The sequence below is a fragment of the Arthrobacter sp. AL12 genome (genome assembly GCF_029960645.1).
GTDB lineage: Bacteria > Actinomycetota > Actinomycetes > Actinomycetales > Micrococcaceae > Arthrobacter.
Map to the genome: position 1 here is coordinate 1 of NZ_JASBQY010000005.1, position 55,636 is coordinate 55,636.

Below are 55,636 nucleotides of genomic sequence, written 5' to 3' on the forward strand. Positions count from 1 at the left end.
GCAGGAATCCGCCCGATCCCGCAACGGATCAGCCCAAGGATCAGACCCGGCCTCCAGGGAAAGATCAGACCCGGCCTCCAGGGACGGAACGTCGCCGGACTGATCAATGCCGGACTGATCAGCATGGTCCGCCCCCGCGCCGCTGATTGCAGCCAGCTCAGCAACGGACGCCGCGACAGCCGCCAGGGCCGCCCTGCTCTCCGCACTCCACACCGTGCTTTCCATACGCTCAGACTAGAAGATGGCTACGACAAAATATCGCTACCGGCTGGGCGGCTGAGAGGCCGCGTGACACCGGCACTCCGGAGCCCGGGGAGGATTGGTTTCACCGGGACTGGTCTCTCATCGCGGGTGGCCGGACCTGGCGTCATGAGCCTGGTGTCCGGAGCGTTGAGCAAGGCCCCCGTGCAGCACAGTCTGCCGGCTTGGCGGCAGCGGCTAGTCAGCGCCCACGACGGCCAGCGCGCCGGCAAAGCCCTGGGGCAGGCCAAGGGCAACAGTGTCCAGGTCGACGAGTATCGTGCCGTCTAGGGGCTCCACATAAGCCTCGACGGAGGACGGTTCGATCCGCAGTCCGGTGCCGCGGGCCTTCAGCAGGGCTTCCTTGCGGGCCCAGGCGGCTGTCCGCCATTGCATCGCCTGCTCCGGCGCCAGGGCGGAGAGCAGCTGCCGTTCCGCTGGTGTGAGGGCGACGTCATCGAACCCGGGGAAGAGCACGCCGGAGCCGTGTTCCAGGTCGACGCCGACCGTTATCACCGCTGCGCCGTCGGGACGGACGGAGCCGGCGGGACGGACGGAGCCGGCGGGACGGACGGAGCCGTCGGGACGGACGGAGCCGGCGGGACGGACGGAGCCGGCGGGACGGACGGAGCCGGCGGGACGGGCGGAGCTGGCGGGACGGACGGAGCCGGCGGGACCGGCGGAGCTGGCGGGAGCGGCGGCCAGCAGGGCCCAGCCGTGGCTGCGGGAGAGGCTCAGGCCCAGACCGGCAGGGACCTGGTGGAGCCGGTAGCCGGGCCGGCCGTGGTCGAGCTCCGGGCCCGTTCCGCAGTCCGGGCAGGAATAGTCGGTTTCCAGGTCCCCGGGGCGCACGGCCAGGATCCCGGCGGCGAACTCCCGCAGCGCGATTCGGCCAGCCAGGAAGTCCCGCCGGGCTGCCGGGTCCGTGATCCCCGCGGCACGCGCGCGTTCCGGGGGATCCAAAAAGGCTTCGCCGTCCGGTCCGACGTCGGCAAGACGAACGGACCGGACGGTGACTCCGGCGACGGCGAGGGTCCCTCTGTGCCGTCTGGGCTCTAGCGTTGGACCGCTCCGAAGCGCTCATGGGCGACCGCCACGGCGCCCTCGCGGGCCGCGGATGCCTCGTCGGCGGTCAGCGTTCGGTCATCGGCCCGAAAACGCAGGCTGAAGGCCAGCGACTTCTGGCCGTCCTCGATGCCCTTGCCGGCGTACACATCGAAGAGTGCGACGTCTTCGAGCAGTTCCCCGGCGCCTTCGCGCAGCGCGCTGAGCACCTCATCCGCCGGAACCTCCTGCGGCACCACCAGAGCGACGTCCTGGGTAGCCACGGGGTACGTGGAGATGTGCCGGGCGACGATCACGTCGGCGGCGGCCGCAAAGAGGGCGTCCGCGTTGAATTCGAGCGCCACGGACCGTGCGGGCATGTCGTGGGCGGCGAGCAGCTTCGGGTGCAGCTCGCCGGCATGGCCCAGGACCTCGCCGGTGCGGAGCGCCAGCTGCGCGGTCCGTCCCGGGTGGAAGGCCTGGTGCTGGCCCTGGCTGATGACGATCTCGACGCCGAGCACGTCGCCGGCGATCCGGGCGATGTCAAGGGCATCCGCCCAGTCCCATGCCCGGGGCGCGTGGCCGGCGGCGGCCGGCGAGTCGTGTCCGGTGAGAACGGCGGCGAGGTACAGCGGCTGGTCCGGGACGCCGTCGTACAGTCCGTCCAGCACCTCTTCGCTGGGCCTGACGCCCAGCGGCGGGATCGTGGCGGTGCCGAGGGTGTCGCCCGGCAGGAACACGAGGCCGGCCTCGAACAGTGCCAGGTCGCGGAACCCGCGCGAGTGGTTGCGCTTGGCGACCTCGATCAGGCCCGGCAGGACCGAGGTGCGCAGGTAGCCCTGTTCCTCGCTGATCGGGTTGGCCAGCTTGAGGGCCTTGCGCGGCGCTCCTTCCGTGGACACGCCGAAGGTGTCATTGGCGGCCTTGGAAACGAACGGGTACGCGAGGACCTCGGTGAGGCCTGACGCCGCGAGGGCCTGGAGCAGGCGCCGGCGCTGCTGCTGGACGCGGGTCAGCCCGCGGCCCGGCGGCGCCACCGGCAGGGACGCGGGGATCTGGTCGTAGCCGACCAACCGGGCGATCTCCTCGGTGAGGTCTTCCTTGGTTTCGAGGTCGTTGCGCCAGCTCGGGGCGGTGACGAGGTACCCACCGTCGCTCTTCGCGACGACGGCACCCAGGTCCTCGAGCGAGGTGAGGATCTGCTCCTCGGTGAAGTCGATGCCGATCCGTTCCGCGGCGAAGGCCGCGGGCAGTTCGACGGTGACGGCGTCCGGCGCGGTGCCGACGTCGGTCCCAGCCTCATCGGCGGTGCCCCCGGCGAGCTCGACCAGGAGGTCGACGACCCGCTGGGCGGCGACGCCGGCCACCTGCCAGTCGACGCCGCGTTCAAAGCGCTTGGACGCCTCGGACGGGAGCCGGTGGCGGCGGCGGGAGCGCGCGATGGACACTTCGTCGAAGTGCGCGGCCTCAACGAGGACGTTCGTGGTGGAGTCGGATACCTCAGTGGCAGCGCCGCCCATCACGCCGGCGATGCCGATCGCACCGGAACCGTCGGTGATGAGGAGGTCCTCGGCGTCGAGCGCGCGTTCCTTGGCGTCCAGGGTGGTGATCTTTTCCCCGGCCACGGCACGGCGGACCACGATGTCGCCGGAGAGCGTGTCCAGGTCGTAGCAGTGCGTGGGCTGGCCGAGTTCGAGCATGACGTAGTTCGAGATGTCCACGGGCAGCGAGATCGAGCGGATGCCGGCCAGGCGCAGCCGGGAGGTCATCCACGGGGGTGTCGGCTTCGTGGCGTCGACGCCGCGGACGGTGCGGGCCACGAAGCGGTCACAGCCCGGCTTGCCGTAGATCGGGGCGTCGTCGTTGAGTTTGACGCCGTGGCCGCCGGCCAGTTCCGCGGGTGCCTGAACCTTCGACGCCGGGTCGGTAAAGGACGTGCCGGTGGCGTGGGCGTACTCACGGGCCACTCCGCGGATGGAGAACGCATACCCGCGGTCCGGGGTGACGTTGATTTCGGCGGCCTGGTCGTAGAGGCCGAGCAGCTCCATAGCGTCGGTGCCGATTTCCGGGTCCAGCCCGATCCGGGACAGCACCAGGATGCCGTCGTGGTCCTCGCCGATGCCGAGCTCGCGCACGGAGGCGATCATGCCGGCGGAGAGGTGCCCGTAGGTGTTCCGCGCGGAGATACGGAAGTCGCCGGGCAGCACGGCACCGGGGAGGGTGACCACCACCTTGTCGCCTTCCACGAAGTTGTGGGCGCCGCAGATGATGCCCTGGACACCGGAGGGGTCGATGCCCTCGCCGGTGAGGCTCTGCTGCTGGCCTTCGGGGACTACCCGGACCTGGCACCAGTTAATGGTTTTGCCGTTGGTCTGGGGTTCCTTGACGATGCTCAGGACCTGCCCAACCACGATGGGGCCCTGAAGGGTGTCAGTGGGACGGTGGACGGCTTCTTCTTCAAAGCCGACCTTGACCAGTTCGGCCATCACGTCTTCGGCCGTTGCTCCGGCCGGTACCTGCGCGAATTCACGCAGCCAGGAAAGGGGGATACGCACTGTTAGATCTCCATCCCGAAGTGCTCGCTGAAACGTATGTCGCCTTCAATCATGTCGCGCATGTCGCCGACCTCGTTGCGGAACATGAGGGTCCGCTCGATGCCCATGCCGAAGGCAAAACCTGAATAGATGTCCGGGTCGATGCCCGCGGCGCGGAGCACGTTGGGGTTGACCATGCCGCAGCCGCCCCATTCGATCCAGCTGGGACCGCCCTTGGCGCCCGGGTGCCAGATGTCCAGCTCGGCAGACGGTTCGGTGAACGGGAAGTAGTTGGGGCGCAGCCGGATCTGTGCCTCTTCGCCGAACATCTGGCGGGCGAAGTGCTCCAGGGTGCCGCGGAGGTCCGCCATGCTGAGCTTCTTGTCGATGGCCAGGCCTTCGAACTGGTGGAACACCGGGGTGTGGGTGGCGTCGAGCTCATCGGTGCGGAAGACCTTGCCGGGGCACAACACGTAGATGGGCAGTTCGCGTTCCAGCATCGAGCGGACCTGCACCGGGGAGGTGTGGGTGCGCATCAGCAGGTGCGCCTCGGGCGGCTCCACGAAGAAGGTGTCCTGCATTTCGCGGGCGGGGTGGTCCGGCTTGAAGTTGAGCGCGTCGAAGTTGAACCACTCCGATTCGACCTCCGGGCCCTCGGCGATCTCCCAGCCCATGCCGACGAAGATGTCCGCGACGCGTTCCTGCAGGGTGGACAGCGGGTGGCGTGCACCGGCACGACGGCGGCGCGGGGCGGCCGTGACGTCGACGGTCTCCTCGACCAGGATGCGCGCGTCGTTCTCGGCTTCGAGCTCGGCCATGCGGTCCGCGAGCGCCTTGTTGACGCGTCCCCGGGAGGAGCCCATAAGCTTGCCGGCGGCGGCCTTCTGGTCCTTCGGCAGCCCGCCGATCTCGCGGTTGGCGAGGCTCAGCGCGGACTTCTCACCGGTGTGCGCGAGGCGCACGGCCTTGAGTTCATCGAGCGTGGAGGCGGCGGCAATGGCGGCAACGGCCTGGTCTACGGCGGCGGTGATAGCGGCTTCATCCAGGGGATTCGGGACGCCGGCGCCCGGCAAAGTTTCAGTCATCTACTGTTCTTAGCTACGAGTCGGTTCATGCCAACGCACTGGACGCTCAACAGGAGCAGGGACCGGCGCGTGGACAAAGGGCAGGGCCCGCCAAAATCGCTCCGGCGGGCGCTCCCCACCAGTCTAGTTGAACGGGCTCAGGTGCCCGAACGTGACGGTGCTCCCCGGGCCGCCGGCACTGCAGCGCACCTCGCTGCCGACCCCTTGGCCCATCCCCCTGTCCGTCCCTTCTGTCCGTCCCACGTCTCCAGCCCTCGTGCCAGTCCCTTCTGTCCGTCCCTCCTGCCAGTCCCCCTGTCCGTCCCACATCTCCAACCCTCGTGCTTCGTATCCGGCGGGCTGGTCCCCGGCTAGCATGGCCTCATGACGCCGGGACAACGGCTGCGGCAGCTGGCCAATGTGCTCAACGCAACAACTCCGCTGGGGTTGCTGCTGGCCGGCTGTGCCCGCGCACCCGTCCGCCGCGGACCCCACGGGCTCCTGATCGCCACCGGGTACCGCTGGCGGCTGCCCTTCGCGGGCGCCTTCACTGTCGGCAATGTAGTGATCTTCCGTGCCGGTCCCGCCGAAGCCCTGGCAAACCCGGCGCTGCTGGGGCACGAGGAGCGGCACTGCACCCAGTACGCCTGGTGCCTGGGCCTCCCGTTCCTGCCGCTGTATTTCCTCGCCGCGGGCTGGTCCCTGGCCCGGACCGGCAACCCCGGCTCGCGCAACCTCTTTGAACGGCACGCCGGGCTGCAGGCCGGCGGCTACCCGGAGCTGAGCGACCGGATCCAGGCATCCGGTCGAAAACCCATGCTCCAAGAACAACGGATCCCAGAAGACCGGCAGGACGGGCCCGGCGGTCCGCGAACGGAACGAGGCATGACATGAGCGGCAGCCCCAGAACCATCTCCGTCACCGGGTCCGGCAACGCGGAAGCCGCCCCGGACCTGATGACCCTTTCGATCGGCGTCGAGTGCCGCCGGGAGGAGGTCGGCGCGGCCTATGGCGAGGCGGGCCGGGTCTCGGCGGCCATTACCGCAGCGCTCCGCGGGTACAACGTGGCGGACCCGGACATCACGACGTCGGGACTTAATGTCCGCGCCGAGGTGAACTGGCAGGAGGGCCGGGGACAGGTTGTCTCGGGCTACCTGGCATCGAGCGTGCTGAGTGTCCGGCTCAGGGAGCTGGGCGCGTCGAACGAGGTCATCGCCGCAGCGGTGGCGGCCGGCGGAAACGATGTCCGGCTCAACGGGCTGGAGCTCGGCTTCGCTGACCCCGCCGCGGTCACCGCCCGGGCCCGCGAGGCTGCCTGGCAGGACGCCCTCACCACGGCCGGTCACTTCGCGTCCCTCGCCGGGGCCTCGTTGGGAATAGTGGTATCCCTTACGCAGCAGACCGGTTACCCGGTACCGATCCCGGCAGTGAAAATGCAGCGGGCCGCCGCGGTGGAGTCGCTCACCGTGGAGGCCGGAGAATCCAGCATCAGCGCTACCGTCAACGTGGTGTGGGAACTGCTCGACTGAGGCGCTGACGTTGCAGCGTCCGGGCTGGCGGGGTCCCGGCTGGCGGGGTCCCGGCCGGCCGGGTCCGGGCCCGGCTATTGCGTGGCGCCGGCGGCGATCCTGAGGTCCACAGTCGTTGCCAGAGAGGTGCGGACGACGACGGCGAGCGCCTCCACGAGCTGTTCCAGCGGCAGCGCCGGGTCCGTGCTACCCGGCGGCAGCTGGGCCGGCTCGTAGGGAACGTGAACGAAGCCTCCCCGGGTCCCGGGCCGCAGCCGAAGGGCGTGCATCAGCCCGTAGAAGACGTGGTTGCAGACGTAAGTGCCAGCGGTCTGGGAGACCTCGGCGGGGATCCCGACTGCGAGAAGGTCCGCGAGCGCCGCCTTCACCGGCAGTGTGCTGAAGTAGGCGGCAGGTCCGCCGGTAACCACCGGCTGGTCCACAGGCGCATTGCCGGCATTGTCCGGGATCCGGGCGTCGTCACAGTTGATCGCGATCCTTTCCAGCGACACCCCGGACCGTCCGCCGGCTTGGCCCGCGCAGATCACCAGATCCGGGTGGTACTGCTCCAGCGCTGCTTCCAGCCCGCGGACCGCGTCCCCAAAGACGCACGGCAGCTCCACGGCCTGCGTCTCAAGCCCCCCGGCCCGGAGCCGGGCCGCGGCCTCCCGCGCTGCCGACCACGAAGGGTTGGTGCTTTCGCCGCCGAACGGTTCGAACCCTGTCAGGAGAATCATTGGCACAGCCTAACAAGTCCGCTGACGGTCAAGCCGTGAGGAGGGCCTGTCGGGGCCGGCGGGATGCGGCGGAGACCCGGCGGGGTCCGCAGGTGCCATCGGAATGCGCCGGCGACCGGCGGGGGTCCTTGACTTAAACTAGAACATATATTCGAATGGAGCCATGAGATGGGACGCACAAGCACTCAAACCGGCCCCCGAAGTCAGGGCCCCAGGAAACGGGTCCCCGGGGGGCGTGACAGCCGGAGCCACAGGCGGGCGCAGCCCCTCCCCCGCCACCGATCCCCTGCTGCCCCTGATCGGGCTGGTGCGTTCCGTGACCACCCCCGAGTTTGCCGGCGTCACTTTCCATGAGGTCACTGCCAAATCGGTGCTCAACAAAGTGGTCGCCGGTTCGCGGATGCCGTTCGAATGGACCATCAACCCCTACCGCGGCTGCAGCCATGCGTGCGTCTACTGCTTCGCCCGGAAGAGCCACACCTACCTCGACTTCGACGCCGGGCTGGACTTTGACAGCCAGGTGGTGGTGAAGATCAACGCCGCCGAGGTCCTGCGCCGGGAGCTGGCCAAGCCCTCATGGGCGCGGCAGCATGTGGCCCTCGGCACCAACACTGACCCCTACCAGCGGGCCGAGGGCCGCTACCAGCTCATGCCCGGCATCATCGGCGCCCTGGCCGATTCCGGCACTCCCCTGTCGATCCTGACCAAGGGCACGCTGCTGGCCCGGGACATCCCGCTCCTGAAGCACGCTGCCGCGCAGGTGCCCGTCGGTGTAGGCATCTCCCTGGCGATGACGGACGAACGCCTCTCCGAGGCTGTGGAGCCCGGCACACCCGGTCCCCGTGCACGCCTCAAGCTGATCACAAGGCTCCGGGAAGCGGGGCTGCCGTGCGGGGTGATGGCCATGCCCATCCTGCCCTGGCTCTCGGACAGCGACGAGGCCCTGGATTCCCTGTTCGGCTCCCTGGCTGCGGCGGGTGCCACCGGCGTCACGGCGGGGGCCCTATACCTCAAGCCCGGGACCCGGGAATGGTTCATGCAGTGGATCGCCCGGGAACATCCCCAGCTCGCCGGCAAGTACCGGCGGCTGTACGGCACCGGCTCCTACGCTTCCCCGGAGTACCGCGCCTGGCTGTCCGGACGCATCCGCTACTTCAAGGCCCGCCATGGTTTCTCAGGAGCGCAGGGCTTCAGCCACCGCGACCTCAACGACGATCCCGGCAGCAATGATCCCCGCGACGATGAGGCGCAGTACCCCGCCGGCAGCATTCCCAAGGTGGCCGCAATCCCCGGCGGCGAGCGGGCCTCAATCGGCGCCGCGCAGCCCACCCTTTTCTAGGGGTTTCCGGAGGGCTGTCCAGACGGTTGGAGGGCTGCCTAGCAGGCCGTCGAGCAGGCCGTCGAGCAGGCTGGAGGGCTGCCTAGAGGGCTTTCACGGCGCCCAGGACCCTAGTGAGGGAATCCTTGGCGTCGCCAAACAGGAGCGTGGTCTTCGGATCGAACAGCAGCTCGTTCTCGATCCCGGCGAAGCCCGGCCGCATGGAGCGCTTGAGGAAGACCACCTGGCCGGCCAGTGCCACCTCCAGGATCGGCATCCCGTAGATCGGGGCCCCGGGCGTGGACTTGGCGGCAGGATTGACCACGTCGTTGGCGCCCACAATGAGCGCCACGTCGGTGTTCGGGAACTCCGGGTTGGCTTCCTCGAGCTCCTTCAGCGCCTCATAGGGGACGTTGGCCTCAGCGAGGAGGACGTTCATATGGCCCGGCATCCGCCCGGCCACCGGGTGGATGGCGAAGACGACCTCAACGCCGCGGGCCGCCAGGGCCGTGGCCAGCTCGGCAATGGTGTGCTGGCCCTGGGCCACGGCGAGTCCGTACCCGGGGACGATCACCACCCGCTGCGCATAACCGAGCTGGACGGCGACATCCTCGGGTGAGGAGGAGCGCACCGGCCGGTCGCTCTGTTCGGTGGATCCCGCCGTCGAGCCGCCCCGGAAGGCGCCGAACATGATGCCCGTGACGCCGCGGCCCATGGCGGCCGCCATCACCTTGGTCAGGATCGTGCCGCTGGCCCCGACAAGCGTGCCTGCCACCAGGAGGAGCACATTGCCCAGCACAATGCCGGACGCTGCGACCGCGAGGCCGGTGAAGGCGTTGAGCAGGGAAATCACGATCGGCACGTCGGCTCCGCCCACGGGCAGCACCAGCAGGAGCCCTGCCACGATGCCCAGTACCAGCAGCGCCACGGCCCAGCCGACCGACCCGGTGGCCACCACAAAGCCGCAAGCTGCGACGGCGCCGAGCACCACGGCGCCCATCAGCACCGGCATGCCGGGGAAGAGCAGGGGTCGGGTGCTGATCAGCTCCTGCAGCTTGCCGACGGTCACGGCCGAACCGGCAAAGGACACCGCACCGATCAGCATGGTGAACACCACGGCCAGCCGCACCCAGGGGTCCTCACTGTGGCCAAGTTCCAGCACCGCCACGAGTGCTGCGGCGCCGCCGCCGACCCCGTTGAACAGGGCCACCAGTTGCGGCATCTGGGTCATCTGCACGCGCCGGGCCACCGGGACGGCCACGGCGGACCCGACGGCGACCGCGGCGATGATCAGCGGAATGTTCTCCAGTTTCGCGGAGAGGAACACCGTGACCACGGCCACGAAGGCGCCGGCCGCTCCGATGGCGTTGCCCCGCCGTGCGGTCCGGGGAGAGCTCAGACCCTTGAGCGCGAGGATGAAGCAGACGGCGGCCACAAGGTAGAACAGTGCGGTCCATCCCGGGCCGAGGACGCTCATGTGCCGTCCTCCCCCGCGCCGGCACGGGGCCGGGCCGGATTCCGGCTTCCGAACATTTCCAGCATCCGGTCAGTGACGACGAATCCGCCCACCAGGTTAACGGTTGCCAGCACCACGGCGATAAGGGCAACTGTCAGCAGCCACGGGTCACTGGCCTGCCCGGCCACTATGATGGCGCCCACCAGGATGATGCCGTGGATGGCGTTGGCGCCGGACATCAGCGGGGTGTGCAGCTTGCTGGTCACCTTGGAGACAACTTCGAATCCAACGAAAACGGCGAGTACCACCACGGTCAGCAGTGTGATCGGATCCATCATTTGAGGGCCTCCAGTGCTTCGGCGGTGGCGGCATGCCGCACGGAGCCGCCGTGGGTCAGGCAGGCACCGGCGACAACTTCGTCGTCGAAGTCCGGGACCACCTTGCCGTCGGTGGTCATCAGGGCCAGCAGGTTTGCGACGTTCTTGGCGAACAGCCGGGAAGCATCGGAGGGCATCGCGGAGGCGGCGTCCTGCAGGCCCACCAGGGTCACGGATCCGCCGTCCACCGGGACCTGGAGATCCCGGCCCGCGATGACTCCCTCGACGTTTCCGCCGGATTCGGCGGCCAGGTCGACGACGACCGAACCGGCCCGCATGCCGGCCACCATATCCGTCGTCACGAGCAGGGGTGCCGCCCGGCCGGGGATGGCCGCCGTGGTGATGAGGACATCCGCCGCCGCGACATGGGGAGCCAGCATGGCGCGCTGGCGGGTGGCCCGGTCCTCGCCGAGCTCCCGGGCGTAGCCGCCGCTGCCCTCGGCGGACGGTTCCGCAGTTCGAGCGTCGAGATCCAGGTGGATGAACGTGCCGCCCATCGAGGCAACCTCGTCGGCGGAGGCCGCGCGGATGTCGTTGGCGGAGACCCGCGCCCCCAGTCGTTTCGCGGTGCCGATCGCTTGGAGTCCGGCGACGCCGGCCCCCAGGATGAGCACCCGTGCAGGCGGGATCGTTCCGGCGGCCGTCATGTAGAGCGGGAAGAACCGCGGGTAGCGCAGGGCCGCCTCCAGGACGGCGCGGTAGCCGGAGACCAGCGATTGGGAACTGAGCGCGTCCATCGATTGGGCCCGGGAGATCCGCGGCACCAGCTCCAGCGCGAAGGAGGTGACGCCGGCGGTGGCGAGGGCTCCCACGCCGGGCAGTTCCGAGCCCGGTGAGGCGAACCCGATGGTGATGGTGCCGGGCCGGAGCCGCCCGGCGGTCTCCGGCTCGAGCGGCCGCACGTGCAGCAGCACATCCAGTGACTCTGCGGTCAGCTCCGTAACGATCGACGCTCCGGCCTCGGCGAAGGCGGCGTCACCGTAACCGGCTTCGTCGCCGGCCCCGCTTTCCACTGCCACGTCCAGGCCCAGGGACCTGAGTTGCTGCACCGTCTCCGGTGTGGCGGCAACCCGCCGTTCCCCTGCACGTTGCTCCCGTCTGACACCGACCTGCACGGGTTGCTCCTCTCGATTCGCTTCAGCGTAGTCATATGCTTCACGCTTTGGCGAGAGGTGGGGGCCCGGCGGCCCGAAAGCGCAGCTCAGGTTGCCGAAACGGCAGGGGAATCCGATACCGGCAGGCTGTCCAGCAACGCCTCGACGATCGGCAGGTCAGCCGGGATCCATGGCAGGCCCAGCACCTCGTCGCGGTCCCGGAGGTTGATCCAGCGCAGCTCATCGTGGTCCTGGAGAGGGTGGGGATCGCCGTCGACCAGTTCCGCGAACCACACGCGCATCGCCGCGCGCTCGTTGAGCGGCCAGCCGTCGGCGGATCCGCTGTCCAGTTCGGCGCCGAGCCGGACGGTCACGCCCAGTTCCTCCAGGAGCTCCCGGTGCAGGGCCTGCTCGCCCGTCTCGCCGGATTCGACCTTGCCGCCGGGAAACTCCCACATGCCCGCGAATTGCGGGGGCGCCGTCCGCCGCGCCACGAGCAGCCGGCCTGGTTGGGCCAGGGAGTCCAATACGGCGCCGCCGACGACGCTGATAAGTCCAGTCACGCCCTCAAGTCTAGACATCCCGCGGGGGATCCTGGCTTCGATTCTGCCGAGGAGTTCGGCGCGCTTCCTGACGGGGCTGACGTAGTCGGCGAAGGCCCGTTCCATATCGGCGACCGTGCTCCACATCGGGCCGAGCAGTGGGCCGGTGAATTCCGCCCTGCCGCGCAAGGCCAGCGGCGCGTCACCCGGAAAAATTCCGGGCCCTAGCACTTGGCTGCTGTCCGGAGGTCGCTGACCGCGGCCTGGACGTTAGCTGCTTCGTCCCGCAGGGAGTTGACAGCCTGCGCCAGGGTGGCACCGTCAGGGACAGCTTCGACGGCTTTGACGAACTTGTCTTCAGCCGCCTTCACGGCGTCCACCTGGTCCTTCGCTACGTCCTGGCTCGCCTTGATCAGATCGTCGTAAGCCTTCGCGACCTGATCCCGTGCCGAATCGAGCTGCCCCACCGTGACACCAGGCTTCAGTGTCTGCTTGAAATTTGTCAGGCCTGCGGCATAGGCGCTGGCAGCATCACACGCCTGCGAAACGTTCTTCTCCGCTCTAGCGCTGCTGCCGCTCGTGCCGGGGCTGGAAGTGCTGCAGCCCGACAGCATTGCGACGGCGACCCCGAGGGCGATCGGTCCCGCAAGGATTGGGCGTGGTCTCGACATTGGAGGCTCCTTTCGGAGATAGGGGTGCGGCAGACAGCCCTACCGCCGGCAAGTACGACCATTGTCGGGCCGCACCGGTCGCGCGGACCTCATCCGGGGGAGGTGATCTGTGCTGGATTGACAGGGCTGCGCTGACAGCTGGCGGCGCGTCCGCAGCGGCGGGAAAATCCCGGCCGGACGACGCTGGACCCACTGGGACAGATTTAGGGGGCTGCCGGCTTAGGGGAGAATGGGTGGGGCCACCTTCGGCGAGTACACGGAATACCGGGCGCGCCTGCACCGTTACACCCCACAGACCAAACATCAGATTTAATATGCCGCATTCTCCTGGCTTCAGCCGGGAACGTCACCGAAAAGCAGACGAATGACTATCACCACACAAGCCCCGGCGACATCAAAAACCGGCACCCGCCATGTTGCCCTGGCCATTGTTTCCCTTGCCATGGGCGGATTCGGCATCGGCACCACCGAGTTCACCATGATGGGCCTGCTCAAGGAGGTGGAGCAAGGGCTCAACATCAGCACCCCGGAGGCGGGCCACCTGATCTCCGCCTACGCCCTCGGCGTGGTGATCGGGGCCCCGCTGCTGGCCGCCGTGGGGGCGAAGATGCCGCGGAAGCACCTGGCCCTGGGCCTCATGCTGTTCTTCAGCATTGCGAACCTGACGTCCTTCATCGCCCCCGACTACGGGACCATGCTGGTGTCGCGCTTCGCCGCCGGGCTGCCCCACGGAGCGTTCTTCGGCGTCGCGGCCGTGATCGCGGCGTCCCTGGTCGCCCCGACAAAGCGGGGCTGGGCCATTTCCATGGTCATGGCCGGCCTGACCGTCTCCAACGTCATCGGTGTACCCTTTGGCACCTGGCTGGGCCAGGCGTATGGCTGGCGGCTGCTGTTCCTGCTGGTGGGCGTCATCGGCATCGTCACCCTGGTGATGCTCTGGAAGTTCCTGCCGTTCCAGAAGCCGCACGCTGATGCGAGTTTCCGCCGCGAACTGGGTGCCCTCAAACGGCTCCAGGTCTGGCTGGCGATCCTGATCGGCATCGTCGGTTTCGGCGGCTTCTTCGCCACCTACACCTACATCGCCCACACCATGACCTCCGTTGCGGGCATTCCCGCGGCCTGGCTCCCGCTGATCGTCGCACTCTACGGGCTGGGCATGGTGGTCGGCAACATCGTCGGCGGCCGGATCGCAGACAGATCCGTGATGGGAACGATCTACTGGGTGCTGCCGGGCATTGCCGTGGCGCTCGTGGTCTATGCCGTGGCCGTGCACTGGCCGTGGTCCGCCTACGTGATGGTCTTCGTCGTCGGCGCCGCCGGTGCGCTGCTGGTCCCGGCGCTGCAGACCCGGCTGCTGGATGCTTCCCCGGATGCTCCCTCGCTGGCCTCCTCACTCAACCATGCGGCCCTCAACGTCGCCAACGCCCTGGGCGCCTTCCTCGGCGGCCTCGTCATCGCCTGGGGGTGGGGCTACGTCGCACCTGCCCTGGTCGGGGCCGGCCTGGCCGTCCTGGGCCTCGGCGTCGCCCTCATCAGCGGACTGGTGGAACGCAAGAGGCCGCTGGTTCGGTAGCCCGCAATGCGGTTACCGGACCCGCGGCCCTTCACAACCCGTGATGGTGCAAGCGCCCGCTACGGCGTGCTGACGCGCTGAACGTCCGGTTCGAGGTAGATGACCCGGGCGATCGGCACCGCCTCGCGGATCCGGGTCTCGGCGTCGTCGATCGCCGTGGCGATCTCCTGGCCCGTCTCGGAGCGGCCGATACTGATCTTCGCGGCGACCAGCAGTTCCTCCGGGCCCAGGTGCAGGGTCTTGAGGTGGATGATCGAGGTGCCGTCGGACTCAATGGCCGCCCGGATCTTGGCGACGTCGACCTTGGTGGCCGATTCACCGAGCAGCAGGGACTTCGTTTCCACGGCCAGCACGGCGGCGATGGCCACGAGCAGGAAGCCGATCATCGCCGTACCCAGGGCATCCCAGATGCCGTTCCCGGTGATGAGCGTCATGCTCACGCCGAAGAGCGCGAACACCAGGCCAACCAGGGCGCCGAAGTCTTCGAGGAGGATCACCGGCAGCTCCGGCTGCTTGGCGCTGCGGATGAACTTGACCCAGCTCTGCTTGCCGCGGACGTGGTTGGATTCGATGATCGCGGTCCGGAGCGAGAAGGACTCGGCGATGATGGCGCCGATGAGCACGGCGAGCGGGACCCACCAGAACGCACCTTCGATGGCGTGCGGGTGCTGGAGCTTGCCCCATGCCTCGTAGAGGGCAAAGAGGCCGCCCACGCTGAACAGCACGATCGAGACGATGAAGGCGTAGATGTAACGCTCACGTCCGTAGCCGAAAGGATGCTCCGGGCTCGCCGCCCGCTGGGCGCGCTTGCCGCCCACGAGCAGCAGGATCTGGTTGCCGGAGTCGGCGAGCGAGTGGATCGCTTCGGCCAGCATTGATGATGAAAACGTCAGGAAATACGCGACGAATTTCAGGACGGCGATGGTCAGGTTGGCAGCCAGAGCCGCAACAATCGCCTTGCTACCGCCATTTGCAGCCAAGAGAGCTTCTCCTTAGGGGTTCGACCGGGTGGTGGACTCCGGCCGATGCCTGCGCCCACATGGAATACCGTACCCGTTTTCGGCCCGCCGGAGCACCGCACCCGGTACCGCACCGACACGGTGAGGCGGTCTGATTGGCCAGCAACTCCGCAGGTCACCGGGCAGATAACGATTGGGTGTGATCCTGCTGACAAGCAATCTGGCCTATGTTAGCTTGAAGCCATAATCGGGATTCACCATTTGAATGCCGACGATATGTAGGAGGAGTAATGGGCTTTCTTGGCTGGATCATTCTCGGACTCATAGTAGGTGCAATCGTCAAGGCAGTTATGCCTGGCAGGGTCGGCGGCGGCTGGGTCACCAGCCTCGTGCTTGGCGTTGTCGGGGCAGTTGTCGGCGGCTGGATCGGCGATCTCCTGTTCGGCGGCGGCAAGATGGAATTCTGGAATCTCGGTTCCTGGCTCCTGGCCATTGTCGGCGGCCTGGTCGTGGCCCTTGTCTACGGCGCGATCACAGGACGCAAAAAGACCAGTTAACTGCACACGTACGACGGCGGGGGCCCACCTTTCGGTGGACCCCCGCCGTACTGTTGTGCCAGCCGTACTTGTGCCAGCCGTACTTGTGCCAGCCGTAATTTTTCTTGCCAGCCCTACTTCCGTGCCAGCCGCGCCTTTGTCTCAGGTGCCGGGCGACGGCCGCAAACCAGAGCGGAGATCAGCCGGCGGGGTTTGTGGCGCCGTCCTGCTGTGAACGGGCGCTGGCGTAGAGGCAGACCGTCGCCGCGGTTCCCAGGTTGAGGCTTTCAGCCGCCCCGTAGACGGGCACAGCCACCCGGTGGTCGGCCAGGGCGAGTTCCTCCTCGGCGAGGCCCTGGGCCTCGTTGCCGAACAGCCAGGCGGTCGGGTTCTCCAGGGCGTACACGGACTCGCGGGGCGGTGCGCCCAGCCGGCGGGCCGCGTTCTGGTCCTGGAGCCGGTCCAGGTTCAGTTCCCCGCTGCCGTCGGCGGCGAGGACTCCGATGCCGCGTTCCTTGCAGCGGGCCACGATCTCCTCGACTTCGGCGCCGAGCACCACGGGCAAGTGGAAGAGGGACCCCGCCGTCGAGCGCACGGCTTTGGGGTTGTAGATGTCCACGCTGGAGGCGGTCAGGATGACGGCGTCCGCGCCGGCCGCGTCGGCTGCCCGGAGCACGGTACCGGCGTTGCCGGGATCGCGGACCTGGCACAGCACGGCAATCAGCCTCGGGCCGGCGTCGAGCACCTGCTCAAGGCTCACGTCCAGGAAACCGCAGACGGCCAGAATGCCCTGCGGGGTGACCGTGTCCGCCATCGCGGCGAGCACTTCGTCAGTGGCGAGGAACGCCGTGACCCCTTCCGCGAGTGACTCCAGGTCCGGGTGCCGGTCGAGGCAGGCCTCGCTCGCGTAGACCTCATAGACGACGCCGGGCTCCCCTGCGGCAATCCTCTTCTGGTGCAGGGTCAAGGCTTCGCGGACAGCCTGCGGGCCCTCCGCAAGGAACTCGCTGCGCTTTAACCGGGCCGGGCGCCCGGCAAGCTGTGCCACCTTCCTCACCCGATCAGCTCGGGGATTGGAAAGTAAAACATCTTGCGGGCGCCCGGTTTCGTTCATACAAGAACCTTAGTAGCTTTCCAGCCGGTTCCTGAACGACGTCGTTATCGGACGACTACAGGTGCTATTCGGCAGCCTTGTCGGCGGCCTTCTTGGCAGCCGGCTTCTTGGCGGCGACCTTCTTGGCGGCCGGCTTCTTGGCAGCCGGTGCAGCCTCAGCCTGAACGGCCGGAGCGGACGTGTCGGCGGGCAGCGAGTCCTTGGCGATCTTGACCAGCGCGGCGAAGGCGTTGGCGTCAGAGACGGCCAGCTCGGCGAGCATACGGCGGTCAACCTCGACCTCAGCGGCCTTGAGGCCCTGGATCAGACGGTTGTAGGTCAGGCCGTTGGCGCGGGATGCAGCATTGATGCGCTGGATCCACAGGCGACGGAAGTCGCCCTTCTTCTTCTTGCGGTCACCGTAGCTGTACACAAACGAGTGCAGCAGCTGCTCTTTGGCCTTGCGGTACAGGCGTGAACGCTGTCCACGGTAGCCCTTGGCGCGCTCAAGGATAACCCGGCGCTTCTTGTGGGCGTTGACCGCCCTCTTCACACGTGCCACGTGCGTACTCCTTCAGAATTCTGATCCCAAGCGTCTACTGCCGGAACAACCGGCTGGCCTGAGAAGCCTTTTTGGTAGTTGACTGCTGCCAGGTGGCGAACAATCAGAGAACTTGGAACTTAGATGCCGAGCATCTTCCGGATGACCTTGGCGTCGCCCTTGAAGACGATCTTGTCGCCGGCGAGGCGGCGGGTCAGCCTGGAGGACTTGTGCTCAAGGTAGTGGCGGCGGTTGGCCTGCTGGCGGCGCAGCTTGCCGCTGCCGGTCAGCTTGAAGCGCTTCTTAGCACCACTGTGGGTCTTCATCTTCGGCATGGGAACCGATCTCCTTACGTATCCGCAGACAGCGTCTGCAGTCTTTCGTGCAGCCGCCCCTGCGGGCGGCGTGCTGGTTGCTTGCTGCCGGACATTGCTGTCCGGCAGCCCTGAGCTAGTTGGTCTTCTTGGTGCCCGGCTTGGCGGCGGCCTTGGGGGCAGCCGGCCGCGCAGCAGGCTTCGGCGCCGCGGGACGCGGCACCGGCTTCGGTGCAGCAACCGGCTTCGGTGCTGCCGCCGGAGCCGCCTTGGCAGCTTCGGGAGCCTTCGCAGCTTCCGGAGCCTTGGCGGCGGCCCTGGGCGCTGCGGGCGCCTTGGCCACTGCCGGCTTGACGGCGGCCTTCGGGGCCTCAGCCTTGGGAGCCTCGCGCTTCGGAGCGGCCTTGGGAGCCTTGGCGGCCTCCTGCTGCGGCGCTTCCTGGACGGGAGCCTTCGCTGCCGGGGCTTCCGCAACCTTGGCCTCGGCGGCCGGGGCCTTCGCGGCTTCGACCTGATCGGCCTCGGCCTTTTCAGCCGGAGCCTCCACGGCGGGAGCGGCTTCCTCCGCGGGGGCTTCCGTTGCCGGAGCTTCCGTGGCGGTCACCTCAGCCTTGGGCGCCTCGGTCCGGACCTGGTAGCCCTCCGGCAGCAGATCGGCGAGCGACTGCGTCAGGGGTGCTTCGGGGCCGGAGGTGTCAACGCGGAAGTCACCCGAAGCCTTGGCTTCGTTTTCGGCCTTGGCTTCCGCACGCTGCGATGCGCGGCGGGCCTCTGCCTTGGCTTCGGCCTTGTTCTTCAAGGGGCCGACGACCATGACCATGTTGCGGCCATCGATGCGCGGGCTGGACTCCACGACGCCGACTTCGGCGACGTCGTCCGCGAAGCGCTGGAGCAGGCGGATGCCCATCTCGGGGCGCTGCTGCTCACGGCCGCGGAACTGGATCATGGCCTTGACCTTGTCACCGGCGCCGAGGAAGCGGAGCGCGTGGCCGCGCTTCGTCTCGTAGTCGTGGGTGTCGATCTTCAGGCGGAAGCGGATTTCCTTCAGGACCGTGTTGGTCTGGTTCTTCCGGGCTTCACGTGCCTTGACTGCGGCTTCGTACTTGTACTTGCCGAAGTCCATCAGCTTGCACACCGGAGGCTTGGCCTGCGGTGCAACTTCAACGAGATCAAGATCGGACTCGGCAGCCAAACGCAGGGCATCCTCAATACGGACAACGCCTACTTGCTCGCCTGCAGGGCCGACCAGCCGCACCTCGGGGACGCGGATACGCTCATTGATTCTTGGCTCGCTAATGTTAAAGCTCCTGTGTTCGTGAGGGGTATTCCACCGGCAAAAAGAGAAGGCCCCCAATTGCCGGAGCAATCGAAGGCCTCGAAGATCGGAACTGCCTTCCCCGTGTGAGGTGGCATGCATCCTGCCAGGGCTGACGCCCGGGAAAATGCCCGACCAGGTACCCGGCAACCTTGCTTCTTGCGAAGCTTCCCGAAGGAGAGCGGTTGACGCGGGTGGGAGAGAACTCCGCTTGCAAACTGAAAGTCGATTCTACAGAAGAAATCCCGTCCGGCGCACCTACACAACGGGCGTGTCGGTTGCGGACGGGTTCCGGCTGTCAGGCCGCTGCAGTGTTACTGACAAACAATGTTAGTGAATGTCAGTGGAACTGGAGCGAAATAACGACAATCAGTCGGTCTGTGACAAGCTTACCAGCATGAGCACTTCAGACAGTAATTCACACGTTTACGAGCCCGCCAGCGCCCAGGGCGACGTCTCACAGCAGATCCGCGACATCTCCGAGGTGCCCGCGATCGAGGTCATCACCACCGCCGCCGTGCACCTGATGAGCGCCGCCGCCGTGAAGCTCGGCCTCGCCGCCGAGGAGAACGCCGAAGAGCTCAAGGACCTGGACGAAGCCCGCAAGCTGATCACGGCCCTCGCCGGGCTGGTGACAGCGGCCGCTCCGGAGATCGGCTCCCAGCATGCCGGACCGTTGCGCGACGGGCTGCGGTCCCTGCAGCTGGCCTTCCGCGAGGAATCCACCATCCCGGACGCGCCGGGCAAGGGCCCGGGCGAGAAGTACACCGGCCCCGTCAACTAAGCACCGGTCAACGAAGCACAGAGTATCTCCAGCGGCACCGCGGCGGCGGGCGGACCAAATTGGTCCGCCCGCCGCCATCGTTTTAAGGCCCACGGCTTAGGGCCGCGCCGGTCCCGGTGCGCTCAGGCTGAGGCTTAGGGCCGAGCTTGTCCCGGTGCGTTCAGGCCGCGGCCAGGCGCCGCCGTCGGCGGTGCTGCAGCGCCAGCCCCAGCAGACACAGCGCGACGCCGCCCACCCCCACGGCCACGAACCCGGCCCAGGGACCGACGGCGTCGATGAACACGCCGGCGAGCGGCGCCCCGAGTGCGACGCCGCCGGTGAGGGCCGAGCCGTACCAGCCCATTGCCTCGCCGCGGCGGCGCTCGTCGACGAGTTCGGCGACCTTCTCCGAGGCGGCCGAGAGCACCGGTGCGCACAGCAGTCCCGGCAGGAGCGCGAGCAAGCTCAGGGTCCAGGTGTCCTGCGCGAAAGCCATGGGAATGCTCAGCGCGGACATCCCCAGCAGCAGCAGGATCGGCGAGATGGGCCGGTGCATGGCGCCATAGATCACACCGCCAACCACCGAGGCCCCGCACCAGAACAGGAAGACCAGTCCGATCTCGGCCTGGTGGCCGCCGGTTTCGAGGGCGGCCACGATTCCGACGTCGGTGCCGCTGAGGACCATGCCGGCCCCTGCGGCGACGGCAAAGACGGCGGCCACCGCGGGGGTGAACCAGACGAAGTTATGGATGACCCTGTGCCGCAGCCCGGCCCGCTCCAGCCGCCTGTCCCCGGCGGCGGCCAGCGGGGCGAACTCGGCGGCAGCCTCCTGCAGGTGGGCCGGGGCAGCGGCGACCACCGCAACCTCGGCGGCTTCCTGCTGGCTGGCCTCGAAGGCGGCGTCGGACTCTGGATCGGACGCGGCACCGGCCCCAGGGCCGGGCTCGGCGCTGCGGGTCGGCGGGTTGAACCACATCAGGAAGAGCCCGGACGCCGAGGTGGCGACGCCAACAATCGTCAGTCCCAGGACCGAGAGTCCGGCGGTCGCGACGAGGGCTCCCGCCGCGGGGCCGATCATAAAGACCAGTTCGGTGGAGATGGCGTCGAGGGCGAAGGCCGTGCGCCGCTGCTCCCCCGTGGCGAGGACGCCGAGGGACTGGCGGACGACGCTGAAGATCGGCAGTGTCAGCAGGCCCCCGACGAACACCAGCGGCAGCAGCAGCTCGTAGGAGACGTGCGGCACCACGGACCAGATGACAGCCTCGGAGATGACCGACGGAATGAGCGCCCGCCGCAGGCCGACGGTATCGACGCGCCGGCCGCGCCAGGGTGCTCCGACGGCAATGCCGATGGTCATCACGGCAGCCGCGGCCCCGGCCGCGGCGTAACCCTGCCCGAGGGTGAGGACGATGTGCAGGGTCAGCAGGACCCCGGCCGCGGAGTGCGGAATGCGGGCAACCATCCCCACCAGCAGGAGCCGCCTGATCGGCCGAACGGCCAGCAGCTCCCGGTACAACACGAAGTTCACAGGTTTACATCCTTCCGGTACTGCCCCCGGCAGCACCGGGATCTCCCCCGCTGGCCGTCAGCTACGGTGCTGCGCGCTGCAATTTGACCTCGATCGAGTCAACCCGCTCAGCAAATACTTCATTCCGCGCCCAGGCATTGTTGAGGCCGGACACGATGGACTGGACGCCGGCGGCGTCGAGCCCGTCTTCAAGGTAGAGCATGACGCGGAGTTCCGGGCCGGAGCCCCCGCCCGGCAGCGGCGTTCCATCGGCAGCACGCGAGGCAACTCCACCGCCTGGATGAATTTCAACACGGCGGACCGCGGGAAAGCCAACCACGGCCTCGCCCAGGCTCCGGGCGAGCTCGGGATCAGCGTACGACGGCGTCCAGTCCCGCTGCTGGGCAAGGGCCCACACGGCGGGCCGTCGCACCACGAAGGTCACCGCCGAGCCCGGGTCCAGCACGAGCAGTTCGGCGTTCTCGGCCACCGCGGAGAGCGCCGCGCGGGCAGCGTGGACGGCCACCGGGCGCGCCTCCGGGTGCCAGGCCTGCAGCGAAGCGGCCGAGGTGAACACGGGCATCGCCGTCCGCCCGTCCGGGGCCTTGAGCGTCACGAGGGCCATGTCCGCCTGTTTGTCGGCCTGCAGACCCTCGGCGCCTTCGCCTTCTTCGGCCAGGGTGGCCAGGATCGGGACGAAGACCCGCGCCGTGGCCAGCGCGGCAACCACCGCGGCTTCGTCGGCGTCGCCGGCCGCGAGGGCCGCCAGCGCGGCAAGGTATCCGGGGTCGGCTGCGCCGTCGTCGTCCTCGAAATTGTGGATGTTGGCGCTGTCGCCGGACAGGCTGCGCCCGGCCCAGGGCTGGCCCGCCGAGTCCGCCGCTCCGCCCGCGCCGGCCAGTGCCGCCGCGATGTGCCCGGGCAACGGGCGTGAGGTGGCGGGAAGGTCAGCTGCGTGCTCGCCCGCGGGACCGTGCTCCATGCTGCGGACCGCTAGCGCCGGCCGGCGGTGTCGAGGGCCTCGGGCAGCGTGAAGTTGCCGTTGTAGAGGGCCTTCCCGACGATGGCGCCCTCGACACCGAGCGGCACGAGGGAGCGCAGGACCTTGAGGTCGTCCAGACTGGAGATCCCGCCGGAGGCGACCACCGGTTTGCCAGTCTTCTCCACCATCTGGCGCAGCAGTTCGACGTTGGGTCCCTGGAGGGTGCCGTCCTTGGTGACGTCGGTGACGACGTACCGGGCGCAGCCGGCCTCTTCGAGGCGTCCGAGGACGTCCCAGAGGTCTCCGCCCTCCTTCGTCCAGCCGCGACCGGCCAGCGTGGTGCCGCGGACGTCCAGCCCGACGGCGATCCGGTCGCCGAAGCGCTCGATCACCCGGGCCGTCCACTCCGGGTTTTCCAGGGCCGCGGTGCCGAGGTTCACGCGGGCAACCCCGAGGTCGAGGGCCTTCTCGAGCGACTCGTCGTCGCGCAGGCCGCCGGAGAGCTCGACCTTGATGTCGAGCCGGCCGACCACTTCGCGGAGCAGTTCGGCGTTGGTGCCCCGGCCGAATGCGGCGTCGAGGTCAACGAGGTGGACCCACTCCGCGCCCTGCTGCTGCCAGTTGAGCGCGGCTTCCAGGGGTGTGCCGTAACTCGTTTCGCTGCCGGCCTCGCCCTGGACGAGGCGGACCGCCTGGCCGTTGACGACGTCGACGGCGGGCAGCAGCTCCAGCACGGGCAGCGGGGTTTCGGTGGTCATCGTGGATCCTCAGTTTTCAGGGTCGGCAGGGGGTCGGGGGCGCTGCGGGGCGTCAGGCGGCGGGCAGCGTCAGGAGGTAGGCGGCGAGCAGCGCCATCGCGGCCAGGACGTAGAACACGACCTGGACCCAGCGCGGGCTCTTCTGCTGGCGGAAGGACAGCGCTCCGCCGACCAGCAGACCGGCGAGGCCCATCAGGACGATGGACCACATCTAGGCGGTACCGGCTTCCGGGGCGGCGGGGGTGCCGGCACGGTCCCGCAGGCCTTCCACCCAGTTGCGCAGCAGGCGCGCGCCGGCGTCGCCGGACTTCTCGGGGTGGAACTGCGTGGCGCACAGCGGGCCGTTTTCCACGGCCGCGATGAACGGGGCGCCATGCTCTGACCAGGTGACAAGCGGAGCCGTCATGCGCGGCTGGATGACGTCGAAGTCCCACTGCTGGACCCCGTAGGAGTGCACGAAGTAGAAGCGTTCGTCCTCGACACCGGCGAACAGCCTGGACCCCGCCGGGACGGACACGGTGTTCCAGCCCATGTGCGGGACGACGTCGGCGGGAAGGAGCTCGACCTTTCCGGGCCACTCCCCCATGCCTTCGGCGACGGTGCCGTGCTCGACGCCGGCCTCGAAGAGGACCTGGAGGCCCACGCAGATGGCCAGCACGGGGCGGCCGCCGGCGACGCGGCGCCCGATCATGCGGATGGCATCAACGGCTTTGAGCTCGCGCATTACGGTTTCGAACGCCCCGACCCCGGGAACCACGAGGCCGTCGGCGTTGAGGACATCCTCCGGCCGGGAGCTGAGGATTACCTCGGCACCGGCGCGTTCAAGGGCGCGCACGGCGGAACGGACGTTGCCGGAGCCGTAGTCCAGGACCGTGACGGTGGGTTTACCCTCGGGCGAGGCAGGCTTCCGGCCGGCGTCGGGGTTGATGATGGCGCCGTCCTTCAGGACCTTCCCGGTCACAGCGCACCCTTGGTCGACGGGATGCCCTCGACGCGGGGGTCCGGTTCGACGGCGGCGCGCAGGGCGCGGGCGAAGGCCTTGAACTGGGCCTCGACGATGTGGTGCGGGTCCCGGCCGGCCGTGACGTTCATGTGCAGGCAGATGCCGGCGTGCAGGGTGATCGCCTCGAAGACGTGGCGGGTCAGGGAACCGGTGAAGTGTCCGCCGATCAGGTGGTATTCCTGGCCGGCTGGCTCGCCGCCGTGCACGAGGTACGGGCGGCCGGAGACGTCGACAACGGCGTGCGCGAGGGCCTCGTCGAGGGGAACGGTGGCTTCGCCGAAGCGGCGGATCCCGGCCTTATTTCCGAGCGCGGTGCGCAGGACCTCGCCGAAGGTGATGGCCACATCCTCGACCGTGTGGTGGACATCTATGTGTGTGTCTCCGGTGGCCTTGACCGTCATGTCGATCAGGGAGTGCTTGCTCAGCGCCGTCAGCATGTGGTCGTAGAACGGCACCGAGGTGCTGATGTCCGAGACGCCGGAGCCGTCCAGGTTGATCTCGACCAGCACGGATGACTCGCTGGTGGTCCGTTCCATGCGTGCGGTCCGGCCCTCGGCAGCGGTTGATCCGGTGTTGCTCATGTGGGTGTCCTTTGGATGACGACGGTGCCCGGCGTTCAGGGCAGGGTGGATGTCCTGGGTTAAGTCTAGGCGCGCTGCACGGCGCGGCCGGCCAGGATCCGTTCGAGGGCTTCGAGGAACGTTGTGGTTTCCGTCTCAGTCCCGGCGGTGACGCGCAGGTGCCCGGGAATGCCCACGTCGCGGACCAGCACACCGGCGTCGAGCAGGCCCTGCCAGACCTCGTGCGGGTTGTCCAGACCGCCAAAGAAGACGTAGTTCGAGTCGGAGGCAGCCGGCTTGAGGCCCATCCGCTGCAGTTCGGACACGATCCTGTCCCGCTGGCGCTTGATGTCCTCGACATCGGCCATCAGCGCGACCCGGTGCTGCAGGGCCGCCAGGGCTGTCGCCTGGGTGATGGCCGAGAGGTGGTACGGGAGCCGGACCAGGCGCAGGGCGTCGGTCACCTCCGGTGCTGCGGCCATATAGCCAACCCGGGCGCCGGCGAGGGCGAAGGCCTTGCTCATGGTCCGCGAGACGATCAGCCGTTCCCGGCCGGGCAGCAGCGCCAGGGCACTGGGCGTCCCGTCGTGGGCGAACTCGTGGTACGCCTCGTCGACGATCACGATGGCCTGGCTGGCTTCCCCGGCCTCGTAGACGGCCTCCACGACATCAAGGCCCAGCCCGGTGCCGGTGGGGTTGTTCGGGGAGCACAGGAAAACGATGTTCGGCTGGAGTTCGCGGACCTGGCGGGCGGCAGAGGCGGCACTGAGTCCATAGTCGTCGGCGCGGACCCCCACGATGTACCCGGTGTCCGTACCGGAGGCCAGCAGCGGGTACATGGAGTATGTGGGGGGGAAACCGAGGGCAGTGCGCCCCGGGCCGCCGAACGCCTGAAGGATCTGCTGGAGCACCTCGTTGGAGCCGTTTGCGGCCCAGATGTTGTCCGCACCCAGGCCGTGCCCGAGGTATTGAGCGAGGGCCTCGCGCAGTTCCGTGAACTCGCGGTCCGGATACCGGTTCAGTCCGGCGGCGGCAACCGTGACGGCCTCGGAAATGGCGGCCCGCACGTCAGCCGGGACACCATGGGTGTTCTCGTTGACGTTGAGCAGGATGGGGACGTCCAGCTGCGGCGCGCCGTACGGCGTCAGGCCGCGCAGGTTGGTCCGGAGGGGAAGTCGGTTCAGGCGCTCTAGCTGGTCAGTCACTGCACCAGTTTAAGTGAGAACAGCGCGGGCCCTGAAACTGTGACAAGTGGAACGGGTTACTTGGACGGGATAAAGAGCGCCTGGCCGGGAACGACGCGGGCGGCTTCGAGGTTGTTCAGCTGGATGATATCGGTGACGACGTCGCGGGGGTCCCGCTCCGGTGCCACGGATGCGGCGATGGCCCACAGTGACTCACCGGGCTGCACTGTCACGGTCACGGTGGGGGTCAGCGACAGCCCGGCAGCGGACTCCGCCGCCTTGGCCGGGGCGTTGAGGAAACCGCTGAGGGTAAGGATGAGCGCGGCCAGCAGGATCAGCGGCACCCCGATAAAGACAAAGCGTCCGCGCCGGGTGAGCCGCAACGGCGCCTGCTTGACCCGCTGCTTGCCGGCAGCGCTCTGGTTGCCCACGCCGCCCTGCCGGCCGGCGGAGGCACCGCCGTCGGGCCGGCCGTAGTCGCCGAATGTGTCGCGGCCGAAAGTGTCGTGAAACGCGCTTGATACTGACATGAACTGAGCCCTCCTGGACCATACTGTGCCGCCGGGCGTACTCCACGTACTTGCCGCCAACCGGCCTAACCTTCGAACAAAGAACCGAACGTCACGCTGGGCCCGAACCGTGCTCCACCCTCTAAACAGCGGATGACTAGAACACATATTCGAACTCTGCCTGTTCTGTTTTAGCACTTATTAACGAACAATGTCGAGACTCGCTAGAACAAATGTTTGAAAATGCCCTGTGGCTGGCCTACGTTTGAGTCACAGAACAACCACTTCTGCAGTTGATCAGCAGGGTCTGACATTTCAGACCGGAAGTTCCCGGCAGCCGCAGCCACGGCGGCCGGGCGGAACGGAAAGGCGTTGGCGAACATGGCAGCACAAGCCACTGGCGGCAGGGCCACGCAGCGGGGCCCGCAGGCGGCCCGGCCACCCAAGAGCCTCACCGTCCGGCAAAAGAAGATCCTGGAAACCATCCAGCGTTCGGTCACGGACAACGGCTATCCGCCCTCCATGCGCGAGATCGGCGACACCGTCGGTCTGGCGAGCCTCTCCAGCGTCACCCACCAGCTCTCCCAGCTGGAAAAACTTGGCTACCTGCGGCGCGACCCCAAGCGCCCCCGCGCCATGGAAGTGCTGATGCCGCTGACCCTCGACGAGGGAACCACGAAGGTTTCAGGGGCTGAGAAGTCCGGCGGCCTGCGTACGGTCGGCGGTTTGTCCGTGTCCGAACTGGCCAGCGCCACCGACACCGCCATGGTGCCGCTGGTGGGCCGCATCGCCGCCGGCGGGCCGATCCTGGCCGACCAGGTCGTCGAGGACGTGATGCCGCTGCCCCGCCAGCTCGTGGGCCACGGCGAGCTCTTTATGCTCAAGGTCGCGGGGGACTCGATGATCGACGCGGCCATCTGCGACGGCGACTGGGTGGTGGTGCGCCAGCAGGGCGACGCCGTCAACGGGGACATCGTCGCCGCACTGCTGGATGACGAGGCGACAGTCAAGACGTTCCGCCAGCGCGACGGCCACACCTGGCTGCTGCCGCAGAACACCCAGTACGAGCCCATCCTTGGCGATCACGCCGTCATCATGGGCAAGGTCGTTTCGGTGCTCCGCTCCCTCTAGGACCGGTCAGCCGGCACGCCAACAGCTGCGAACACGGCCCCGCCGGTACCGGACGGGGCCCTGCACCTTCCCGCCGGTCTACGTGGCGGGCTGCCGGGATTCCTTCGCGAGCCGCTCCAGGGCCGCGAGGGCGATCGCGGGGTCGGTGGTGGGCCAGAACGGCGGCAGGGCAGCGCGCAGGAATCCCCCGTAGCGCTCGGTGGAGAGCCGTGAGTCCAGCACTGCCACCACTCCCCTGTCGGTCGTGGTGCGTATCAGGCGGCCGGCGCCCTGGGCCAGGCGGATGGCGGCGTGGGTCGCGGACACGCTCATGAAGCCGTTGCCGCCGGCCTGGGCCACCGCCCGGGACCGTGCCGTCATCAGCGGATCGTCCGGCCGCGGGAACGGAATCCGGTCGATCACGACCAGGCGGCACGACGTCCCCGGCACGTCAACACCCTGCCACAGCGACATGGTGCCGAAGAGGCAGGTGTCCGGTTCGTCGGCGAACTGTTTCACCAGCGCGGTCATGGTCGAATCCCCCTGGCAGAGGATGCTCATGTCCAGCCGCGGCCGCAGGGCCTCAGCGGCGTCCTCGGCGGCGCGCCGGGACGAGAACAGGCACAGGGCCCCGCCGCCCGAGGCCCGGATCAGCTTCTCGAGCTCGTCGAGGGCCTCCGGGGAAGTACCCCGGCCGGGTTTGGGCAGGTGTTTGGCCACATAGAGGATGCCCTGTTTCGGGTACTCGAAAGGCGAGCCGACGTCGATCCCGGTCCAGCTCGGGGCACCCGGTCCGACCAGGCCCAGGCCGGCGGCGGCCGGTTCGAACGCGGACCCGATCGCAAGGGTCGCCGATGTCAGGATGACGGTGTGGTCTGCGAACAGGCCCTCGCGCAGCCGTCCGGCGACGCTGAGCGGGGCGATGTTGATCAGGGCCGGCGCGGATTCGTCGGGCTGGGAGTAGCCCTGCTGCGGGTCGAAGGTGCTGTTGCGGGAGAACCAGACCACTTCGCGGTTTTCGCGGGCGGCGAGCAGCCGTTCGCAGAGCTCCAGGATCACCATGAGCCGGGAGCGCGCGAGCTGCCGGCCGCCGTCGGCCGTGTTGGCGCTGTCCCCCTTGGAGTCCGAGAGCGCCGCGCGGCACGCGTCCCGCAGCTGGTCCACGCAGTCCAGCTGTTCGCTGTTCAGTCCGTTGGGCATGAGTCCGCTGGGGACCCCTTCAATGGCAAGTTCGAGGTTGGACGCGGCGTTGTTCAGGGCGTCCACGGTGATGCCCGTGTTTTTCCGGGCCCCGGACGCGGCCGCGTGGACCATCGCGACGGAGAGCTGGCCGGACACCGCGCCGGTCACCCGGTCCTGCAGCTCGTGGGCTTCATCGACCACCACGACGTCGTATTCCGGCAGCACAGCAAGGCCCTCGAAGGCGCTGACGGCCAGCATCGCGTGGTTGGTGACGACGACGTCGGCGTCCGCCGCGTTCTGCCGGGCCAGTTCGGAAAAGCATTCGGCCGCCAGCGGGCATTTCTGCGCGCCGAGGCACTCCATGGAGGTGACCGAGACCTGCCGCCAGGCACGGTCCGTGACCCCGGGCAGGAGTTCGTCCCGGTCCCCGGTCACGGTGTCCTCGGCCCATTCGCGCAGCCGGATGACTTCCTTGCCGAGCTGGGACGACGGGCCGCCCATCGCCGCGGCGAAATGCGGGACGGAGGTGTCCTCGCCGAGCGAGAAGAGCTGGCCTTCGGAGGGCTCCTCGGAGGGGAAGCCGCCTTCGAGCTTGTGCCGGCACACATAGTTGGAGCGGCCCTTGACGAGGGCAATCTTGACGGGCCGTTCCAGCGCCGGGGTGATGGTCTTCAGCAGCCGGGGCAGGTCCCGGCCGACGATCTGGGTCTGCAGGGCCAGCGTGGCCGTGGAGACCAGGGTGGGCTTGTCGCTGACGAGCGAATGGGCGATCAGCGGGATCAGGTAGGCGAGGGACTTGCCGGTGCCGGTGCCGGCCTGGACCAGCAGGTGGTCGCCGCTGTCAATCGCGTGCGCCACCTGCCGGGCCATCTCGTGCTGGCCGTCGCGGCTCTGGCCGCCCATGCCGGACACGGCGCGGTCGAGCAGTTCGATGACGAACTCCCCGCCGGCCGGGCCGCGTGGTCCTGCCGAAGGTTCTCCGCCGGGTTCGGTCCCCGCGGCGTCAGTCATTGCTGATGAACGAATCCAGTTCAGCGGCGAAACCCTCGCGCACCATCACGATGGCGCGGGTGCCCGCTTCCTCGTGGTCGAGGCTGAGGATCTCGGCGTCGGTCTCGTGCAGCTTGCTGAGCAGGTCCCCGCGGTTGTACGGGATCATCAGTTCGAGCCTCACGCTGGGCCGCGGGATGCCTTCGCTGATGGCCTTGAGCAGTTCCGGGATGCCCTCGCCGGTGCGTGCCGATACCACCACGTGGCGCGGTTCGCGCTGCTTGAGCCGTTCGATCACGAAGGGATCCGCGGCGTCGGCCTTGTTCAGGACGATGATTTCCGGGACCTTGCGGGCGTCGACCTCGCTGAAGACCTTCCGGACGGCGGCGATCTGGCCTTCCGGATCCGGGTGGGAGACGTCCACAACGTGCAGGATCAGGTCCGCGTCGGCGACTTCCTCCAGGGTGGAGCGGAAAGCCTCCACGAGCTGGGTGGGGAGAGACCGGACGAAGCCCACGGTATCGGCCAGGGTGTAGCCCAGCCCGTCCGAGGTCTCGGCCTTGCGGACGGTCGGGTCCAGGGTGGCGAAGAGGGCATTCTCCACCAGCACGCCGGCGTCGGTCAGCCGGTTCAGCAGCGAGGACTTGCCGGCGTTGGTGTACCCGGCGATCGCCACGGACGGCACGGAATTGCGACGGCGGTTGGCGCGCTTGGTCTCCCGGGCCGGCTTCATTGCGGCGATTTCACGGCGCAGCTTGGCCATCCGGGTGCGGATCCGGCGGCGGTCCAGTTCGATCTTGGTTTCACCGGGACCGCGCGAACCCATGCCGGCACCGGCGCCGCCGACCTGGCCGCCGGCCTGGCGGGACATCGAGTCACCCCAGCCGCGCAGGCGCGGGAGCAGGTACTCGAGCTGGGCCAGTTCCACCTGGGCCTTGCCCTCGCGGCTCTTGGCGTGCTGGGCAAAGATATCCAGGATCAGGGCCGTGCGGTCGATGACCTTGACCTTGACGATGTCTTCCAGGCTGCGGCGCTGGGACGGTGCCAGTTCGGCGTCGACGACGACGGTGTCGGCGCCGGTGGACATCACGATGTCCTTAAGCTCCTGGGCCTTGCCGGAGCCGAGGAAGGTTCCGGGGTCGGGCTTGGCGCGCCGCTGCACGATCCCGTCGAGGACCTCCGAGCCGGCGGTCTCGGCGAGAGCGGCAAGTTCGCGGAGCGAGTTCTCGGCGTCGGCGAGGGTGCCCTCGGTCCAGAGGCCGGCCAGCACGACACGCTCAAGGCGCAGCTGCCGGTATTCGACTTCGGTGACGTCTTCGAGTTCCGTGGACAGCCCGGCGGTACGGCGCAGGGCGTGCCGTTCCTCGAGGTCCTGCTGGTCGCCGTCGTAATTGCTGTGTTCCTCGCCCTGCCGGGAGATCGCCTGCGCCTTGCCGAGCACCGATGTGGACTCGCCGGCAGCCGGGGCTGCCTTCCGGGCAGGGGTGTCCTTGGAGAGGATCCGGTCGATGACAGCCTGGATTTCCGCAGGACTCATGTCCTGGGCTGCTGAATCGGGTCCGGTGTTGGGCTGACTGGTCATGGTCTCCTTTAGAGGTTCGGCAGTTTCAGAATAGTGCCGATCGGTGTTGTCTGGGGCGGTATTCGCGCTGGGCTGACGTCTATTCGTCAAACGGGGCTCCTGGAATGCCTGCGGCAGCGGTGCCGGGGCAGGGTGGGCTCCGCGAGGGAGCGGTGAGAACGGGAGGGAACAGGCGTGGTTAGGCCTTGAGGAGGGAGAAACTTTCCGCCCGGCCGGGCTCCGTGAGCACTGCCAGACTCCAAGTGGATCGGGCGCCAGCGGCGGGGTCCTTTTCAGGATCATCGCGGGGTGGCGCACTGAGCGGAAGGTAGCTACCTGCGTCGCTGCGGGGACGGGATTTAACCCGTGCCAGCTACTTGAAGTTCAAGAACATGTATTTAACACTAGCAGACGGCCCGGCTGCCAAACTGTCCATCGGCCTACGGGCCGGCGCCGCGGTTTCGCCTACGGGCCGGGGGCCAACTAATCTGGGCAGTTATGGAGTCCGCACACTATTTCAGCGCCCAGCCGGCCGGGCCGTTCACCCGCAAGCCACTGACCGTGGAGCTTGCCGGTGAGACCCGGCACCTGCAGACGTCCTCGGGTATCTTCAGCCCGGACGGCATCGACAAGGGCACGGCCGTGCTGCTTGCCGAGGCACCCGCCCCCGCCCCGCAGGGTACGCTGCTGGACATCGGCTGCGGCTGGGGTCCGATCGCCCTGACGCTGGCCCTGCGGGCACCGCACGCCCGGGTCCACGCCGTGGACGTCAACGAACGGTGCGTGACCCTGACCAACGAGAACGCCGCTCTGCTGGGACTGGGCAATGTCACAGCCAGCACCCCCGACGCCGTCGACCCCGGCCTCCGCTTCGACACGATCTGGTCCAACCCGCCCATCCGGATCGGCAAGGATGAGCTGCATGCCCTGCTGCTGCTTTGGCTGCCGCGGCTGGCGCCCGGCGGCTCCGCGTGGCTGGTCGTGCAGAAGAACCTGGGGTCGGATTCCCTGCAGCGCTGGCTTGCCGCGGAGCTGGACAGCAGCTTCACGGTGACTCGCGAAAGCATCTCGAAGTCGTTCCGCATCCTTCGTGTCAGGAAAGCGTCCCACTAGCTACGATCACGGCGGGGCCGCTGAGCTCGACGTGCTCGTGGCCCTCCGCCCCGAGGAAGAACTTCACTCCGACGACGCCGCCCGGGACGTGGACATTCCACACGTCCGGGGCGCCCTGGCCGGCCCAGTGGCGGATCGCGACGGCGGCCGCGCAGGCGCCGGTGCCGCAGGACTGCGTTTCCCCCACTCCCCGCTCATGGACGCGCATGGTGATGGTTCCGACGCCGTCGTGCACCAGCGGCTCGGACGGGACCACGAACTCGACGTTGGTGCCGCGGGGCGGCGTGGGGTCCACGTGGGGTGCGGTGAACAGCTGAGTGGCTTCCAGCTCGGCCAGTTCGGCCAGCGCCACGACGGTATGCGGGTTCCCCATGCTGACGGACAAGGCGGGCCGTGCAACCTCGAGCCCCGTTGCGCTGACCAGCGAATCCATGGCCCGTGCGGTGGCCTCCCCGGGGAAGATGAACTCCCAGGGCCCCATGTCGACGGCGTAGCCGGCGGCGGTGCGGACAATCGTTTTGGCGCCGCCCCGCGTGCCGATGGTCAGCGATTCGCCGGCGGGCAGCTCGACCAGGCCCTCGGCGATCAGGAAGTGCACAAAGACGCGGACGCCGTTGCCGCACATCTCGGAGAGCGAGCCGTCGCCATTGCGGTAGTCCATGAACCATTCGGCGTCCGGGTGCTGGGTCAGCAGCTCCTGGCCCTCCGCAAGCAGCCGGGACGGGACGGCGCGGATCAGTCCGTCGCCTCCGATGCCGCGGTGCCGGTCACAGAGTGCCTCGACCTGTTCCGGCGTCACTGCCAGGGTGCCGTTGGGGTCCGCGAGGAGCACAAAGTCGTTCCCCGTTCCGTGGCCTTTGGAAAACTTGAGTCCGCTCAGGGCTGCAGTGTCGCCGGTGGGGTTGCGGTCAGCGGCCACGGTCAGGGTTTCATCCATGGTCCAAGGTTACCGTTCCGGCCCGGGGCCGCCGGCTGACCGCGGCGGCAGGACATCCGGCAAGCCATTCGCCTGACGCGGCCCGTCAGCCCGCGGGCCCCCGCCTGAGGCGGTCGTTCAGCCGGCGAGGCAGAGGGCGGCGGCCCTGGCCAGGAGGTCCGGGTCCTGCCAGTCGAGCCAGTGGATCCTGGGGTCGGCACGGAACCAGGTCAGCTGGCGGCGGGCGAACTGCCGGGTCGCGACGATGGTCTCCTCCGCGGCCTGCGCCACGTCGGATTCACCGTCGAGGACTTTGAGGAACTGGGCGTAGCCGAGGGCACGCGGTGCCGTCCGGCCGAGCCGGAGCCCGGCGGCGTCGAGGGCCCGGACTTCCTCGAGCAGCCCGCGTTCGACCATGGCGTGGACCCGGCGGGCGAGCTGTTCCCGGAGCTGCCCGCGGTCCACCTCGAGCCCGAGCTGCACCGCGGGCTGGACGTACTCGCGGGTGGGCATGAAGGAGCTGAAGGGCCTTCCGGTGAGCTCGAACACCTCGAGCGCACGGATGATCCGGCGCGCGTCGCCGAGGCGGCCGGCGGAGACCGGATCCACGCCTTCCAGCCGGGCGCGCAGCAGCGCCGCCCCGCCGGCTTCCAGTTCCGCCTCCAGCCGGTGCCGGATGGCCGGGGCCGTGCCCGGGAATTCCAGCACGTCCAGGGCGGCGCGGACGTAAAGCCCCGAGCCTCCGGCCAGGATGGCGCGTTTCCCGCGGGCGTGGATGTCGGCGATGAGCGCACGGGCCTGCTGCTGGAAGTCCGAGACGCTCGCTTCCTCGGTCACATCCAGGATGTCCAGGAGGTGGTGCCGCACTCCCCTGCGCTCGGCCTCGGTGATCTTGGCGGTACCGATGTCCATGCCGCGGTAGAACTGCATGGAGTCGGCGTTGATGACCTCACCGTTGAGCTCCAGGGCCAGTGCGACGGCTAGGTCGGACTTGCCGGAGCCGGTCGGCCCGACGACGGCGATGACCGGCGGTGCTGGTGGGACGCCTGCCGGGGCGTCCTGCGGTTCCGCCACCGGCTAGCGGCCGCGGACGGGAAGGGTAGGCATGCCCAGGGACACTCCCGTGGCGCCGGTGGCGGACCCCGGGACGGGTGCGCCGCACGAGTCGGCCTGGGACCTGTCCCAGGCGTCGCCGGCCCGGGAGCGGCGAAGGCTGTAGTCGTCCGCCGACGCCGGGTCGGCGACGAGGTGGAATGCCGCGGCCTCGGTGATGGTCACGGTCACCAGGTCGCCGGGGCGGGGCGTCCCGGCGCCGGCCGGCACGGAGAAGTGGACCAGGCGCTGGTCCTGGGACCGCCCGGAGAGCCGGTGGGTTTCCCCGGCTTTGCGTCCGGGCTGGGCCGTGACCATGACCTCCACGCGCCGGCCGAGCTGTCGGGCGTTCTCCTCGGCGGCGATGCGGTCCTGCAGGGCGGTGAGGCGTTCGAAGCGTTCCTGCACCACGGCCTTGGGGAGCTGGTCCGGGAGCTCGGCGGCGGGGGTGCCCGGCCGCTTGGAGTACTGGAACGTGAAGGCGGTGGCGAAGCGGGACTTCTCCACGACGTCGAGCGTGGCCTGGAAGTCCTCCTCGGTTTCACCGGGGAACCCGACGATGATGTCCGTGGAGATGGCGGCGTGCGGGATTTTCTCGCGGACCTTGTCCAGGATGCCGAGGAACTTGGTCGAGCGGTACGACCGCTTCATGTCCTTGAGGACCTTGTCCGAACCGGACTGCAGCGGCATGTGCAGCTGCGGCATGACGTTGGGGGTCTCGGCCATGGCGTCGATGACGTCGTCGGTGAAGGCTGCGGGGTGCGGGCTCGTGAACCGGACGCGTTCCAGGCCGGGGATGTCCCCGCAGGCGCGAAGCAGTTTGGAGAAGGCCTGCCGGTCGCCGAATTCGACGCCGTAGGAGTTCACGTTTTGGCCCAGCAGAGTTACTTCGATCGCGCCGTCGGCGACGAGGGCCTGGATCTCGGCCAGGATGTCGCCGGGGCGCCGGTCCTTTTCCTTGCCGCGCAGGGCCGGGACGATGCAGAAGGTGCAGGTGTTGTTGCAGCCGACGGAGATCGACACCCAGCCGGAGTAGACCGAGTCCCGCTTGGTCGGCAGGGTGGAGGGGAAGACGTCGAGGGACTCGAGGATTTCGAGCTGCGCTTCCTTGTTGTGGCGGGCCCGTTCCAGCAGGGCCGGCAGGGCCCCGACGTTGTGCGTGCCGAAGACGGCGTCCACCCAGGGGGCCTTCTTCAGGATGGTGTCGCGGTCCTTCTGGGCCAGGCAGCCGCCGACGGCGATCTGCATTCCGGGGTTGGCGGCCTTGACCGGCGCCAGCATGCCGAGGTTGCCGTAAAGCTTGTTGTCGGCGTTTTCCCGCACCGCGCAGGTGTTGAAGACCACGACGTCGGCCTGTTCCCCGGCGGCCGGAACGTAGCCGGCGGCCTCGAGCATCCCGGACATGCGTTCGGAGTCGTGCACGTTCATCTGGCAGCCGAAGGTCCGCACCTGGTAGGTGCGGGGCTGCTGCGGGGCGGAGGGCTGCGCCAAGGGGCCCGGGGTGGACGTGGCGTCCGTGGAAGGGGTGGTGCCGGCTGCTGGGGAAGGAATGGTCAAACTCACCTGTTAAGGGTACCGGGTCGGCACGGTGCCGGGGCGTCCTCAGGAATCAGCCGGGGAGCCTGCATCCGGACCGGCCAGGGTGTCGTCGAGGACTTCGCCCACGATCCGGAAGGCCTGGGACGGCTGATAGCCCTTGCGGGCGAGCATGGAAGCGAGCCGGCGCGTGGTTTTGTCCCGCTCTGCGCGGTCCTCGAACCCGGTCACCCCCCGGAGCTTCCGCTGGACCAGTCCGCGGGCTGTGGATTCCTCGTCCTCGTCGCTGAGTTGTGCCAGCGCGACGGCGGCGGTTTCCGCGCCGATGCCCTTCTCGGCGAGTTCCCGCCGGAGCGCTCCCTTCGCGAGTTTGCGGCTCTGCGCACGGGACCGCACCCACATCTCGGCAAAGTCGGCGTCGTCGATGAGCTTCACTTCCTCGAAGCGGTCCAGCACGGCTTCGGCGACGTCGTCCGGGACGTTGCGCTCGGCCAGTTTGCGGGCGAGCTGCAGCCGGCTCTTGGGCGAGTTCGTCAGTTGCCGGAGGACGATGGCCCGCGCCACGGCGGCGGGGTCCGCGTCCCGGTCCCGGTCACGGTCCGGCTCGGCGGCAGGACCCGCGCGGCGGGCGCCGTCAGCGGGCCGGTCTGCGTCGTCAACGCCGGGGGCAGGATTCCGTGACGGGAATCCTGCCCCCTTGCGCCGTCGTCCGTTAGAAGCCGTCAACGGCCTTCAGCTTCGGTTCTGCCGCGGTTTCGGCGGGGGCCTTGACGCCGACGCCGAGCTTTTCCTTGATGAGTCGCTCCAGCTCGGCAGCGAGTTCGGGGTTGTCGCGCAGGAAGCGGCGGGAGTTCTCCATGCCCTGGCCCAGCTGGTCACCGTCGTAGGTGAACCAGGAGCCGGACTTCTTGATGATGCCGTGCTCGACACCCATGTCGATGATGCCGCCTTCGCGCGAGATGCCCTGGCCGTAAATGATGTCGAATTCGGCGATCTTGAAGGGCGGGGCCATCTTGTTCTTGACGATTTTGGCCTTGGTGCGGTTGCCGACGGAGTCTGCGCCCTCCTTGAGGGTCTGGATTCGGCGGACGTCGATGCGGATGGAGGCGTAGAACTTCAGGGCCTTGCCACCGGTGGTGGTTTCCGGGGATCCGAAGAAGACGCCGATCTTCTCGCGCAACTGGTTGATGAAGATGGCGGTGGTCTTGGTCTGGCTCAGGCGGCCGGTGATCTTACGGAGGGCCTGGCTCATCAGGCGGGCCTGCAGGCCGACGTGGCTGTCGCCCATGTCGCCTTCGATTTCCGCGCGGGGAACGAGGGCGGCAACGGAGTCGATGACAATGACGTCCAGGGAGCCGGAACCGATCAGCATGTCCATGATTTCCAGGGCCTGCTCGCCGGTGTCCGGCTGGGAGACCAGCAGGGCGTCGGTGTCGACCCCGAGCCGGGCTGCATACTCGGGATCGAGGGCGTGCTCGGCGTCGATGAAGGCAGCGATGCCGCCCAGGCGCTGGGCACTGGCGACCGCGTGCAGGGCCACGGTGGTCTTACCGGAGGATTCCGGTCCGTAGATTTCCACGACGCGGCCGCGGGGCAGACCGCCGATTCCCAGGGCGATGTCCAGTGCGATGGAACCGGTCGGGATGACCTCGATGGGTGCACGGACTTCGTCGCCAAGGCGCATGACGGAGCCTTTGCCGAACTGCTTGTCAATCTGGGCCAGCGCTGCGTCAAGCGCTTTCTGGCGATCCGGGGCTGCGGCCATGGTTCACACCTCTAATACTTTCTCGCTGTGGAGTGGCCGTTCCGGCCCTGTGTCGTGATCAGTGTTCGTGATCAGTGTTCGTGATCGGTTTTTCGGTCATTACTGAAGCTACTGGCACCCACCGACAGAGTTGCCCGCTTGCCCCGCTTATGTGGAAAAAGCTCTAAAAAAAGCATAGTCCCACCCGAACAGATATTCGAACAATCGGCGCGGCGTGTCAGGCGCCGGCTGCCGGCGCGGCGCTCAAAGGCCGCGGGACGGACCCCTGCCCGAGCCCCCGCGGAAGCCGGCTCAGCGGGGTTTGACGTCGCGGCCAAGCCGCCGCTCGGGTGGGACATCCTGGACCTCGCACAACGCGAGCCACACCTGCCGCGGCGGTACCCCCGCCCTCAGGGCCTGGTCGGCTGTCCGGCCGCCCACCCCCGCAAGGACCAGGGAGCTGCTGAGGACCCGGGAATACCCTGCCCCGAATTCGTCGTCCATGAGCCGCCAAAAGTCACTGATTCGCACCCTTCGAGTCTCTCACGGCACGGGAGGACCCTAGAATGGTTGCCATGAGCAACCCCGCCGAAGGCCCTGGGATCCCCGGCGGCGCTGACGATTCCGCCGAAACGGCACTGACCGCCGTCGAGCACCAGCTGAGCCTGCTCTGGCGGCGCGCCCGTTCGATTTCACACCATCTCTCCCGCCAGGTTCATCCGGACATGGAACCGGCGGCGTACGGACTGCTCTCCGTGATCCGCAAACAGGGCCCCATGCGGCTGACCGAGCTGGCCTCCAGCATCGGCGTCGGGAAGCCCTCGGTCAGCCGTCAGATCGCTTTCCTGGAACGCCTCGGCCTGGTCTCCAAGGAAGCCGATCCGCTCGACGGGCGCGCGCAGATCATCCGCCTGACTCCCACGGGCGAAGATCGGATGCACGAGGTCCAGGACGCACGGCGCGAAGTCTTCCGCGAGCGGCTTGGCGAGTGGCCGCTGGAGGAGCTGCAGACCCTGTCGCGCTACATCGCCAAACTCAACGCCACCTATGAGCGTGACGGCTTCCCCCGGGACGAACCGGAGTAACCCTGCGGTTCCGCCGCGGCCGGCCACTCAGGAGCCGCCGGGCAGGCACGCACCGACGGGCAACCGCGGGGCCCGCACGCACCGACAGGCAACCGCCGGGCCCGCAGGCACCGACAGACCACCGCCGGCAGGAAACTACCGGGCACGCAAAAGACCCCGGCACACCGCCGGGGTCTTTTGTCGAGTAGTGGGTGGGGGGCTAGCGTGCCCCGGAGAGGAGGCCCTTGGCCAGTTCCTCGTTGAGGTCGGAGTTGATCTCACGGTCCAGGTCACGGCCGTAGCGCTGTGCAAATTCCTGCGGGACGGTGTCCGGAACCGCAACTCCCTCGGCGACGGCGACGCGGTCGCTGACTTCGCGGAGCATGCTGGAGAGCGGAACATCGAGGGCCGAGCAGATCGAGGAGAGCAGCTCCGAGGAGGCTTCCTTCTGGCCGCGTTCCACTTCACTCAGGTAGCCCAAGGAAACGCGGGCACTGTGCGAGACTTCGCGGAGGGTACGGCCTTGGCGCTGGCGGACGTCGCGGAGCACATCACCGATTTCGTGACGAAGTACAACCATCTTGCGCTCCTTCTGTTCGCTCTTAGCCTGATCGGCGAGGCCCACATCCTTCCAGCGGACAACGCCGTTAACGGATACGGGCTGCTTTACCATCTGTATCGCCTTGCTCCCTCTTTGTGTCGAGCCCGCTGGTCAAAGCGGACACTGATGATGATTTCATCCTAGGCGCCTCCCTTATTGGGAAGCGACACAATGTAACAACTATTAGGAATCGAGTTTTGTTCCCGGCAACTTTACTCCCGGTAGCTTGCGGATACCAGGGCCTCCAGCAGGCGTTCCAAGGCCGCGGCGCAGGCCTGGCTGCGGATTTCCGGCCGGTTCCCCTCGAAGCTGTACCCGTAGGACGTCGAGCCGTCCGCGGTGGCGACGCCGATATAGACGGAGCCGACATCCTTGCCGCCGTGCGGCTCCGGGCCGGCGACGCCGGTGGTGGAGACGCCGATGTCCGCGCCACAGATCCTGCGGGCGCCCTCGGCCATGGCCTCGGCGACCCGGCCATCGACGGCACCGACGGTGTCCAGCAGGTCCCGGGGCACCCCGAGGACATCGGTCTTGACCGCGTTCTGGTAGGACACCACCCCGCCCTGCAGCATCCCGGACGCGCCCGGAGTGTCCGCGAGCACGGCGGCGAGCATGCCCGCGGTAAGGGATTCGGCCGTGGCGACGGTCAGTCCGCGGCCGATCGCACCGGTGACGGCCTCTTCGGCCAGATGGTGCAGGTTGATGGTGCGGTGCGGAATGGTCATGGCTTGCCCTCCTGGATCTTCTGCTGCCGGGCCCGGATGCCGCTGGCGCGCAGCTTGAGGGCCTCGATGACGTATTCGCCGCCGGTCCAGACCGTGATGGCCAGGGCCACCATCATGACCACGAAGGCCACGACGCCGAGCCAGGGCGCAATCGAGGCCAGCGGGAGGATGTACAGGAAAATGGCCACGGTCTGGATGACGGTTTTGAGTTTCCCGCCGCGCGACGCCGGGATCACGCCGTAGCGGATGACGAAGAAGCGCAGGGCGGTGACGCCCCACTCACGGACGAGGATCAGGATGGTGACCCACCAGGGCAGCTCCCCCAGCAGCGAGAGCATCACGAGCGCCGAGCCGATCAGCAGTTTGTCCGCGATGGGGTCGGCGATCTTGCCGAAGTCGGTGATCAGGCCGCGGCTGCGGGCGATGTCGCCGTCGAGCTTGTCCGTGTAGATGGCGACGGCGAAGGTCGCCGCGGCGACCCAGCGCCACACGCCGTTCTGGGCGACCAGGCCCGGTGCGTCCAGCAGGAGGAACCAGACGAAGAACGGCACCATCGCGATCCGCAGCATCGTCAGGATGTTGGGCAGGTTCCAGATCCGGGCCGCGGATCCGGTGCTGTTGGCTTCGGCGCTAGTCACCTTCCTAGGCTACCGTCCGGTGAGCGACCAGGCGTCCTCGGAACCCTCGTCGTCGTCGTCCGGGCCGCCGGAGCCTCCGTTGGCGCCGTCAGCGCCGTCGAAGTATTCCCTGCTCTGGCCGCGCCGGTCCAGGTCGGCGGCAACGAGATCCTCCGCGTAGCCGCCCTGGGCGACGTTGGCGTTGGCGTTCTCGCTCAGCGCCGCGGTCTGGGCGTCGGCGATGGCGGGGACCTCCATACCCTTCATGGCCGCGAGAACCGTCGCCAGGTCATCGGGTTTGACCAGGACGTCGCGGGCCTTGGAGCCCTCGGAGGGGCCCACCACACCGCGGGATTCGAGGAGGTCCATGAGCCGTCCGGCCTTCGCGAAGCCGACCCGGAGTTTGCGCTGCAGCATCGAGGTGGACCCGAACTGGGTGGTGACCACGAGCTCGGTGGCCTGCAGCAGGACCTCGAGGTCGTCGCCGATGTCGTCGTCGATCTGCTTCTTCGGCGCCTCGGGGGCGACGTCGTCGCGGTAGTCGGCCTTGAGCTGGCCCTTGACGTGCTCGACGACCTTGTGGATTTCGGATTCGGTGACCCAGGCGCCCTGGACACGCATGGCCTTCGAGGCGCCCATCGGCAGGAAGAGCGCGTCGCCCTGGCCGATCAGTTTCTCGGCGCCCGGCTGGTCCAGGACCACCCGGGAGTCGGTGACCGAGGAGGTCGCAAACGCCATCCGGGAGGGCACGTTGGCCTTGATCAGGCCGGTGACGACGTCCACGGAGGGCCGCTGGGTGGCGAGCACCAGGTGGATGCCGGCGGCACGCGCCAGCTGCGTGATGCGGACGATCGAGTCCTCGACGTCGCGCGGGGCGACCATCATCAGGTCCGCGAGCTCGTCGACGATCACGAGGAGGTAGGGGTAGGGGCGGATGACCCGTTTGGACCCCTCGGGCGGGTGGACCTTGCCGGCCCGGACGGCTTTGTTGAAGTCGTCGATGTGCTTGAAGCCGTAGTTCGCGAGGTCGTCGTAGCGGGCGTCCATCTCACGGACCACCCACTGCAGGGCCTCGGCGGCCTTCTTGGGGTTGGTGATGATCGGCGTGATGAGGTGCGGGACGCCCTCGTAGGCGGTCAGTTCCACGCGCTTGGGGTCCACCATGACCATGCGGACCTCGTCGGGGGTGGCGCGCATCAGAATCGAGGTGATCATGGCGTTCACGAACGCCGACTTGCCGGCACCGGTGGCGCCCGCCACCAGGAGGTGCGGCATCTTGGCGAGGTTAGCGACGACGTAGCCGCCCTCGACGTCCTTGCCGACGCCGATCACCATGGGGTGCTCGGTCCGCCGGGCGTTCTGGCTGCGGAGCACATCACCCAGGGACACGGTCTCGCGGTCCGTGTTGGGGATCTCGATGCCGATCGCTGACCGGCCGGGGATGGGACTCAGGATGCGGACGTCCGAGCTGGCGACGGCGTAGGAGATGTTCTTGGACAGGGCGGTAACGCGTTCCACCTTGGTGCCCGGGGAGAGTTCGATCTCGTAGCGGGTCACGGTGGGGCCGCGGCTGAAGCCGGTGACCTGCGCCTCGACGTTGAACTGGTTCAGGGTTTCGGTCAGTGAAGCGACAATGGCGTCGTTGGCCTCGGTGCGTTCCTTGGGGATGGAGCCCGGTGTCAGCACGTCCGACGGCGGCAGCGTGTACGTCACGTCGCCGGCGAGCGACAGCTGTTCGGTGCGCTGCGGAATCGGTGTGGGCAGCGGTGCCGGGACGACGGGTTTGGAGGGGACCTGCGCGGCGGCTGCGACGGCGGCGGCGCCCGGTGCGGGGGCTGCCGGGTTCAGCGAACCGGCGGCCACCATGCCGGGGGTGACGAGCGGGATCGCCTCGGTGGCGTTGTCCCCGGCCGCTCCGGCGGAGCTGCCCAGCCCCTGGGCTGCCTTAATCTTCTCGACGGCGAGTTCGGCCTGGGTGGGACGGCGCACCCCCGGCGCGACGGACTTGGAGCCGGTTTTGGCGCCACCGGCGGCTCGGGCCGCTTCGGCTTCCTCGTCGGCAATGAGCGCCCGTTCAAAGGCCTCGTCGCCAACGTAGCCTTCGAGTCCGGTGTCCTCGTCCTGGTCCTTGCCGAAGAGGCGGCGGCGCTTCTTCTTGACCGGGGCCGGGGCGTCGTTTTCGTAGAGGTAGCTGCGGTCATGGCCGCCGGCGTCGGCTTCCTGGTCCTGCAGGTCGATGCCCATGAGGTGCTCATAGGCGCCGCGCAGCCGGTTGGGGATGGCGCCGAACGGGGTGGCGGTGACGATCAGCACTGAGGTGAAGGCGAGCAGGCTGTAAACGGCCAGCGGGACAGCCGGGTGGATGGCAGCCAGCGGGGCGGCGGCGAGGTAGCCGAGCATGCCGCCGGCCTGGCGCAGCCCGTCGAATCCCTCGGCGACGCTCGGTTCCCCGCCAATGATGTGGGCCAGGCCGGTGCCGGCGAAGGTCATGATCAGGAAGCCGATCCCGATCCGGTTGTTGCCGCGGCCATCGACGGGCTGGCGGAACAGCCGGAAGGCGCAGGCAATCAACATGAGCGGCAGCAGCAGGGACATCCAGCCGAAGGTGCCGTTGACGATTCCGTAGACCATGTCCGGGAACCAGCCCTGCAGGCCCCACCAGGCGAAGGTGGCAACGAAGACCCCGAGCGCGAGGTTGAACAGGGCTGCGCCGTCGCGGCGGTCCCCGGGGGCAAGGTCGCTGACGTCGTAGCCGATCCGGCGGATTCCCGCCCCGACGACGTGGGCAACGCCCAGCCAGACCCCGGCCACCACCCGGACCAGCCAGGGCTGTCTGGGTTCGACGGCGGCCAGCTGGCGGGTGCGCGCGGTACCCGTTGCTCCGGAGGGCTTGGTGGTTTTGGACGCAGCCGGGCCGGAGCCCCGAGCCGAAGAGCTGCCTGATTTACCGCTGGGGTTTCCTCTAGGCGCGGAGGAAGTACGTGTCGCCATACCCGCTACGGTACCTGACTCCAGGCCGAAAACCGCGGATTTCCGGGCCCCCACGGGGACCATGTTGCCGGCCGGGCACGCAAAAACGGCCCTCCCGGTCCGCCGCAAGCGAAAGCCTGCGGCGGGCCGGGAAGGCCGTCATGGTGAAGCAAGTTGCTGCGGCCCGCGAGCGGACCGGCGGTGCCTACGCCTCCAGGACCACCGGGATGATCAGGGGCTTGCGGCGGAGCTTGCGGTTGACCCAGGTGCCGACCACCCGTCGGACAACCTGCTGCAGCTGGTGCGTGGTGTGGTCCGAGCGGTTGAGCACGGCTTCTTCCAGGGCGGCATTGATCTTGGGGATGATCTCGTCGAAGACGGAATCGTCCTCGGCCACGCCGCGGGCGTGGATCTCGGGGCCGGAGACGACCTTGCCGGTGGCCCGGTGGATCACCGTGATGATGGAGATGAAGCCTTCATCGCCGAGCGTCTGCCGGTCCTTCAGGTCCGCTTCCGTGACTTCGCCGACACTGGAGCCGTCGACGTAGACGAATCCGACCTCGACCTGGCCGACGATGTCCGCCTGGTGGTCCCTGAGGTCGATGACGGTGCCGTTGTCCGCGAGGAGGATGCTTTCTTCGGGGACACCGGAGTCCAGGGCGATCTTGCCGTTGGCGATCAGGTGCCGGGTTTCGCCGTGCACCGGCATCGCGTTGAGCGGCTCCAGGATGTTGTAGCAGTACAGCAGCTCGCCGGCGGCGGCGTGGCCGGAGACGTGCACCTTGGCGTTGCCCTTGTGGATCACGTCGGCGCCGAGCTTGAGCAGTCCGTTGATGATGCGGTACACGGCGTTCTCGTTGCCCGGGATGAGGCTGGAGGCGAGGATGACGGTGTCGCCCTGGCCGACGACGACGCGGTGGTCACCGTTGGCCATGCGGGACAGGGCCGCCATCGGCTCGCCCTGCGAACCGGTGGACATCAGCACCACGCGGTTGTCCGGCAGGTTGTCGATGTTCTTGATGTCGACCAGGATGCCCGGGGGCACCTCGAGGTAGCCGAGCTTCTCGGCGATGGCCATGTTGCGGACCATCGACCGGCCGACGAAGGCCACCTTGCGGTTGTGGTTGGCGGCGGCGTCGAGGACCTGCTGGACGCGGTGCACGTGCGAGGAGAAGGACGCGACGATCAGCCGTTTGGAGGCCTGGCCGAAGAGCCGGTCCAGGGTGGGCCCGATTTCCTTCTCGGCGGTGGTGAAGCCCGGCACGTCGGCGTTCGTGGAGTCCGACATGAACAGGTCCACGCCCTCTTCACCCAGCTTGGCGAAGTGGCGGAGGTCGGTGATCCGGCCGTCCAGCGGCAGCTGGTCCATCTTGAAGTCGCCGGTGTGCAGCACCGTGCCGCCGGAGGTGCGGAGGAACACGGCGAGGGCGTCGGGGATCGAGTGGTTGACGGCGACGAATTCGCATTCGAACGGGCCGAACTTCTGGACCTGTCCCTCGGTGACGGTCTGGGTGACCGGCTTGATCCGGTGTTCCAGCAGCTTCGCCTCGATGAGGGCCAGCGTCAGCCGGGAGCCCACCACGGGAATGTCCGCGCGCAGGCGCAGCAGATACGGGACGGCGCCGATGTGGTCCTCGTGGCCGTGGGTCAGAACGACGGCGACGATGTCATCGAGGCGGTTCTTGATGTAGGAGAAATCGGGCAGGATCAGGTCCACGCCGGGCTGGGTCTCCTCCGGGAAGAGGACGCCGCAGTCGACAATGAGCAGCTTGCCGTCGATTTCGAAAACGGTCATGTTGCGGCCGATCTCCCCCAGGCCACCGAGCGGAACGATCCGCAGGGTGTCCTTGAGCAGTTTCGGCGGCGTGACAAGGCCGGGAAGGGCGGTTTGGGTCATAATGCACTACTTTCCAGGCGGTGACCGGCCTGGTCTCTACTCATCAGGAGGAACACCTGATCAGGAAAAGACCATTCCGGCTTCCGCCAAGTCCTCGCGGATGGTTTCGATCTCAGCTTCGTCCGGCTCCACGAGGGGCAAACGGACGACCGAGTTGGGCAGGACTCCCTGCCACTTAAGAACTTGCTTCGCAGCAACAGCACCCTGAATATGGGTCATCACTGCACGGACCACGGGGTCCAGTTCGAAATGTATGGTGCGGGCGGTGGCGAAGTCGCCCGCAAGTGCGGCATCGATCAGGGCGCGGAACCGCCGCGTCGCGACGTGCGCGGAGACGCTGACGAGCCCGACGGCGCCCGCTGCCATCCACGGCAGGGTCAGCCCGTCGTCGCCGGAGTAGACGTCCAGGTCCGTGTTGGCGAGGACCCGGGTGACGGCGGCGAAGTCGGCCTTGGCATCCTTGAGAGCCACAATGTTGGGGTGGTCCGCGAGCCGGATCATGGTTTCGGGCAGGATCGGCACGCAGGAGCGGCCGGGGATGTCATAGACCATCACGGGAAGGTCGGCGGCGTCGGCGACGGCTTCGATATGGGCCTGGATGCCGGCCTGGCTCGGCTTGTTGTAGTACGGCGTGACGATCAGCTGGCCGTGGGCTCCGGCTTTGGCGGCGCGTTTGGCCATTTCGATCGAGTGCGAGGTGTGGTTGGTGCCGGTTCCGGCGATGACCTTGGCCCGGTCCCCGACGGCTTCCACGATGACCCGGAATAGCTTTTCCTTTTCGTCGTCTTCCAGGGTGGAGGTCTCCCCCGTTGTGCCGGAAATCACGAGGGCGTCGTTGCCCTCGTCCACGAGCTTGTTGGCCAGCTCGGCGTTCCGCTGATAGTCGACCTCACCGTCGGCAGTGAAAGGCGTGACCATGGCGGTCACAAGGGTTCCGAACGTGTAAGAGCGGGTATCAGAGTCAGCCATATGAAAAACGTTACCCTGTACCCGGCGTGATATGACAATGGCGGCCACGTGATGAAGATCAAACCCGGCCCCGATGCCTCATCCGGCGGCCGGCCCCCGGGAGGCCGGGGCAGGACTATTCCGGGCACGACGCGCCCCGGGCCCGGAGTTCCCGGGCCGGGCGTCCCCGGACATGGCGGTCCAGGTCTCCGTGGTGCAGGATCGCGGTCAGCACTTCGGTCCCCGTGCCGGCCGCCTGCCGGATCAGAAGTCCGCCGGGTCCCCAGAAACCGCTCCCGCCCGCCGAGGGACCGGATCCGGTGCTGCCGCCGAGGTTGGCCAGCACGCTGAACATCCGGTTGTCCATGGCGCGCGCTCCCAGATGCAGGGCCAGCCGGTGATCCTCCCCGGCGGTGTAAAGGGCCGAAACGGCATAGATGTCGGCGCCGGCGTCCGCCGCCTCGCCGGCGGGAACCGGATGGGCGGCGTCCAGGCAGATGGCCAGGGCGATCTTCCAGCCGTCCAGGTCCAGGATGACCGTGTGGCCCCCGGCGAGGAAGAACTGCTGCTCCGGGCCGTGGAGCCACACCTTGAATCCGGTGTCCAGTCCACCGTGGGGGTGCAGGGCGAGCGAGGCCAGCCTAGGAGTGCCGTCCGCTTCCCGGAACGGGGCACCGACGACTGCTGTGATCCCGGTGCGCCGGCAGATTTCCCGCAGTCCGTCCAGCCGCGGGTCCGCGGCGGTCACCCACCGCTCCGGGTCCGGCAGCCCTGCGAGGTCATAGCCGGTCAGTGAAAGCTCGGGAAACACCACCAGCCGGGCGCCGTGGTCATCCGCGTCCTCGATGAGCCGGATATGTTCGGCAACGTTGGCGGGAATGCCGCCGTCGAGGGCCGTGTACTGGATGGCGGAGAGCGTCAGCGCGGTGATCACCCTGCCATCCTAGGCACCGCGCCCCGCCAAGGGCAGGCCCTCCCCGGACGGGGAGACGTTGCAGCCGCAGCGTCAGGCTGCCGGGGCATCACCGCCTGGCGGGGCGGTGCAGTAGCAGCCCACCGCGGTTTCGCGCAGGGACTCGGCCCAGGCCGCGAGGCGCTGGGCGGCCCGCACATAATGGAACAGCTCGGTGGGGGTCAGGGATTCGAGGTCGGTCTCGGCTAGCCGGCGGGCAAGTTCGGCCCCCGGGGCCTGCGCGGACAGGACGGTGCCTTCGCGCTGCCACTGGACGTCCTCGGCGGCTTCGCCGGCCACCAACTGCCGGAAGAGGAAATCCACGACGCCGGGGCTCATTGCCTTCAGGACACCGGACCCCGCGTCCGGGACGCGCTGCTCCGGACCGATGGGGCGGCGCGTCCCGGACGCGGGGAAGACGGGCTCTGGTGTGTTGTTCATGGAGCCATGCTATTCGAACATATATTCGAATACAAGAGGGCCGCGGCCCCCCAGCTGTGGACGGGCTGCCGCACCGGCGGATATGAGACGATCGAGACATGACCCCGCGCGGAACAGCCTCCTCAGCCAGGACCGCCCGGGGCAGGGCCGGAAGCAGCGCCGGAGCCGGGAAAAATGGCGGCCCCGCAGCGCGGCTGTCGGGCATCGACGCGGCCCGCGGGCTGGCCCTGCTGGGCATGATGGCCACCCATGTATTTCCCACTTTCGAGTCCAACGCCCAACTCTCCCCCACATGGGTGGGGCTGGTGTTTTCCGGACGCGCCTCGGCCTTGTTCGCCGTCCTCGCCGGAATCGGACTGGCACTGTCCACCGGCAAGCAGCAGCCGCTCCGGGGGCCGCAACTGTGGGCGGCCCGGCGGGGCATCGCGCTCCGGGCGCTGGTGGTCGGCGCCGTCGGGCTCTCCATTGGCGGGCTCGAAGTGAACATCGCCATCATCCTGGTCCACTACGCCGTGTTGTTCCTGTGCGTGCTGCCATTCCTCGGCATGAACGTCAAACCCCTGCTGGTGCTGGCTGCCGGCTGGGTGCTCGTGAGCCCGGCGCTCGCCTTCCTGCTGCGGCCCTGGCTCCTGGCCGCCCAGCCGCCGCTGCAGCTGGGCCACAACCCCAAGTGGGAGGATCTGTCCACCCCCGCCGTGCTCCTCGGGGACCTGTTCCTGACCGGCTACTACCCGGTCCTCCAGTGGATCGCCTACCTGCTGATCGGCCTTGCGATCGGCAGGCTGGCCCTCACGACCGCCGCTGTCCCGGTCCTGCTGCTGGCGGTGGGAACCGCGGTGGCGGTCCTGGCGAAGTGGTTCAGCGTGGTGATGATGGAGGACTGGGGCGGCCGGGCGGCGCTGCAGGAGACCCTGCGCAACCCCTCGTATCCGCTGGAGAGCCTCCTGCAGGTCAACCTCGCCGGGGTGGACCAGACCGGCTCCGGCTGGTGGCTCGCCTCCAGTGCCCCGCATTCGGGCACCACACTGGATCTGCTGCACACCTCCGGGGTGGCGGCGGCCGCCGTCGGCCTCTGCCTGCTCCTGGGCCGGCTGGTCCAGCGGATCGGGGTGGACGTGCTGCTCCCGCTGCGCGGCGTCGGCGCCATGACCCTGAGCTTCTACACGGCCCACCTGTGCGTGATGGCCTCGCTGTACGGCCAGCCGCTGCCGTCCGGGTGGACGGTCGAGGTCCTCTACTGGGTGCAGGCCGCGGCGGTCCTGGGCCTGGGCGGAATGTTCGCGGCCCTGGCGTGGCGGGGGCCGCTGGAGTGGGTGGCGCATGCCGCCAACCAGCTCGGCCGCTCCCAGCCGGCCCTCGTCCGCTAACTTCAGGCCTGGCGGGACCCCGTGCGGTACAGCCGGACGGCGTCGCGCATCGAGGCGCGCGCCCGTTTGCGGTCGCCCGCGGCGTCATAGGCGCAACTGAGCCGGAACCAGGAGCGCCAGTCCTCCGGCGCGGCTTCCGCCTCGGCCCGGTACTTCTCGAATTCCACGTCCGCGGCCTCACGGATGATCCGGCCGGCGGGGGTGCGCGGCAGGTTGTCCACCGGCAGGCCGCCCTCGGCTTCAAGGATTTTCGCCAGCCGTTCGGTACGGGCGCCGAAGAGCAGCTCGCGGACCAGTGCCCACGCTCCGATCACCGGCAGGAGCAGGTACGCCACGCCAAGGGCCTTCGCCACCGGGTTGGCGTCCGTCATCAGCAGCACCGCGCGCTGGAAGGCCACCACAAGGTAGAAGACCAGCAGGAGGGTGACGGCGCCGACCCAGATCTTGGTGCGGTTGGCGTTGAACGCGGTCAGGACGCTGGCCACGGCGCTCAAAGCCCCAGGTCCAGGTAGCCGTCCAGGCCCACCGTGAGGCCCGGCCGGGAGGCGACATTGCGCACGCCCAGCAGCACGCCGGGCATAAACGAGGCCCGCTCGAAGGAGTCGTGCCGGAGGGTCAGCTGCTCCCCCGGCCCGCCCAGCAGGACTTCCTGGTGCGCCACGAGGCCGCGGAGCCGGACGCTGTGGACGCGGACGCCGTCGACCTCGCAGCCGCGGGCACCGGCGAGCCCGCTCGTGGTGGCGTCGGGGCTGGCCGGGAGGCCGGCGGCGGCACGTTCGGCGGCGATCAGCTGCGCCGTGCGCACGGCCGTTCCGGACGGGGCGTCCACCTTCTCCGGGTGGTGCAGTTCGATGATTTCCACCGACTCGAAATAGCGCGAGGCCTTGGCCGCGAACGCGGAGGCCAGGACCGAGCCGAGGGCGAAGTTCGGTGCGATCAGGACTCCGACGCCGGCCTGGCCGGCGAGGAGCTCCTCGAGCCGGCCCAGCTTGTCGGCGTCCCAGCCGGTGGTACCGACGACGGCATGCAGGCCGTGTTCGACGGCGAAGCGGACGTTCGCCTCGGTGCTCCCGGGGACCGTCAGGTCCACCACGACCCGGGCTCCGGCGTCGACGAGGGTGTCCAGGGAGTCGTTCCGGCCCAGCGCGGCGACGAGTTTCAGGTCCGCGGCGGCCTCGACGGCGGCCACCGCTTCGGCGCCCATGCGCCCGTTCGCGCCCAGCACGGCGACTGCGAGTTGTTCGGTCATGCCATCAACCCTACCGCCGGCACCGGTGCCGGCCGGCACCGGCGGCCCTGCGTTACAGGCCCGCCGCGGGCCCTGATTCCGAGCTTTTGGGGCCCGTGGGGTGGGCCCGGATCAGGCGCCCGCGCCGACCCACTCGACCGTGCCGTCGGTGAAGAACTGTTCCTTCCAGATCGGCACCTGGGCCTTGACCCGGTCCACGAGTTCGGAGCAGACCGCAAAGGCCTGGCCCCGGTGCGCGGCGGAGACGGCGCAGACCAGGGCGGGTTCGCCGATCTCCAGCATCCCGATCCGGTGCGCCACCCAGATCCGCACCGGCTGGGCCGGAGCGCTGCCGGTACCGGCCGTCCCGCCGGATCCTGCGGCGGCCTGTTCGGCGACGAGTTGGGCGACGACGTCGGCCATCACCTGGTGCGCCGTCGGGTGCGCGCTGTAGCTGAGCCGCTGAACCGGCTTGCCGCCGTCGTGGTTCCGGACCACGCCGCTGAAGCTGACCACCGCGCCCGCGGTGTCGGACTCGACCGCGGCGATGGCCTGGTCCACGGAAATGGGTTCGGCGCTGAGCACCGCGCTCACCACATCAAACGTTGAGTCAGTGGCCATGGCCGCCCTCCAGCTGGTCGCAGAGGTGCCCGATGATGGGGTCCAGCACGCTGAGGCCGTCCATCACACCTTTCGGGGATCCGGGGAGATTGACGATGAAGCTCTGGCCGGCGGCACCGGCGTGGCCGCGGCTGAGCATCGCGAGCGGGGTCTTGGCCATCCCGGCAGAGCGGATGCCTTCCATGATGCCCGGGATCTCCCGGTCCAGCAGCGGCAGGGTCTCTTCCGGGGTCGCATCGGTGGGGCTGAGACCGGTGCCGCCGCTGGTGATGATGACCGCCGGCGCCTGGGTCAGGAGTGCGCGCAGGGCGGCGCCCACGGCCTCACCGTCCGGGACGACGAGGGCCGGGTAGGCCTCGAAGCCGTGTTCGGTGAGCCAGTCGATGATGACCGGTCCGGTCAGGTCCTCATAGATGCCGGCCGCGGCCCGGGTGGAGGCAATCACGACGCCGGCCTTGCGCCCGGCGGCTTCGCCGTGCCGGTGTGGTTCGGGCATGCTCATCGTGTCCAGTCCCCGCTCTTGCCGCCGCTTTTGGCCAGCACCTTGATGTCCGTCAGCACCGCGTGTTTGTCCACGGCCTTAATCATGTCGTACACGCTGAGCGCGGCCACCGAGGCCGCGGTCAGCGCTTCCATCTCGACGCCGGTGAGCCCGCGGGTCTTGACCGTGGCGAAGATTGTGACCGTATCGGTGTCGAGCTCGAAGTCGACCGTGACTTTGGCGATCGGCAGCGGGTGGCACAGCGGGATCAGCTCCGCGGTCTTCTTGGCGGCCATGATGCCGGCGACCCGGGCGACGGCGAGGGCGTCGCCCTTGGGCAGGTCGCCCGCGCCGAGCAGGGCCAGGACCTCGGCCGTACTGCGGACCGTGGCGGTGGCGGTGGCCTCGCGGGTGCTCTCCGCCTTGTTGGACACGTCGACCATCTGGGCGGTGCCGTCCTGCCGGAGGTGGGTCAGGCCTGGGGTTCCCGTTGCGGGGTGTTCTTCGTTCACAGCATCCATACTTCCACCTCGGCGCCCTCGGCGAGCGCAGCAATTCCTTCCGGGACCTGGATCAGGGCGTTGGAGTGGGCCAGGGCGCTGACGAGGTGCGAGCCGGCACCGCCTTCCAGCCGCACCGTGCCGTCGGGAAGGACGGTGCCGCGCCGGACCTGGTGCTTGCCGGCCGGGGACGCCAGCGCCTCGGCCAGCCGTGCCCTGACCACCGGGCGGGGTGCCGGCGAGCCGAAGAGGCTGCCGAGCGCGGGCCGGAGGAACATCTCGAAGGAGACCAGGCAGCTGACGGGATTTCCCGGGAAGCCCAGGACGGGGACGCCGTCGAAGGTTCCGATCCCCTGCGGGCCGCCGGGCTGCATCGCGACGCCGAAGAAGTCGACGTGGTGGCCCTCCATCGCCTGCCGGACCACCTCGTAGGCGCCCTTGCTGACACCGCCGGTCGTGACGATGAGGTCCACGTCCGCCGCGTGCCGGCGCAGCAGGCCGGCGAGTTCCTCCGGACGGTCCGTGGAGATCCCGGTCCGGGTGACGTGGAGGCCCGCCTGGCGCATGGAGGACTCCAGCAGCGTGGCGTTGGAGTCGTAAATCTTGCCGGGCCCCAGGGGGCTGCCCGGTTCCACGACCTCGTCGCCGGTCGTGGCCAGCAGGATCCGCAGCACCCGGTAGACGGGGACCCGGGTGAAGCCCAGGGCCGCCAGCAGTCCCAGCTGTCCGGGTCCCAGGTGGGTTCCGGCGGCCAGGGCCAGCTCCCCGGCGCGGATGTCGCTGCCGGCGTCGCGGATGAAGTTCCTGGCCGGGACGGCGGGCAGCCGGACCGTGGCCGGCACGCCGGGCGCCGGGAAGACCGCGGGCAGGGCCTGTTCAATGGGCACGACGGCGTCCGCGCCGGGCGGCAGCATGGCGCCGGTCATGATCGGGGCAGCTGTCCCGGGGGCGAGTTCGGCGGGTGCGGCACCGGCCGGCACGGGGGCGACCACGCCCAGTTCAGTGCCGCCGTCGGGCACGTCGGCGCTGCGGATGGCGAAGCCGTCCATCTGCGAATTGGCGAACGGCGGCAGGTCCAGCGGCGCCACGACATCCGCGGCGAGTCCCCGGCCCAGTGCCGCGAGGAGCGGGAGCCGTTCGATCCGGTCCGGGTTGCGGAGCGGGGCCAGCAGCTGGCGGACGGACTCGCGGTGCGCTTCCACGGTGACGTGCCGTGACTGTGTGCGGTGCATGCGTTGGTGACCCCTCGTCGTGAGCCATTGGCGTGGCTCGCCGGCCCGGCTCCCCCGCCCGGCGTAGTGGCCGGCAGGTTAGGACTTCACGTCAACTCTAACCGTGTGAAAGCCGGTGGCCCCGCTGGGCACCACCGGGGCGCGTTCCTCCACCTGCGCGGCGCCGTTGAAGTCCGTGGCGCGGACCTGGACATCGTACTGGCCGGGCGTCAGCGGCAGCTCCAGTTTCCACTGGTACCAGGTGTCACGGGAAATCCCGGGGGCCAGCTGGGCCTCCTGCCACGCGCCGCGGTTGACCCGGAGCTCCACCCTGCCGATCCCGGTGTGCTGGGCCCAGGCGACGCCGCCGAAGGCCACCGTCCCCGCTTTCACCGGACGGCCGTCCCGGGGCACATCGATCCGGGAGGAGGTCTTGATGGGTCCCCGCTCGCTCCAGCCGCGGGGCGTCCAGTAGCCGGCGTCGTCCGCGAAACGCGTCACCTTAAGCTCGGTGACCCACTTGGTCGCCGAGACGTAGCCGTAGAGGCCCGGGACGACCAGCCGGGCCGGGAAGCCGTGCTCCAGCGGGAGCGGTTCGCCGTTCATCCCGACAGCCAGGAGCGCGTCCCGGTTGTCCGTCAGCGCTTCCAGCGGGGTGCCGGCGGTCCAGCCGTCCGCGCTGCGGGACAGGACCATGTCCGCGCCGCCCCTCGGGCCGGCGAGGGCCAGCAGGTCCCGGACCGGCCAGCCCAGCCAGCGGGCGTTGCCGATCAGGTCCCCGCCCACCTCGTTGGAGACGCAGGCGATGGTGATGTGCCGCTCGACCAGGGGTTTGGCCAGCAGCGCGGCGAAGTCCAGGGAGATTTCGCGCTCCACGAGGCCGGTGACCTTCAGGGTCCACTGGCCCGGGTCCACCACCGGGACGCGCAGGGCGGTGTCGATCCGGTAGAAGTCCTTGTTGGGGGTCACCAGCGGGCCCACCCCGTCCAGCCGGACCTCGGCTCCGGCCGGGATCGGCGGGGCCGGCGACACGGGCGCGGGGAGAGCGAGTTTGCTGCGCACTTCATTCACGACGGCGGCGGCTCCCCGGAACGTCGCGGCGAGCAAACCGGCGGCCGCGGCGACGGCGGCGGTCCCGCCGAGCGCCTGCAGGAAACGGCGCCGGGACGGCGGCTGCGCCGCGGGGCCGGGCCCGACGGGCGGCGGTCCGCCGTCGGGCCCTGCGTCGGGCCCTGCCTCGGGCCCGGCGTCGTCGGGTCCTGCGTCGGGCCCTGCCTCGGGTCCGGCGTCGTCGGGTCCGGCTTCAGGTCCGGCGTCGGTCTGCCACGCCCCCAGCCGGTCTATCAGCCAGCGCAGCAGGATCATGCCCACGGCGGCGGCGAGCAGCGGGGCCGGGATCGCGTTGCCGGTCAGTTCGGGCCGGCTCAGGACGGCCGCCAGTCCCGCCGCGCCGAAGACGGCAATGATGGCAACCCCGGTGAAGCGGCGCCGCAGTTCCACGATGCCGGACAGGGCAGCCAGCGCGGCGATGAGGAGCCCCATGCCGCCCAGCAGCGCGGCCTTGTCTGCCGTGCCGAACAGCGAAATGGCCCAGTCCTTCACGCCCGGCGGGACCACATCGATCACGGCGCCGCCGACGGCGGTCACCGGGGAGAGCGAAGGGCTCAGCAGTCCCGCCGCGAGTTCCCCCAGGGCAAGCCCGGTGCCGACGGCCACGACGCCGGCGATGGCCGCCCAGCCGGTCGCGTGCCGGTCCGTCGTCCGCGGCACAGGGGTTTGCGGGCCGGGGCCGGGGAGTGTGCCCGGCTGCCCGTGCTGGGAGGTGTTCACTCCTCCAGCATAGGTTCGCGAGCCCAGGTTCGCGCCGTCCCGCCTGGATGGCCAGGGGGCGGCCAGCGGCATGGGCAACGCACCGGGAACGCAGCGGAGCCCTCACGGCGCAGCCTGGGCCACGCAATCCCGGGCCCAACAGGAGTGATGCCGGCGCCGACGTGGCGTAGCCTGACCTTATGAGTGTTCAGCTTGGTATGCCCCAGCCCCGCGCGGAGGACAGTTCCGGCGCGGGCACCTCCGGCCCGCAGCCGTCCGGTCGCCCGGCCGGGATGCCCGCCGGCCTGGTCGACCGCTACGGCCGCCGTGCCACGGACATGCGGCTGTCCCTGACGGACAAATGCAATCTGCGCTGCACCTACTGCATGCCCGCCGAGGGCCTGGCGTGGCTGTCCAAGCAGGCGGTGATGTCCGCGGCGGAAATTGTCCGGATCGTCCGGATCGGCGTTGACATGCTGGGCGTGCGCGAACTGCGGCTCACCGGCGGTGAACCGCTGGTCCGGGCCGACCTGCTGGACATCATCTCGGCGCTCCGCCAGGCCCACCCTGACCTTCCGATCTCCATGACAACCAACGCCGTCGGGCTGGACAAGAAGGCCGCCGGGCTCAAGGCCGCCGGGCTGTCCCGGATCAACGTCTCCCTGGACTCCCTCCACGAGGAAACGTTCACCCAGCTGACCCGCCGCCCCTTCCTGAACAAGGTCCTGGCCGGCGTCGACGCCGCCTGGGCCGCCGGTCTGGGCCCCGTGAAACTCAA

57 protein-coding genes (1 of these 57 cut by a window edge) are annotated in these 55,636 nt (G+C 68.8%); 11 read left to right on the forward strand and 46 right to left on the reverse strand.

Annotated features, from left to right (window positions below):
• The 4 genes from QK291_RS07440 to pheS form a co-directional block, all read right to left on the reverse strand.
• Positions 1 to 225, reverse strand: a 225-nt coding sequence (locus QK291_RS07440) for a hypothetical protein (RefSeq protein WP_282380498.1), incomplete at its 3' end; no start/stop codon positions are given.
• A gap of 213 nt (positions 226 to 438) precedes the next feature.
• Complete coding sequence (locus tag QK291_RS07445; protein ID WP_282380501.1) at positions 439 to 1,203, reverse strand: 4'-phosphopantetheinyl transferase superfamily protein; 765 nt, start codon at positions 1,201 to 1,203, stop codon at positions 439 to 441.
• 92 nt (positions 1,204 to 1,295) lie between these two features.
• Entirely contained in the window at positions 1,296 to 3,839 is a 2,544-nt protein-coding gene (gene pheT, locus QK291_RS07450; protein ID WP_282380503.1) for a phenylalanine--tRNA ligase subunit beta, read from the reverse strand.
• A gap of 2 nt (positions 3,840 to 3,841) precedes the next feature.
• Complete coding sequence (gene pheS, locus QK291_RS07455) at positions 3,842 to 4,903, reverse strand: phenylalanine--tRNA ligase subunit alpha (protein ID WP_282380505.1); 1,062 nt, start codon at positions 4,901 to 4,903, stop codon at positions 3,842 to 3,844.
• Positions 4,904 to 5,266: 363 nt separating this feature from the next.
• On the opposite strand from pheS, the gene QK291_RS07460 reads away from it, so the two are divergent.
• On the forward strand, positions 5,267 to 5,776 hold the full coding sequence (locus tag QK291_RS07460; RefSeq protein WP_282380506.1) for a hypothetical protein: 510 nt from the start codon (positions 5,267 to 5,269) through the stop codon (positions 5,774 to 5,776).
• Positions 5,773 to 6,411, forward strand: coding sequence for an SIMPL domain-containing protein (locus QK291_RS07465; RefSeq protein ID WP_282380508.1), 639 nt, complete (start codon positions 5,773 to 5,775; stop codon positions 6,409 to 6,411). The genes QK291_RS07460 and QK291_RS07465 overlap by 4 nt, the downstream gene beginning before the upstream one ends.
• Before the next feature lie 74 nt (positions 6,412 to 6,485).
• On the opposite strand, the gene pcp is transcribed toward QK291_RS07465, so the two are convergent.
• On the reverse strand, positions 6,486 to 7,127 hold the full coding sequence (gene pcp, locus QK291_RS07470; protein ID WP_282380510.1) for a pyroglutamyl-peptidase I: 642 nt from the start codon (positions 7,125 to 7,127) through the stop codon (positions 6,486 to 6,488).
• A 163-nt stretch (positions 7,128 to 7,290) separates the two neighbouring features.
• Here pcp and QK291_RS07475 point away from each other — a divergent pair, with 163 nt between their 5' ends.
• On the forward strand, positions 7,291 to 8,466 hold the full coding sequence (locus QK291_RS07475; RefSeq protein ID WP_282380512.1) for an Rv2578c family radical SAM protein: 1,176 nt from the start codon (positions 7,291 to 7,293) through the stop codon (positions 8,464 to 8,466).
• An 82-nt stretch (positions 8,467 to 8,548) separates the two neighbouring features.
• Here the strand turns inward: QK291_RS07475 and QK291_RS07480 are convergent, their stop codons facing one another.
• From QK291_RS07480 to QK291_RS07500, 5 genes are all read right to left on the reverse strand, one after another.
• On the reverse strand, positions 8,549 to 9,922 hold the full coding sequence (locus QK291_RS07480) for an NAD(P)(+) transhydrogenase (Re/Si-specific) subunit beta (protein ID WP_282380514.1): 1,374 nt from the start codon (positions 9,920 to 9,922) through the stop codon (positions 8,549 to 8,551).
• Positions 9,919 to 10,236 carry an NAD(P) transhydrogenase subunit alpha gene (locus QK291_RS07485; protein WP_282380826.1) on the reverse strand — a complete coding sequence of 106 codons (318 nt, stop codon included), beginning with the start codon at positions 10,234 to 10,236 and terminating at the stop codon, positions 9,919 to 9,921. Before QK291_RS07485 ends, QK291_RS07480 begins: the two co-directional genes overlap by 4 nt.
• Positions 10,236 to 11,393, reverse strand: coding sequence for a Re/Si-specific NAD(P)(+) transhydrogenase subunit alpha (locus tag QK291_RS07490; protein WP_282380516.1), 1,158 nt, complete (start codon positions 11,391 to 11,393; stop codon positions 10,236 to 10,238). The genes QK291_RS07485 and QK291_RS07490 overlap by 1 nt, the downstream gene beginning before the upstream one ends.
• Positions 11,394 to 11,479: 86 nt before the next feature.
• Entirely contained in the window at positions 11,480 to 11,935 is a 456-nt protein-coding gene (locus QK291_RS07495) for a (deoxy)nucleoside triphosphate pyrophosphohydrolase (RefSeq protein ID WP_282380519.1), read from the reverse strand.
• A 203-nt stretch (positions 11,936 to 12,138) separates the two neighbouring features.
• Positions 12,139 to 12,585 carry a hypothetical protein gene (locus QK291_RS07500; RefSeq protein ID WP_282380521.1) on the reverse strand — a complete coding sequence of 149 codons (447 nt, stop codon included), beginning with the start codon at positions 12,583 to 12,585 and terminating at the stop codon, positions 12,139 to 12,141.
• A 364-nt stretch (positions 12,586 to 12,949) separates the two neighbouring features.
• Here QK291_RS07500 and QK291_RS07505 point away from each other — a divergent pair, with 364 nt between their 5' ends.
• Complete coding sequence (locus QK291_RS07505; protein WP_282380523.1) at positions 12,950 to 14,158, forward strand: MFS transporter; 1,209 nt, start codon at positions 12,950 to 12,952, stop codon at positions 14,156 to 14,158.
• Between the two features lie 59 nt (positions 14,159 to 14,217).
• Here the strand turns inward: QK291_RS07505 and QK291_RS07510 are convergent, their stop codons facing one another.
• Positions 14,218 to 15,138 (reverse strand): cation diffusion facilitator family transporter, encoded by a 921-nt coding sequence (locus tag QK291_RS07510; RefSeq protein WP_282380525.1) that lies wholly within the window; start codon positions 15,136 to 15,138, stop codon positions 14,218 to 14,220.
• A gap of 269 nt (positions 15,139 to 15,407) precedes the next feature.
• Between QK291_RS07510 and QK291_RS07515 the strand changes: the two genes are divergently transcribed.
• Positions 15,408 to 15,674: a GlsB/YeaQ/YmgE family stress response membrane protein gene (locus QK291_RS07515; protein ID WP_282380527.1), complete on the forward strand. Its 267-nt coding sequence runs from the start codon at positions 15,408 to 15,410 to the stop codon at positions 15,672 to 15,674.
• Between the two features lie 178 nt (positions 15,675 to 15,852).
• On the opposite strand, the gene QK291_RS07520 is transcribed toward QK291_RS07515, so the two are convergent.
• The 4 genes from QK291_RS07520 to infC form a co-directional block, all read right to left on the reverse strand.
• Positions 15,853 to 16,767, reverse strand: a complete 915-nt coding sequence (locus tag QK291_RS07520) for an RNA methyltransferase (protein WP_282380529.1) — start codon at positions 16,765 to 16,767, stop codon at positions 15,853 to 15,855.
• Between the two features lie 64 nt (positions 16,768 to 16,831).
• On the reverse strand, positions 16,832 to 17,308 hold the full coding sequence (gene rplT, locus QK291_RS07525; protein ID WP_282380531.1) for a 50S ribosomal protein L20: 477 nt from the start codon (positions 17,306 to 17,308) through the stop codon (positions 16,832 to 16,834).
• Between the two features lie 119 nt (positions 17,309 to 17,427).
• A complete protein-coding gene (rpmI, locus tag QK291_RS07530) occupies positions 17,428 to 17,622 on the reverse strand; it encodes a 50S ribosomal protein L35 (RefSeq protein ID WP_009358635.1) in 195 nt (64 codons plus the stop codon).
• 115 nt (positions 17,623 to 17,737) lie between these two features.
• Positions 17,738 to 18,967 (reverse strand): translation initiation factor IF-3, encoded by a 1,230-nt coding sequence (gene infC / locus QK291_RS07535; RefSeq protein ID WP_348994561.1) that lies wholly within the window; start codon positions 18,965 to 18,967, stop codon positions 17,738 to 17,740.
• A 346-nt stretch (positions 18,968 to 19,313) separates the two neighbouring features.
• Between infC and QK291_RS07540 the strand changes: the two genes are divergently transcribed.
• Complete coding sequence (locus QK291_RS07540; RefSeq protein WP_282380533.1) at positions 19,314 to 19,700, forward strand: DUF1844 domain-containing protein; 387 nt, start codon at positions 19,314 to 19,316, stop codon at positions 19,698 to 19,700.
• 160 nt (positions 19,701 to 19,860) lie between these two features.
• Here the strand turns inward: QK291_RS07540 and QK291_RS07545 are convergent, their stop codons facing one another.
• The 8 genes from QK291_RS07545 to QK291_RS07580 all read right to left on the reverse strand — a co-directional run bounded on the left by QK291_RS07545 (position 19,861) and on the right by QK291_RS07580 (position 26,203).
• Complete coding sequence (locus QK291_RS07545) at positions 19,861 to 21,207, reverse strand: MFS transporter (RefSeq protein ID WP_282380534.1); 1,347 nt, start codon at positions 21,205 to 21,207, stop codon at positions 19,861 to 19,863.
• A 61-nt stretch (positions 21,208 to 21,268) separates the two neighbouring features.
• A complete protein-coding gene (locus tag QK291_RS07550) occupies positions 21,269 to 22,168 on the reverse strand; it encodes an SseB family protein (protein WP_282380535.1) in 900 nt (299 codons plus the stop codon).
• 11 nt (positions 22,169 to 22,179) lie between these two features.
• Positions 22,180 to 22,926 carry a bifunctional 1-(5-phosphoribosyl)-5-((5-phosphoribosylamino)methylideneamino)imidazole-4-carboxamide isomerase/phosphoribosylanthranilate isomerase PriA gene (gene priA, locus QK291_RS07555; RefSeq protein WP_282380537.1) on the reverse strand — a complete coding sequence of 249 codons (747 nt, stop codon included), beginning with the start codon at positions 22,924 to 22,926 and terminating at the stop codon, positions 22,180 to 22,182.
• 52 nt (positions 22,927 to 22,978) lie between these two features.
• Positions 22,979 to 23,137: a hypothetical protein gene (locus tag QK291_RS07560; protein ID WP_282380539.1), complete on the reverse strand. Its 159-nt coding sequence runs from the start codon at positions 23,135 to 23,137 to the stop codon at positions 22,979 to 22,981.
• Positions 23,138 to 23,887, reverse strand: a complete 750-nt coding sequence (gene hisH / locus QK291_RS07565; protein WP_282380540.1) for an imidazole glycerol phosphate synthase subunit HisH — start codon at positions 23,885 to 23,887, stop codon at positions 23,138 to 23,140. It lies immediately after the preceding gene.
• Positions 23,884 to 24,510, reverse strand: a complete 627-nt coding sequence (hisB, locus tag QK291_RS07570; protein WP_282380541.1) for an imidazoleglycerol-phosphate dehydratase HisB — start codon at positions 24,508 to 24,510, stop codon at positions 23,884 to 23,886. Before hisB ends, hisH begins: the two co-directional genes overlap by 4 nt.
• A 65-nt stretch (positions 24,511 to 24,575) precedes the next feature.
• On the reverse strand, positions 24,576 to 25,694 hold the full coding sequence (locus QK291_RS07575) for a histidinol-phosphate transaminase (protein ID WP_282380543.1): 1,119 nt from the start codon (positions 25,692 to 25,694) through the stop codon (positions 24,576 to 24,578).
• A 56-nt stretch (positions 25,695 to 25,750) separates the two neighbouring features.
• Positions 25,751 to 26,203 carry a LysM peptidoglycan-binding domain-containing protein gene (locus QK291_RS07580; protein ID WP_282380545.1) on the reverse strand — a complete coding sequence of 151 codons (453 nt, stop codon included), beginning with the start codon at positions 26,201 to 26,203 and terminating at the stop codon, positions 25,751 to 25,753.
• A gap of 360 nt (positions 26,204 to 26,563) precedes the next feature.
• Between QK291_RS07580 and lexA the strand changes: the two genes are divergently transcribed.
• Entirely contained in the window at positions 26,564 to 27,313 is a 750-nt protein-coding gene (gene lexA / locus QK291_RS07585; protein WP_282380547.1) for a transcriptional repressor LexA, read from the forward strand.
• Positions 27,314 to 27,391: 78 nt separating this feature from the next.
• Here the strand turns inward: lexA and QK291_RS07590 are convergent, their stop codons facing one another.
• Both QK291_RS07590 and hflX read right to left on the reverse strand, forming a co-directional pair.
• Entirely contained in the window at positions 27,392 to 29,485 is a 2,094-nt protein-coding gene (locus QK291_RS07590; RefSeq protein ID WP_282380549.1) for an ATP-dependent DNA helicase, read from the reverse strand.
• Complete coding sequence (gene hflX, locus QK291_RS07595) at positions 29,478 to 31,046, reverse strand: GTPase HflX (protein WP_282380551.1); 1,569 nt, start codon at positions 31,044 to 31,046, stop codon at positions 29,478 to 29,480. The genes QK291_RS07590 and hflX overlap by 8 nt, the downstream gene beginning before the upstream one ends.
• A 477-nt stretch (positions 31,047 to 31,523) precedes the next feature.
• On the opposite strand from hflX, the gene QK291_RS07600 reads away from it, so the two are divergent.
• Positions 31,524 to 32,138, forward strand: coding sequence for a methyltransferase (locus QK291_RS07600; protein ID WP_282380553.1), 615 nt, complete (start codon positions 31,524 to 31,526; stop codon positions 32,136 to 32,138).
• Here the strand turns inward: QK291_RS07600 and dapF are convergent.
• From dapF to QK291_RS07630, 6 genes are all read right to left on the reverse strand, one after another.
• Positions 32,119 to 33,075: a diaminopimelate epimerase gene (gene dapF / locus QK291_RS07605; protein ID WP_282380555.1), complete on the reverse strand. Its 957-nt coding sequence runs from the start codon at positions 33,073 to 33,075 to the stop codon at positions 32,119 to 32,121. The two genes, QK291_RS07600 and dapF, sit on opposite strands and share 20 nt — an antisense overlap.
• A gap of 117 nt (positions 33,076 to 33,192) precedes the next feature.
• On the reverse strand, positions 33,193 to 34,128 hold the full coding sequence (gene miaA / locus QK291_RS07610; protein ID WP_282380557.1) for a tRNA (adenosine(37)-N6)-dimethylallyltransferase MiaA: 936 nt from the start codon (positions 34,126 to 34,128) through the stop codon (positions 33,193 to 33,195).
• Positions 34,129 to 34,131: 3 nt separating this feature from the next.
• On the reverse strand, positions 34,132 to 35,709 hold the full coding sequence (gene miaB / locus QK291_RS07615) for a tRNA (N6-isopentenyl adenosine(37)-C2)-methylthiotransferase MiaB (protein ID WP_282380558.1): 1,578 nt from the start codon (positions 35,707 to 35,709) through the stop codon (positions 34,132 to 34,134).
• Between the two features lie 39 nt (positions 35,710 to 35,748).
• Positions 35,749 to 36,246, reverse strand: a complete 498-nt coding sequence (locus tag QK291_RS07620; RefSeq protein WP_282380828.1) for a regulatory protein RecX — start codon at positions 36,244 to 36,246, stop codon at positions 35,749 to 35,751.
• A gap of 148 nt (positions 36,247 to 36,394) precedes the next feature.
• Positions 36,395 to 37,447: a recombinase RecA gene (recA, locus tag QK291_RS07625; RefSeq protein ID WP_069951200.1), complete on the reverse strand. Its 1,053-nt coding sequence runs from the start codon at positions 37,445 to 37,447 to the stop codon at positions 36,395 to 36,397.
• Positions 37,448 to 37,738: 291 nt separating this feature from the next.
• Positions 37,739 to 37,957: a DUF3046 domain-containing protein gene (locus QK291_RS07630; RefSeq protein WP_282380563.1), complete on the reverse strand. Its 219-nt coding sequence runs from the start codon at positions 37,955 to 37,957 to the stop codon at positions 37,739 to 37,741.
• 44 nt (positions 37,958 to 38,001) lie between these two features.
• On the opposite strand from QK291_RS07630, the gene QK291_RS07635 reads away from it, so the two are divergent.
• Positions 38,002 to 38,511, forward strand: coding sequence for a MarR family winged helix-turn-helix transcriptional regulator (locus QK291_RS07635; protein WP_282380565.1), 510 nt, complete (start codon positions 38,002 to 38,004; stop codon positions 38,509 to 38,511).
• Positions 38,512 to 38,710: 199 nt separating this feature from the next.
• Here QK291_RS07635 and QK291_RS07640 read toward each other — a convergent pair whose 3' ends face one another.
• The 8 genes from QK291_RS07640 to QK291_RS07675 all read right to left on the reverse strand — a co-directional run bounded on the left by QK291_RS07640 (position 38,711) and on the right by QK291_RS07675 (position 47,641).
• Positions 38,711 to 39,163, reverse strand: a complete 453-nt coding sequence (locus tag QK291_RS07640) for a helix-turn-helix transcriptional regulator (RefSeq protein ID WP_282380567.1) — start codon at positions 39,161 to 39,163, stop codon at positions 38,711 to 38,713.
• Between the two features lie 140 nt (positions 39,164 to 39,303).
• The gene (locus QK291_RS07645) at positions 39,304 to 39,816 is read right to left on the reverse strand and encodes a CinA family protein (RefSeq protein WP_282380569.1); all 513 of its coding nucleotides are present in this window, start codon (positions 39,814 to 39,816) and stop codon (positions 39,304 to 39,306) included.
• Positions 39,813 to 40,454 (reverse strand): CDP-diacylglycerol--glycerol-3-phosphate 3-phosphatidyltransferase, encoded by a 642-nt coding sequence (pgsA, locus tag QK291_RS07650; RefSeq protein WP_282380571.1) that lies wholly within the window; start codon positions 40,452 to 40,454, stop codon positions 39,813 to 39,815. The genes QK291_RS07645 and pgsA overlap by 4 nt, the downstream gene beginning before the upstream one ends.
• A 9-nt stretch (positions 40,455 to 40,463) precedes the next feature.
• Positions 40,464 to 43,424: a DNA translocase FtsK gene (locus tag QK291_RS07655; protein WP_282380573.1), complete on the reverse strand. Its 2,961-nt coding sequence runs from the start codon at positions 43,422 to 43,424 to the stop codon at positions 40,464 to 40,466.
• 184 nt (positions 43,425 to 43,608) lie between these two features.
• The gene (locus QK291_RS07660; RefSeq protein ID WP_282380575.1) at positions 43,609 to 45,300 is read right to left on the reverse strand and encodes a ribonuclease J; all 1,692 of its coding nucleotides are present in this window, start codon (positions 45,298 to 45,300) and stop codon (positions 43,609 to 43,611) included.
• A gap of 60 nt (positions 45,301 to 45,360) precedes the next feature.
• Positions 45,361 to 46,269 (reverse strand): 4-hydroxy-tetrahydrodipicolinate synthase, encoded by a 909-nt coding sequence (gene dapA / locus QK291_RS07665; RefSeq protein ID WP_282380577.1) that lies wholly within the window; start codon positions 46,267 to 46,269, stop codon positions 45,361 to 45,363.
• 115 nt (positions 46,270 to 46,384) lie between these two features.
• The gene (locus QK291_RS07670; RefSeq protein ID WP_282380578.1) at positions 46,385 to 47,182 is read right to left on the reverse strand and encodes a carbon-nitrogen hydrolase family protein; all 798 of its coding nucleotides are present in this window, start codon (positions 47,180 to 47,182) and stop codon (positions 46,385 to 46,387) included.
• A gap of 72 nt (positions 47,183 to 47,254) precedes the next feature.
• Complete coding sequence (locus tag QK291_RS07675) at positions 47,255 to 47,641, reverse strand: hypothetical protein (RefSeq protein WP_282380579.1); 387 nt, start codon at positions 47,639 to 47,641, stop codon at positions 47,255 to 47,257.
• 98 nt (positions 47,642 to 47,739) lie between these two features.
• Between QK291_RS07675 and QK291_RS07680 the strand changes: the two genes are divergently transcribed.
• Complete coding sequence (locus tag QK291_RS07680) at positions 47,740 to 49,008, forward strand: heparan-alpha-glucosaminide N-acetyltransferase domain-containing protein (protein WP_282380580.1); 1,269 nt, start codon at positions 47,740 to 47,742, stop codon at positions 49,006 to 49,008.
• A 2-nt stretch (positions 49,009 to 49,010) separates the two neighbouring features.
• On the opposite strand, the gene QK291_RS07685 is transcribed toward QK291_RS07680, so the two are convergent.
• The 7 genes from QK291_RS07685 to QK291_RS07715 form a co-directional block, all read right to left on the reverse strand.
• The gene (locus QK291_RS07685; protein WP_282380830.1) at positions 49,011 to 49,493 is read right to left on the reverse strand and encodes a hypothetical protein; all 483 of its coding nucleotides are present in this window, start codon (positions 49,491 to 49,493) and stop codon (positions 49,011 to 49,013) included.
• A 5-nt stretch (positions 49,494 to 49,498) separates the two neighbouring features.
• Complete coding sequence (dapB, locus tag QK291_RS07690) at positions 49,499 to 50,257, reverse strand: 4-hydroxy-tetrahydrodipicolinate reductase (protein WP_282380581.1); 759 nt, start codon at positions 50,255 to 50,257, stop codon at positions 49,499 to 49,501.
• 111 nt (positions 50,258 to 50,368) lie between these two features.
• On the reverse strand, positions 50,369 to 50,857 hold the full coding sequence (locus tag QK291_RS07695) for a molybdenum cofactor biosynthesis protein MoaE (protein WP_282380582.1): 489 nt from the start codon (positions 50,855 to 50,857) through the stop codon (positions 50,369 to 50,371).
• A complete protein-coding gene (locus QK291_RS07700) occupies positions 50,847 to 51,359 on the reverse strand; it encodes a MogA/MoaB family molybdenum cofactor biosynthesis protein (RefSeq protein WP_282380583.1) in 513 nt (170 codons plus the stop codon). The genes QK291_RS07695 and QK291_RS07700 overlap by 11 nt, the downstream gene beginning before the upstream one ends.
• Positions 51,356 to 51,859 (reverse strand): cyclic pyranopterin monophosphate synthase MoaC, encoded by a 504-nt coding sequence (moaC, locus tag QK291_RS07705; protein WP_282380584.1) that lies wholly within the window; start codon positions 51,857 to 51,859, stop codon positions 51,356 to 51,358. The genes QK291_RS07700 and moaC overlap by 4 nt, the downstream gene beginning before the upstream one ends.
• Positions 51,847 to 53,070, reverse strand: a complete 1,224-nt coding sequence (gene glp / locus QK291_RS07710; RefSeq protein ID WP_282380585.1) for a gephyrin-like molybdotransferase Glp — start codon at positions 53,068 to 53,070, stop codon at positions 51,847 to 51,849. Before glp ends, moaC begins: the two co-directional genes overlap by 13 nt.
• Before the next feature lie 78 nt (positions 53,071 to 53,148).
• Entirely contained in the window at positions 53,149 to 54,741 is a 1,593-nt protein-coding gene (locus QK291_RS07715; protein ID WP_282380832.1) for a molybdopterin-dependent oxidoreductase, read from the reverse strand.
• Positions 54,742 to 55,058: 317 nt separating this feature from the next.
• Between QK291_RS07715 and moaA the strand changes: the two genes are divergently transcribed.
• Positions 55,059 to 55,636, forward strand: partial view of a GTP 3',8-cyclase MoaA gene (gene moaA, locus QK291_RS07720; RefSeq protein WP_282380586.1) — the 5' portion only. It continues 559 nt past the right edge of the window; 578 of the gene's 1,137 nt are visible here — the first part of the coding sequence; its start codon is at positions 55,059 to 55,061; the stop codon falls past the right edge of the window.

Bases quoted from the DNA above. Each gene is read 5' to 3' on its own strand.
- QK291_RS07560 (WP_282380539.1), bottom strand. From the start codon at position 23,137: ATGTGGTCCATCGTCCTGATGGGCCTCGCCGGTCTGCTGGTCGGCGGA.
- QK291_RS07500 (WP_282380521.1), bottom strand. From the start codon at position 12,585: ATGTCGAGACCACGCCCAATCCTTGCGGGACCGATCGCCCTCGGGGTC.
- QK291_RS07660 (WP_282380575.1), bottom strand. From the start codon at position 45,300: ATGACCCAAACCGCCCTTCCCGGCCTTGTCACGCCGCCGAAACTGCTC.
- QK291_RS07580 (WP_282380545.1), bottom strand. From the start codon at position 26,203: ATGTCAGTATCAAGCGCGTTTCACGACACTTTCGGCCGCGACACATTC.
- QK291_RS07460 (WP_282380506.1), top strand. From the start codon at position 5,267: ATGACGCCGGGACAACGGCTGCGGCAGCTGGCCAATGTGCTCAACGCA.
- QK291_RS07655 (WP_282380573.1), bottom strand. From the start codon at position 43,424: ATGGCGACACGTACTTCCTCCGCGCCTAGAGGAAACCCCAGCGGTAAA.
- QK291_RS07600 (WP_282380553.1), top strand. From the start codon at position 31,524: ATGGAGTCCGCACACTATTTCAGCGCCCAGCCGGCCGGGCCGTTCACC.
- QK291_RS07675 (WP_282380579.1), bottom strand. From the start codon at position 47,641: ATGAACAACACACCAGAGCCCGTCTTCCCCGCGTCCGGGACGCGCCGC.
- glp (WP_282380585.1), bottom strand. From the start codon at position 53,070: ATGCACCGCACACAGTCACGGCACGTCACCGTGGAAGCGCACCGCGAG.
- QK291_RS07505 (WP_282380523.1), top strand. From the start codon at position 12,950: ATGACTATCACCACACAAGCCCCGGCGACATCAAAAACCGGCACCCGC.
- QK291_RS07635 (WP_282380565.1), top strand. From the start codon at position 38,002: ATGAGCAACCCCGCCGAAGGCCCTGGGATCCCCGGCGGCGCTGACGAT.
- QK291_RS07550 (WP_282380535.1), bottom strand. From the start codon at position 22,168: ATGGAGCACGGTCCCGCGGGCGAGCACGCAGCTGACCTTCCCGCCACC.
- QK291_RS07480 (WP_282380514.1), bottom strand. From the start codon at position 9,922: ATGAGCGTCCTCGGCCCGGGATGGACCGCACTGTTCTACCTTGTGGCC.
- hflX (WP_282380551.1), bottom strand. From the start codon at position 31,046: ATGACCAGTCAGCCCAACACCGGACCCGATTCAGCAGCCCAGGACATG.
- pheS (WP_282380505.1), bottom strand. From the start codon at position 4,903: ATGACTGAAACTTTGCCGGGCGCCGGCGTCCCGAATCCCCTGGATGAA.
- QK291_RS07590 (WP_282380549.1), bottom strand. From the start codon at position 29,485: ATGACTGACGCCGCGGGGACCGAACCCGGCGGAGAACCTTCGGCAGGA.
- QK291_RS07520 (WP_282380529.1), bottom strand. From the start codon at position 16,767: ATGAACGAAACCGGGCGCCCGCAAGATGTTTTACTTTCCAATCCCCGA.
- pcp (WP_282380510.1), bottom strand. From the start codon at position 7,127: ATGATTCTCCTGACAGGGTTCGAACCGTTCGGCGGCGAAAGCACCAAC.
- QK291_RS07640 (WP_282380567.1), bottom strand. From the start codon at position 39,163: ATGGTAAAGCAGCCCGTATCCGTTAACGGCGTTGTCCGCTGGAAGGAT.
- dapA (WP_282380577.1), bottom strand. From the start codon at position 46,269: ATGGCTGACTCTGATACCCGCTCTTACACGTTCGGAACCCTTGTGACC.
- QK291_RS07695 (WP_282380582.1), bottom strand. From the start codon at position 50,857: ATGGCCACTGACTCAACGTTTGATGTGGTGAGCGCGGTGCTCAGCGCC.
- QK291_RS07680 (WP_282380580.1), top strand. From the start codon at position 47,740: ATGACCCCGCGCGGAACAGCCTCCTCAGCCAGGACCGCCCGGGGCAGG.
- QK291_RS07475 (WP_282380512.1), top strand. From the start codon at position 7,291: ATGAGATGGGACGCACAAGCACTCAAACCGGCCCCCGAAGTCAGGGCC.
- QK291_RS07515 (WP_282380527.1), top strand. From the start codon at position 15,408: ATGGGCTTTCTTGGCTGGATCATTCTCGGACTCATAGTAGGTGCAATC.
- dapB (WP_282380581.1), bottom strand. From the start codon at position 50,257: ATGACCGAACAACTCGCAGTCGCCGTGCTGGGCGCGAACGGGCGCATG.
- moaC (WP_282380584.1), bottom strand. From the start codon at position 51,859: ATGGATGCTGTGAACGAAGAACACCCCGCAACGGGAACCCCAGGCCTG.
- recA (WP_069951200.1), bottom strand. From the start codon at position 37,447: ATGGCCGCAGCCCCGGATCGCCAGAAAGCGCTTGACGCAGCGCTGGCC.
- hisB (WP_282380541.1), bottom strand. From the start codon at position 24,510: ATGAGCAACACCGGATCAACCGCTGCCGAGGGCCGGACCGCACGCATG.
- QK291_RS07700 (WP_282380583.1), bottom strand. From the start codon at position 51,359: ATGAGCATGCCCGAACCACACCGGCACGGCGAAGCCGCCGGGCGCAAG.
- priA (WP_282380537.1), bottom strand. From the start codon at position 22,926: ATGACCACCGAAACCCCGCTGCCCGTGCTGGAGCTGCTGCCCGCCGTC.
- lexA (WP_282380547.1), top strand. From the start codon at position 26,564: ATGGCAGCACAAGCCACTGGCGGCAGGGCCACGCAGCGGGGCCCGCAG.
- QK291_RS07485 (WP_282380826.1), bottom strand. From the start codon at position 10,236: ATGGATCCGATCACACTGCTGACCGTGGTGGTACTCGCCGTTTTCGTT.
- QK291_RS07540 (WP_282380533.1), top strand. From the start codon at position 19,314: ATGAGCACTTCAGACAGTAATTCACACGTTTACGAGCCCGCCAGCGCC.
- rpmI (WP_009358635.1), bottom strand. From the start codon at position 17,622: ATGCCGAAGATGAAGACCCACAGTGGTGCTAAGAAGCGCTTCAAGCTG.
- QK291_RS07645 (WP_282380569.1), bottom strand. From the start codon at position 39,816: ATGACCATTCCGCACCGCACCATCAACCTGCACCATCTGGCCGAAGAG.
- QK291_RS07465 (WP_282380508.1), top strand. From the start codon at position 5,773: ATGAGCGGCAGCCCCAGAACCATCTCCGTCACCGGGTCCGGCAACGCG.
- dapF (WP_282380555.1), bottom strand. From the start codon at position 33,075: ATGGATGAAACCCTGACCGTGGCCGCTGACCGCAACCCCACCGGCGAC.